64 protein-coding genes (2 of these 64 running past the window's edge) are annotated in these 57,671 nt (G+C 26.5%); 17 read left to right on the top strand and 47 right to left on the bottom strand.

Annotation, left to right across the window (positions count from 1 at the left end):
• On the top strand, positions 1-335 hold the 3' portion of the coding sequence (locus FDK22_RS13685) for a DMT family transporter (protein WP_138153541.1). 553 nt of this gene lie to the left of the window's left edge; the window shows 335 of its 888 coding nt (coding positions 554-888); its start codon lies off the left edge, out of view; the stop codon is at positions 333-335.
• On the opposite strand, the gene FDK22_RS13680 is transcribed toward FDK22_RS13685, so the two are convergent.
• The 7 genes from FDK22_RS13680 to FDK22_RS13650 form a co-directional block, all read right to left on the bottom strand.
• Positions 336-908: a DUF922 domain-containing protein gene (locus tag FDK22_RS13680; RefSeq protein WP_138153540.1), complete on the bottom strand. Its 573-nt coding sequence runs from the start codon at positions 906-908 to the stop codon at positions 336-338. It lies immediately after the preceding gene.
• A complete protein-coding gene (locus FDK22_RS13675) occupies positions 901-2,226 on the bottom strand; it encodes a DNA recombination protein RmuC (RefSeq protein WP_138153539.1) in 1,326 nt (441 codons plus the stop codon). Before FDK22_RS13675 ends, FDK22_RS13680 begins: the two co-directional genes overlap by 8 nt.
• Complete coding sequence (locus tag FDK22_RS13670; RefSeq protein ID WP_138153538.1) at positions 2,219-3,478, bottom strand: M48 family metallopeptidase; 1,260 nt, start codon at positions 3,476-3,478, stop codon at positions 2,219-2,221. The genes FDK22_RS13675 and FDK22_RS13670 overlap by 8 nt, the downstream gene beginning before the upstream one ends.
• 70 nt (positions 3,479-3,548) lie before the next feature.
• A complete protein-coding gene (locus tag FDK22_RS13665) occupies positions 3,549-4,559 on the bottom strand; it encodes a GGDEF domain-containing protein (RefSeq protein ID WP_138153537.1) in 1,011 nt (336 codons plus the stop codon).
• A gap of 163 nt (positions 4,560-4,722) precedes the next feature.
• Positions 4,723-5,091 carry a YbgC/FadM family acyl-CoA thioesterase gene (locus tag FDK22_RS13660; protein ID WP_138153536.1) on the bottom strand — a complete coding sequence of 123 codons (369 nt, stop codon included), beginning with the start codon at positions 5,089-5,091 and terminating at the stop codon, positions 4,723-4,725.
• A 57-nt stretch (positions 5,092-5,148) separates the two neighbouring features.
• Entirely contained in the window at positions 5,149-6,168 is a 1,020-nt protein-coding gene (locus FDK22_RS13655; RefSeq protein ID WP_138153535.1) for an aldo/keto reductase, read from the bottom strand.
• 48 nt (positions 6,169-6,216) lie between these two features.
• Positions 6,217-7,194 carry an SLAC1 anion channel family protein gene (locus FDK22_RS13650; RefSeq protein WP_138153534.1) on the bottom strand — a complete coding sequence of 326 codons (978 nt, stop codon included), beginning with the start codon at positions 7,192-7,194 and terminating at the stop codon, positions 6,217-6,219.
• 55 nt (positions 7,195-7,249) lie between these two features.
• On the opposite strand from FDK22_RS13650, the gene FDK22_RS13645 reads away from it, so the two are divergent.
• Positions 7,250-7,453, top strand: a complete 204-nt coding sequence (locus tag FDK22_RS13645) for a malate dehydrogenase (RefSeq protein WP_138153533.1) — start codon at positions 7,250-7,252, stop codon at positions 7,451-7,453.
• Between the two features lie 75 nt (positions 7,454-7,528).
• Here FDK22_RS13645 and FDK22_RS13640 read toward each other — a convergent pair whose 3' ends face one another.
• Genes FDK22_RS13640 through bluB form a run of 7 tightly spaced genes read right to left on the bottom strand, consistent with a single transcriptional unit; the run spans position 7,529 to position 13,170 of the window.
• Positions 7,529-8,041: a histidine phosphatase family protein gene (locus tag FDK22_RS13640; RefSeq protein ID WP_138153532.1), complete on the bottom strand. Its 513-nt coding sequence runs from the start codon at positions 8,039-8,041 to the stop codon at positions 7,529-7,531.
• A complete protein-coding gene (locus FDK22_RS13635) occupies positions 8,038-8,793 on the bottom strand; it encodes an adenosylcobinamide-GDP ribazoletransferase (protein WP_138153531.1) in 756 nt (251 codons plus the stop codon). Before FDK22_RS13635 ends, FDK22_RS13640 begins: the two co-directional genes overlap by 4 nt.
• Positions 8,786-10,180, bottom strand: coding sequence for a cobyric acid synthase (locus FDK22_RS13630; protein ID WP_138153530.1), 1,395 nt, complete (start codon positions 10,178-10,180; stop codon positions 8,786-8,788). The genes FDK22_RS13635 and FDK22_RS13630 overlap by 8 nt, the downstream gene beginning before the upstream one ends.
• Positions 10,180-10,686, bottom strand: a complete 507-nt coding sequence (locus FDK22_RS13625; RefSeq protein WP_138153529.1) for a bifunctional adenosylcobinamide kinase/adenosylcobinamide-phosphate guanylyltransferase — start codon at positions 10,684-10,686, stop codon at positions 10,180-10,182. The genes FDK22_RS13630 and FDK22_RS13625 overlap by 1 nt, the downstream gene beginning before the upstream one ends.
• The gene (cobT, locus tag FDK22_RS13620) at positions 10,679-11,737 is read right to left on the bottom strand and encodes a nicotinate mononucleotide-dependent phosphoribosyltransferase CobT (protein ID WP_420836719.1); all 1,059 of its coding nucleotides are present in this window, start codon (positions 11,735-11,737) and stop codon (positions 10,679-10,681) included. Before cobT ends, FDK22_RS13625 begins: the two co-directional genes overlap by 8 nt.
• Before the next feature lie 46 nt (positions 11,738-11,783).
• Positions 11,784-12,548 carry a phosphotransferase gene (locus tag FDK22_RS13615; RefSeq protein WP_138153527.1) on the bottom strand — a complete coding sequence of 255 codons (765 nt, stop codon included), beginning with the start codon at positions 12,546-12,548 and terminating at the stop codon, positions 11,784-11,786.
• A 1-nt stretch (position 12,549) separates the two neighbouring features.
• A complete protein-coding gene (bluB, locus tag FDK22_RS13610) occupies positions 12,550-13,170 on the bottom strand; it encodes a 5,6-dimethylbenzimidazole synthase (RefSeq protein ID WP_138153526.1) in 621 nt (206 codons plus the stop codon).
• Between the two features lie 60 nt (positions 13,171-13,230).
• On the opposite strand from bluB, the gene FDK22_RS13605 reads away from it, so the two are divergent.
• Genes FDK22_RS13605 through FDK22_RS13595 form a run of 3 tightly spaced genes read left to right on the top strand, consistent with a single transcriptional unit; the run spans position 13,231 to position 15,760 of the window.
• Positions 13,231-14,265, top strand: a complete 1,035-nt coding sequence (locus FDK22_RS13605) for an aminotransferase class I/II-fold pyridoxal phosphate-dependent enzyme (protein WP_138153525.1) — start codon at positions 13,231-13,233, stop codon at positions 14,263-14,265.
• Positions 14,265-15,158 (top strand): adenosylcobinamide-phosphate synthase CbiB, encoded by an 894-nt coding sequence (gene cbiB / locus FDK22_RS13600; RefSeq protein WP_138153524.1) that lies wholly within the window; start codon positions 14,265-14,267, stop codon positions 15,156-15,158. Before FDK22_RS13605 ends, cbiB begins: the two co-directional genes overlap by 1 nt.
• Entirely contained in the window at positions 15,155-15,760 is a 606-nt protein-coding gene (locus FDK22_RS13595; RefSeq protein ID WP_138153523.1) for an ACP phosphodiesterase, read from the top strand. Before cbiB ends, FDK22_RS13595 begins: the two co-directional genes overlap by 4 nt.
• Before the next feature lies 1 nt (position 15,761).
• On the opposite strand, the gene FDK22_RS13590 is transcribed toward FDK22_RS13595, so the two are convergent.
• From FDK22_RS13590 to FDK22_RS13550, 9 genes are all read right to left on the bottom strand, one after another.
• Positions 15,762-17,021, bottom strand: a complete 1,260-nt coding sequence (locus FDK22_RS13590; protein ID WP_138153522.1) for a cobyrinic acid a,c-diamide synthase CobB — start codon at positions 17,019-17,021, stop codon at positions 15,762-15,764.
• Between the two features lie 5 nt (positions 17,022-17,026).
• Positions 17,027-17,986, bottom strand: coding sequence for a FecCD family ABC transporter permease (locus FDK22_RS13585; RefSeq protein ID WP_138153521.1), 960 nt, complete (start codon positions 17,984-17,986; stop codon positions 17,027-17,029).
• Positions 17,983-18,681, bottom strand: coding sequence for an ATP-binding cassette domain-containing protein (locus tag FDK22_RS13580; protein WP_138153520.1), 699 nt, complete (start codon positions 18,679-18,681; stop codon positions 17,983-17,985). Before FDK22_RS13580 ends, FDK22_RS13585 begins: the two co-directional genes overlap by 4 nt.
• The gene (locus FDK22_RS13575; RefSeq protein WP_138153519.1) at positions 18,659-19,489 is read right to left on the bottom strand and encodes an ABC transporter substrate-binding protein; all 831 of its coding nucleotides are present in this window, start codon (positions 19,487-19,489) and stop codon (positions 18,659-18,661) included. Before FDK22_RS13575 ends, FDK22_RS13580 begins: the two co-directional genes overlap by 23 nt.
• 1 nt (position 19,490) lies before the next feature.
• The gene (locus FDK22_RS13570) at positions 19,491-21,293 is read right to left on the bottom strand and encodes a TonB-dependent receptor plug domain-containing protein (protein ID WP_171013001.1); all 1,803 of its coding nucleotides are present in this window, start codon (positions 21,291-21,293) and stop codon (positions 19,491-19,493) included.
• 32 nt (positions 21,294-21,325) lie between these two features.
• On the bottom strand, positions 21,326-23,233 hold the full coding sequence (locus tag FDK22_RS13565; RefSeq protein ID WP_138153517.1) for a TonB-dependent receptor plug domain-containing protein: 1,908 nt from the start codon (positions 23,231-23,233) through the stop codon (positions 21,326-21,328).
• 22 nt (positions 23,234-23,255) lie between these two features.
• Positions 23,256-23,441, bottom strand: coding sequence for a hypothetical protein (locus tag FDK22_RS13560; protein ID WP_138153516.1), 186 nt, complete (start codon positions 23,439-23,441; stop codon positions 23,256-23,258).
• A gap of 79 nt (positions 23,442-23,520) precedes the next feature.
• Entirely contained in the window at positions 23,521-24,231 is a 711-nt protein-coding gene (locus FDK22_RS13555) for a sulfite exporter TauE/SafE family protein (protein WP_138153515.1), read from the bottom strand.
• The gene (locus tag FDK22_RS13550; protein ID WP_138153514.1) at positions 24,231-24,734 is read right to left on the bottom strand and encodes a hypothetical protein; all 504 of its coding nucleotides are present in this window, start codon (positions 24,732-24,734) and stop codon (positions 24,231-24,233) included. The genes FDK22_RS13555 and FDK22_RS13550 overlap by 1 nt, the downstream gene beginning before the upstream one ends.
• A 250-nt stretch (positions 24,735-24,984) precedes the next feature.
• Between FDK22_RS13550 and FDK22_RS13545 the strand changes: the two genes are divergently transcribed.
• Positions 24,985-25,611, top strand: coding sequence for an HAD family hydrolase (locus tag FDK22_RS13545; RefSeq protein ID WP_138153513.1), 627 nt, complete (start codon positions 24,985-24,987; stop codon positions 25,609-25,611).
• Between the two features lie 27 nt (positions 25,612-25,638).
• Here FDK22_RS13545 and dgt read toward each other — a convergent pair whose 3' ends face one another.
• The gene (gene dgt, locus FDK22_RS13540; protein ID WP_138153512.1) at positions 25,639-27,075 is read right to left on the bottom strand and encodes a dGTPase; all 1,437 of its coding nucleotides are present in this window, start codon (positions 27,073-27,075) and stop codon (positions 25,639-25,641) included.
• A 71-nt stretch (positions 27,076-27,146) separates the two neighbouring features.
• Here dgt and FDK22_RS15770 point away from each other — a divergent pair, with 71 nt between their 5' ends.
• Positions 27,147-27,317: a hypothetical protein gene (locus FDK22_RS15770; protein ID WP_171013000.1), complete on the top strand. Its 171-nt coding sequence runs from the start codon at positions 27,147-27,149 to the stop codon at positions 27,315-27,317.
• A gap of 12 nt (positions 27,318-27,329) precedes the next feature.
• Here the strand turns inward: FDK22_RS15770 and FDK22_RS13535 are convergent, their stop codons facing one another.
• From FDK22_RS13535 to FDK22_RS13475, 12 genes are all read right to left on the bottom strand, one after another.
• The gene (locus tag FDK22_RS13535; RefSeq protein ID WP_228711725.1) at positions 27,330-27,725 is read right to left on the bottom strand and encodes an EF-hand domain-containing protein; all 396 of its coding nucleotides are present in this window, start codon (positions 27,723-27,725) and stop codon (positions 27,330-27,332) included.
• 95 nt (positions 27,726-27,820) lie between these two features.
• A complete protein-coding gene (locus FDK22_RS13530) occupies positions 27,821-28,522 on the bottom strand; it encodes an energy transducer TonB (RefSeq protein ID WP_138153511.1) in 702 nt (233 codons plus the stop codon).
• On the bottom strand, positions 28,519-28,902 hold the full coding sequence (locus FDK22_RS13525) for an ExbD/TolR family protein (protein WP_138153510.1): 384 nt from the start codon (positions 28,900-28,902) through the stop codon (positions 28,519-28,521). Before FDK22_RS13525 ends, FDK22_RS13530 begins: the two co-directional genes overlap by 4 nt.
• A complete protein-coding gene (exbB, locus tag FDK22_RS13520; protein WP_138153509.1) occupies positions 28,883-29,308 on the bottom strand; it encodes a TonB-system energizer ExbB in 426 nt (141 codons plus the stop codon). Before exbB ends, FDK22_RS13525 begins: the two co-directional genes overlap by 20 nt.
• Before the next feature lie 54 nt (positions 29,309-29,362).
• Entirely contained in the window at positions 29,363-30,166 is an 804-nt protein-coding gene (locus FDK22_RS13515; RefSeq protein ID WP_138153508.1) for an acyl-CoA dehydratase activase, read from the bottom strand.
• Entirely contained in the window at positions 30,163-31,440 is a 1,278-nt protein-coding gene (locus FDK22_RS13510; protein WP_138153507.1) for a 2-hydroxyacyl-CoA dehydratase subunit D, read from the bottom strand. The genes FDK22_RS13515 and FDK22_RS13510 overlap by 4 nt, the downstream gene beginning before the upstream one ends.
• Positions 31,430-32,416, bottom strand: a complete 987-nt coding sequence (locus tag FDK22_RS13505; RefSeq protein ID WP_138153506.1) for a 4Fe-4S binding protein — start codon at positions 32,414-32,416, stop codon at positions 31,430-31,432. The genes FDK22_RS13510 and FDK22_RS13505 overlap by 11 nt, the downstream gene beginning before the upstream one ends.
• Positions 32,406-35,129, bottom strand: a complete 2,724-nt coding sequence (locus FDK22_RS15850; RefSeq protein ID WP_228711724.1) for a nitrous oxide reductase accessory protein NosL — start codon at positions 35,127-35,129, stop codon at positions 32,406-32,408. Before FDK22_RS15850 ends, FDK22_RS13505 begins: the two co-directional genes overlap by 11 nt.
• A 12-nt stretch (positions 35,130-35,141) precedes the next feature.
• On the bottom strand, positions 35,142-35,795 hold the full coding sequence (locus tag FDK22_RS13490) for a sulfite exporter TauE/SafE family protein (protein WP_138153505.1): 654 nt from the start codon (positions 35,793-35,795) through the stop codon (positions 35,142-35,144).
• Positions 35,796-35,804: 9 nt separating this feature from the next.
• Complete coding sequence (locus FDK22_RS13485; RefSeq protein WP_138153504.1) at positions 35,805-37,895, bottom strand: TonB-dependent receptor; 2,091 nt, start codon at positions 37,893-37,895, stop codon at positions 35,805-35,807.
• A 209-nt stretch (positions 37,896-38,104) separates the two neighbouring features.
• Complete coding sequence (locus tag FDK22_RS13480) at positions 38,105-38,956, bottom strand: sensor histidine kinase (RefSeq protein ID WP_138153503.1); 852 nt, start codon at positions 38,954-38,956, stop codon at positions 38,105-38,107.
• Complete coding sequence (locus tag FDK22_RS13475; protein WP_138153502.1) at positions 38,946-39,605, bottom strand: response regulator transcription factor; 660 nt, start codon at positions 39,603-39,605, stop codon at positions 38,946-38,948. The genes FDK22_RS13480 and FDK22_RS13475 overlap by 11 nt, the downstream gene beginning before the upstream one ends.
• A 131-nt stretch (positions 39,606-39,736) precedes the next feature.
• Here FDK22_RS13475 and FDK22_RS13470 point away from each other — a divergent pair, with 131 nt between their 5' ends.
• Together FDK22_RS13470 and FDK22_RS13465 are read left to right on the top strand one after the other, a co-directional pair.
• Complete coding sequence (locus tag FDK22_RS13470) at positions 39,737-41,506, top strand: Na/Pi cotransporter family protein (protein ID WP_138153501.1); 1,770 nt, start codon at positions 39,737-39,739, stop codon at positions 41,504-41,506.
• Positions 41,496-41,729, top strand: a complete 234-nt coding sequence (locus FDK22_RS13465) for a hypothetical protein (protein WP_138153500.1) — start codon at positions 41,496-41,498, stop codon at positions 41,727-41,729. The genes FDK22_RS13470 and FDK22_RS13465 overlap by 11 nt, the downstream gene beginning before the upstream one ends.
• Positions 41,730-41,732: 3 nt before the next feature.
• Here the strand turns inward: FDK22_RS13465 and FDK22_RS13460 are convergent, their stop codons facing one another.
• The 4 genes from FDK22_RS13460 to pgeF form a co-directional block, all read right to left on the bottom strand.
• Complete coding sequence (locus tag FDK22_RS13460; RefSeq protein ID WP_138153499.1) at positions 41,733-42,197, bottom strand: tRNA (cytidine(34)-2'-O)-methyltransferase; 465 nt, start codon at positions 42,195-42,197, stop codon at positions 41,733-41,735.
• Complete coding sequence (gene purU, locus FDK22_RS13455; protein WP_138153498.1) at positions 42,197-43,030, bottom strand: formyltetrahydrofolate deformylase; 834 nt, start codon at positions 43,028-43,030, stop codon at positions 42,197-42,199. Before purU ends, FDK22_RS13460 begins: the two co-directional genes overlap by 1 nt.
• Positions 43,031-43,080: 50 nt before the next feature.
• The gene (locus FDK22_RS13450; RefSeq protein ID WP_138153497.1) at positions 43,081-44,343 is read right to left on the bottom strand and encodes a malic enzyme-like NAD(P)-binding protein; all 1,263 of its coding nucleotides are present in this window, start codon (positions 44,341-44,343) and stop codon (positions 43,081-43,083) included.
• A 153-nt stretch (positions 44,344-44,496) separates the two neighbouring features.
• Positions 44,497-45,165 (bottom strand): peptidoglycan editing factor PgeF, encoded by a 669-nt coding sequence (gene pgeF, locus FDK22_RS13445; RefSeq protein ID WP_138153496.1) that lies wholly within the window; start codon positions 45,163-45,165, stop codon positions 44,497-44,499.
• Between the two features lie 99 nt (positions 45,166-45,264).
• Between pgeF and FDK22_RS13440 the strand changes: the two genes are divergently transcribed.
• From FDK22_RS13440 to FDK22_RS13430, 3 genes are read left to right on the top strand one after another with little or no spacing between them, the layout of a single operon-like run.
• Complete coding sequence (locus FDK22_RS13440) at positions 45,265-46,053, top strand: shikimate dehydrogenase (protein WP_138153576.1); 789 nt, start codon at positions 45,265-45,267, stop codon at positions 46,051-46,053.
• Positions 46,054-46,064: 11 nt separating this feature from the next.
• The gene (locus FDK22_RS13435) at positions 46,065-46,709 is read left to right on the top strand and encodes a UPF0323 family lipoprotein (RefSeq protein WP_138153495.1); all 645 of its coding nucleotides are present in this window, start codon (positions 46,065-46,067) and stop codon (positions 46,707-46,709) included.
• Positions 46,710-46,714: 5 nt separating this feature from the next.
• Positions 46,715-47,893, top strand: a complete 1,179-nt coding sequence (locus FDK22_RS13430; protein WP_138153494.1) for a glutathionylspermidine synthase family protein — start codon at positions 46,715-46,717, stop codon at positions 47,891-47,893.
• 10 nt (positions 47,894-47,903) lie between these two features.
• Here the strand turns inward: FDK22_RS13430 and FDK22_RS13425 are convergent, their stop codons facing one another.
• The 7 genes from FDK22_RS13425 to FDK22_RS13395 form a co-directional block, all read right to left on the bottom strand.
• Positions 47,904-48,818, bottom strand: coding sequence for a GGDEF domain-containing protein (locus FDK22_RS13425; RefSeq protein WP_138153493.1), 915 nt, complete (start codon positions 48,816-48,818; stop codon positions 47,904-47,906).
• Positions 48,819-48,882: 64 nt separating this feature from the next.
• A complete protein-coding gene (locus FDK22_RS13420) occupies positions 48,883-49,833 on the bottom strand; it encodes a tetraacyldisaccharide 4'-kinase (RefSeq protein ID WP_138153492.1) in 951 nt (316 codons plus the stop codon).
• A gap of 4 nt (positions 49,834-49,837) precedes the next feature.
• Positions 49,838-50,974 (bottom strand): DegT/DnrJ/EryC1/StrS family aminotransferase, encoded by a 1,137-nt coding sequence (locus FDK22_RS13415; RefSeq protein WP_138153491.1) that lies wholly within the window; start codon positions 50,972-50,974, stop codon positions 49,838-49,840.
• Between the two features lie 137 nt (positions 50,975-51,111).
• Positions 51,112-51,321 carry a hypothetical protein gene (locus FDK22_RS13410; RefSeq protein ID WP_138153490.1) on the bottom strand — a complete coding sequence of 70 codons (210 nt, stop codon included), beginning with the start codon at positions 51,319-51,321 and terminating at the stop codon, positions 51,112-51,114.
• Between the two features lies 1 nt (position 51,322).
• Entirely contained in the window at positions 51,323-51,550 is a 228-nt protein-coding gene (locus FDK22_RS13405) for a (2Fe-2S)-binding protein (protein WP_138153489.1), read from the bottom strand.
• Complete coding sequence (locus tag FDK22_RS13400; protein ID WP_138153488.1) at positions 51,543-51,773, bottom strand: (2Fe-2S)-binding protein; 231 nt, start codon at positions 51,771-51,773, stop codon at positions 51,543-51,545. The genes FDK22_RS13405 and FDK22_RS13400 overlap by 8 nt, the downstream gene beginning before the upstream one ends.
• Complete coding sequence (locus FDK22_RS13395; RefSeq protein ID WP_138153487.1) at positions 51,774-52,529, bottom strand: TerB family tellurite resistance protein; 756 nt, start codon at positions 52,527-52,529, stop codon at positions 51,774-51,776. It abuts the gene before it with no gap.
• 157 nt (positions 52,530-52,686) lie between these two features.
• Here FDK22_RS13395 and FDK22_RS13390 point away from each other — a divergent pair, with 157 nt between their 5' ends.
• From FDK22_RS13390 to FDK22_RS13370, 5 genes are all read left to right on the top strand, one after another.
• Positions 52,687-54,942 carry a sensor histidine kinase gene (locus FDK22_RS13390; RefSeq protein ID WP_138153486.1) on the top strand — a complete coding sequence of 752 codons (2,256 nt, stop codon included), beginning with the start codon at positions 52,687-52,689 and terminating at the stop codon, positions 54,940-54,942.
• 129 nt (positions 54,943-55,071) lie between these two features.
• Positions 55,072-55,554 carry a Sec-independent protein translocase protein TatB gene (gene tatB, locus FDK22_RS13385; RefSeq protein WP_240534058.1) on the top strand — a complete coding sequence of 161 codons (483 nt, stop codon included), beginning with the start codon at positions 55,072-55,074 and terminating at the stop codon, positions 55,552-55,554.
• Positions 55,554-56,288: a twin-arginine translocase subunit TatC gene (gene tatC, locus FDK22_RS13380; protein ID WP_138153484.1), complete on the top strand. Its 735-nt coding sequence runs from the start codon at positions 55,554-55,556 to the stop codon at positions 56,286-56,288. The genes tatB and tatC overlap by 1 nt, the downstream gene beginning before the upstream one ends.
• Complete coding sequence (gene queA, locus FDK22_RS13375; protein ID WP_171012999.1) at positions 56,275-57,315, top strand: tRNA preQ1(34) S-adenosylmethionine ribosyltransferase-isomerase QueA; 1,041 nt, start codon at positions 56,275-56,277, stop codon at positions 57,313-57,315. The genes tatC and queA overlap by 14 nt, the downstream gene beginning before the upstream one ends.
• An 18-nt stretch (positions 57,316-57,333) precedes the next feature.
• On the top strand, positions 57,334-57,671 hold the start of the coding sequence (locus FDK22_RS13370) for a 3'-5' exonuclease (protein ID WP_138153483.1). It continues 403 nt past the right edge of the window; 338 of the gene's 741 nt are visible here — the first part of the coding sequence; its start codon is at positions 57,334-57,336; its stop codon lies off the right edge, out of view.

The raw sequence follows: 57,671 nt of genomic DNA, 5'->3' as shown, positions 1-57,671 counted from the left end.
TATATACAATAACAACAATTATAGTAGGTGTTTTTTTCATTGATTTTAATATAATTACTAAAATAGTTAATTTTGATTATATATTCTGGATTAATCTTATTAGTATTAGTTTACTTTCAACAACTTTTGCTACATCTTTTTATTTTGTTGGAACTGAAAAACTTGGAACAAAAAAAGTTAGTTCATTTATATTTTTAGTACCCTCTTCTGCGTTGATTTTAAGTGCGATTTTTTTAAATGAAAAAGTTAGTTTTAATACATTACTTGGAACTATTTGTGCTGTTATAGCTATTTATATATTAAATGATTTAAAAATAAGAACCTTCTTTAAATAATTATAGAAGGTTTTCTTTTCTAACACCCTCTAAGAATCCTTCATATGTTCTTATTTCAAAATCTTTATTTTTCTTTTTGTACTTTTTTAAAATTGATTTTGCAAGATTTTTTGCGTTTTGTTTTACTATATTACAATCGTTACTAACTTTTTCTACCTTAGGCAATTGTTCTTCTATTTCTAAAGCTGCATCAAGAGCAAAAGAGGTGTGCTTATCCAAGTAGTTTTTTAAAATATTATAATATCTTTGAAAAACTGTTCTTGTGCCATCTGGGAGTGTATAGTTACTTGCAAGTTTAGGTACATAATATGTTATATCTACTTTTGTTTTAGCCTCAGCAATAGAACAAATACCATTTTTTCTAACTGTTTTATAAAAATATTTAATTTTCCAGTTAACTGTACCATGTCTTACATTCCCATTATTATATATAGGAGAAGTTTCATCCATACTATCTTCAAGTTTATGTTTATTTATAGGGTATATATCATAGTAACTAAAATGTTTTTTTATAATTGGATTTGCATTTAAAATAGAACAAAACAATATACTAAAGAAAAAAAATCTATTCATCAAGTAGCTTTGTTGTATCAATTTTCTTTTTTGCTTTTACACCAAGTTCTATAAACTCTTCACTTCGTCTAAGTAGATTACCTTTCCCTAAACTTAATTTTTTCATTGCATCATCATAAGCTTTTTGTGTTCTATTAATATTTATTCCAATTGTTTCTATATCATTTACAAAACTTGCAAATTTATCGTATAAATCCGCAGCTTTTTTTGAAATTATTAATGCATTTTCATTTTGATGTTCATATCTCCAAATATTTTCAACTGTTCTAAGTGTTGCAAAAAGTGTTGAAGGGGAAACTAGCATAATATTGTTTTCGAAAGCTGTTTTAAAAAGGTTATTATCTTTTGATGCTGCAAGCATAAAAGCACCCTCAATTGGAATAAACATCAATACAAAGTCTAAAGTCTTAACAGCATCAATATTTTCATAGCTTTTTACACTTAGACCTTTTATATGTGTATAAATTGATTTTATCAACTCTTTTGCAGCCAATTCTCTTTCAACTTCATTATTGGACTCTGTAAATTTTAAATATGCATTTAAACTAACTTTTGAGTCAATAACTATATCTTTATTAGCTGGTAAATGTACAATAACATCAGGTCTTAATCTTTTACCATCATTGTCAGTGAAAGAGCCTTGTGTAGTATATTCAATACCTTCTCTAAGTCCTGTTTGTTCAAGAATTTTAGAAAGAATCAATTCTCCCCAATCACCTTGAGTTTTATTCTCACCTTTTAATGCTTTGGTTAAGTTAATAGCATCTTGTGAGATTTGATTGTTTAAATCTTTTAAGTTCTTTATTTCTGTTAAAAGTGAAGTTCTTTGTTTTGTTTCTTCACTGTAAATATCATTTACTCTTTTTCCAAACATATTTAACTGTTCTTTAAAAGGAGTTAATATTTGATTTAAATTGGTATTGGATTTTTTTGTATTCTCTTCAAAAAGTTTATTTGCTAAGTTTTGAAATTCTTGTTTTAAACTCTCTTTAGAGTTTTCCAAAAGTTCAATTTTTTCTTTTAAGTTTTCCTCTTTTATTGCAAACTCATTTCTTAATTGCTCTTGTTGAAGATTTGATTTACTTCTTTCAAACTCCAAATTATCTAAAAATTTAGACTCTAGCAATTCTGCTTTTTCAATATTTGAATCTTTTTGAAAAATTAAGTCATTTTCTAATTTTGAAATTGAGGCTTCACTAAAAATAAGTTTTTCTTCTAAAAGATTTATTTTTTGTCTTAAAATTAACCAAACAATTAATCCACCTAGAATCAGCCCAAAAAGAGCTGAAACTATAGCTAATATATTTAAGTTATCCATGAGTTTTTAAATTAAAAATACTATCTTTTAGAGCATCGTCATTATTGTTTTGATGAACGTCATAACCTAATTCTTTAAATCTTTCCACTAAAGGTGGATGAGAGTAGTAGAAAAATATATAAATTGGGTGAGAAAGAGGAAATGATTTATTTTCATTTGCAAGTTTTAAAAGTGCACTTATTAAATCTTCTTTTGATTGCATATTTGACCCAAATTCATCTGCTGCGTATTCATTATATCTACTAATCAATGAAATTAAAGGCATTAAGAAAAATGATAAAATTGGAGAAAAGATTAAAAATACAGTAATTATCGCATATGATTCATTTTGTAGCTTTAATCCTAAAAATATCTCTTCACTTAAATTTCCAAAAATTGCGAAAAATACAAACATTACAAATCCCATTATTCCTATATTTTTAACAATATCACCATTTTTAAAGTGTCCTAACTCATGACCTAAAACAGCAAGTAATTCATTATGAGAAAGTTTTTCGATTAATGTATCAAATAAAACTACTCTTTTTGTACTTCCTAAACCACCAAAATAAGCATTTAATCTATTGTCTCTTTTACTTGCATCAACAGAAAAAACTCCAGAACTTTTAAAACCAACTTCATCTAAAAGTTTTTCGATTTTTGCTTCTAATTCTTTATCTTTTAAAGGTTCAAATTTATCAAACATCTTGTCTCTAATTACAGGATATAACATATTTATAGCAATAATAACTGCAAAAATAAAAACAAATCCCCAAATCCACCATGAACTTAAAGTACTAATAATCCATGAAATAATTGCAATAACAGCAGAACCAAATACTAAAAACAAAATCCCTGTTTTTAGTGTATCTTTAATAAATAAAGCTGGTGTCATATTAGAAAAACCATATTTTTTATCAAGTTTAAAAGTTGAATATAAATCAAAAGGTAAACCCAATATCCAATTAATAATGATAAATAGATTTACAAAAACTACAGCTTTTAAAATAGTTGATTCAAAACTAACTAAAGAATCTAATATATTAAGACCATAGCTAATCCAAAATATGAAAATTAAAAAACTATAAAAAGATGAAACAATAGAAATTTTCTCTTTTTCAATTGAGTAATTTGCAGCAACTTCATATTTTTCATTATCTAATATAATTGGTTGAAGTTTCTTTGCATTTTTAACAAATCCTATTTGCATAAATGATGTGTATATTGTTAGAAAAAAATATAGGCAATAGCCCAAAACAAATATTTCTAGCACAGAATAATCCTTTAACTATTATTTTTGGGTATTTTATCGTATTAAACTTGTGGTAAATTAAATTGTATAATTAGTTTTCTTGTTCTGAACCATCTTTAAATAAAACAACTTTATTTCTTCCATTTCTTTTTGCGTCATAAAGTGCTAAATCTGCTCTATGTAATATTGATTCTAAATCTAAATCATCAGAATTTAATATTGCTACTCCAATACTAACTGTAAATCTAATCTTCTCGTTTTTTTGTGTAATATATTCAGAATTCTCAATTTCAAATCTTATATTTTCCGCTGCCTTTAAAGCACCCCTTTCAGAGGTATTAGGTAAAACAGCAGCAAACTCTTCACCACCTAATCTACCAAAAATATCAGATTTTCTTAAAGTATTTTCTGTTTTAGAAGCCATAAGTTTAATGATTTCATCACCAATATTATGTCCATAAATATCATTTATCATTTTGAACTTATCAATATCTATCATTAAAACTGCAAGTTTTTTACCTTCTCTTCTTGTGTATTTAATCATAGGAGCTGATGATTCATAAAAAGCTCTTCTGTTATTTACACCACATAAAGAGTCAGTAGTAGCTAAAATTTCAAGTTTTACATTAATATCATTAAGTTCTCTAGTTCTTTTTTCAACGGCACTTTCTAAAACTTTCTGATAATCTTTAAGTCTTCTATCTTGGGCATTTTGTTTGATTGCTTCTAAAATTATAAGTTCAAAATCGATTCTTTCAAATTTTCTTGGAATCATCTGATAAATTGTAGCTTCATTGATTATTCTTTCTAAAGTTGATACATTACATACATCTTTAAAAAGTATATTTTTTGTATTAGGAGAGTTTTTATGTAATTCGACAATAAAATCATCTAAAGTCATATTAGATCTATTATCACCTATTATTGCAATTAATATTTCATTACCTGAAATGATATAATTATAACAGCTTATTAGTGCCTGCTCTGCATTTACATAACTTTCAATTATATAATCACTATCAACAATTCTTGAAATTTTATTATATAAAGAGTCTAAAATCTCAACATCACTTTCAATACATGCTATTACAAATTTACCCATTTCGAATTTTTTCCTAATAAAATTTAAAGATTTTAGCTACTTTTGTATTAAACTTTAAGTAAACAATTAGTAACAAATATATAATAAAATTATCTTTTTATTATAAAATATTATTATACCTTATAAATGTTGATAAATTCGCTTGTGATAATAAAGTATTTTATTATATTGAGCTAAAAAATTCTAAAATTTCTTTTGGTATTTTTGTAGGCTTATAATCTTTTAGGTATGCAAGTTTGATTTTTGCTGTAAAAATTAACTCATCTGCTCTATAAATCTCATGAAAAACCTCTAATGAAGCAGCTTTTTTTGATAAAAGTTTAGTTGTTACTTCTAATTCATCTGCGAATATTGCTGATTTTATATAATCAGCTTCAACTTTTTTTACAACAAAAAATTGATTATCATTGTGAGGAGAGGCACCTTTTTTGAAAAATATTTCACTTCTTGCCCTCTCGCAAAATTTTAAATAGTTTGCATAATATACAACTCCACCAATATCTGTATCTTCATAATATACTCTTATTTTCATTTTTTCTTACTTTGTATTCAATTTTTATATTATGTATAAGAAACCCTATACTCTTTTTTATCCCATAGGATATAAAATCTCTTTTTGAACCTCTTCAATTTTTGACATTAACTCGTTATCAATTTCAAAATTTAAAGCAGCTAATGATTCATCAAGTTGAGATAATTTTCTAGCACCAATTATTGTAGAAGCTACAAAATCAAAGTGTTTAGAATAAGCAACGGCTAATGTTACTGGTGAAATTCCATACTCTTTTGCAAGGTCCATATATTTTTTTGTTGTTTCTAGAGTTTTTTCATTTACAAATCTATTTGCCATAGCTTGAACTCTTGGATTTTTATTTGCCATATAAATACCAAATCTTGAATCTTCAGGATATAAACCACCATTATATTTCCCCGATAATACCCCTCCTCCTATTGGAGAATAAGGAAGTAAAGAGATATTTTCTCTTCTACAAACATTTGCTAGTTCATCTAAAAATCTAGGGTTATTTAACGAAAAATTATTTTGAATAGACTCAAATCTAGCTAATTTTTCATATTTTGATATCTCATTTGCTTTTGTAAGTCCATAGGCAGTATCATTTGAGGTTCCTAGGTATCTAACCTTTCCCTCTTTAACTAAATCATCAAAGGCTCTCATGCTCTCTTCTATTGGAACAACAGTATCAGGCCAATGCATTTGATAAAGATCGATATAATCTGTATCTAATCTTTTTAAGCTTCCTTCTATTGCCCTTTTAATATGAAATGAGTCAATTGCAGTAAGACCATGTCTTGTTGGTGGTACAAACCATCCAGAAGCAGCACCAGATATTTTTGAGGCTATAATAACAGACTCTCTAGGTTTTGTTTTAAGCCATTCACCTACTATTTTTTCAGTAGTTCCTTCATATGAAGCTTTAGGTGGAACAGGATAAAGTTCCGCCGTATCGTAAAAATTTATTCCTCTATCATAAGCTTTATCCATAATTTCAAAAGCTTCTTTTTTATCTGTAGTTGACCCAAAAGTCATAGTTCCTAAGCAAATAGGAGTTACTCTAAGTCCACTTTTTCCAATATAATTATATTTCAAATTAACTCCTTTTAGTAAAAAATAGAGTATATCTATATGTATTTTAGTTTATTCTAAAATACATATCTCTTTTTTGAACATATGGATTATTGTCTCCTTTGCAACTAAAAATACCACAAATATTGTAACCATTGCTAAAAAATAAGACAACATTGCATATATCCAATTATTTGTAAGTTCGAACATTAAAATAGTAGCTAATGAAATAGCTGCCATAGGAAAGGTAAAGGCCCACCAAGAGATAAAAAACTTAATCTTAATGTAGTTTTTGTACATTACAAATACTAAAATAGTAAAAAATAAACCTAAACTATAAAGCATATGTGCAAAAAAGTCTAAATTTCCTTCAAGTTTTATATATGAGATAAAACCAATAGCAGGTGGTGCTATTAAAATAAATAGTGTTGGCATAAATTTTGGTGCAAATTGATTATGAAAAATAATTCTATTTAAAATAATTGCAAATAATACAATCCAAAAGAAAATACCAATTGAAAAGAAAAAATATAAAATAGAATCCCCAACAAATCCTTTTCCTACAATTGGAACAATAATATTTCCAACAATTGGTATAAACCAAGCAGGATTAGAGTGTTGTATTTCAAGATTATTGTTAATCCAATACTTAATTGTGTAAAATGTTAAAAACAAGTGTAAAGAAGCACCTAAAATAAAAAATATATGTGATAATTCAGCAATTGAATTTTTATATATAAGTCCTAACAAAAGCATTGAGATTGATATTGCTGCAAAAAAATTGATTCTAATTGGATGTGTGAACTCTTTTTTAACCTCTTCTTTATAAGTAATAAGTTTTTTTAAATAAAAAAATGAAATTACAAAAAATAAAGATGTTGTTAAAAATATGAAAAATGAAACAATAAAGTGAGGAAAGAATAGTTCATGTTGTAACTTTCCAATAACTAATGTTAATCCTGAAAACCCCATAACAACTGCAAACATCATAACGGGGAAATACTGTAATCTATTTGAGGGTATTGCTGTAATATGTTCTTTTTGACCCATCATAAAATCCTTTAAGAAATCTTTTTTTATAATGGTTTGATACAGAAGGAGACTCATGGCTAAAAAAACAATTATTGACTTGAAACTTAAAAATTTCTCGTATGAACAAAACAATCAAACAATTAAATTACTATCTTTTAATACCTCAAATATGACTCTGGACGTTAGTATATTTGAAAAAGGAGAACATTTGAAAAACAGTAAAATTGTATTTGCTCATTTGCCAAAAAGTTTAAAAGCAAAAATCAAACCATTATAATGGTGAATTATATTTTAATTAAGTTTAATTTATTATTAAATTAAGTTATAAAAGTATAATAAGTTTTAGTTATATTTATAAATCAAAACTATAAGTTTCTAAATAATCTATAGTGTTTATTTGTTCTTTTTTAAAAAAAAAAGCTAATTCTTTTATAACACCCGCATGGGTGCATATTAATATGTTTTTATTTTTAGGAAGATTATTTATAAAATTTATTAATCTATTTTGAAACTCGCTTTTTGTTTCATCACAAATAAAAGAATGCCATAAATACTCAGATTCAAGATATTTTTCATCATAAATTGTAAGTTTTGATATCTCTTCAAAATTTTTTTCTTCAATAAAAGATTTAAATTTTACTTCCCTTAACTGTTCACTCATAATAAAATCTTTTGTTGTAATGAGTTTTAAAGTTTTTTGACATCGTATTAAATCTGATGAATAAAGTAAGTCATAATTTATATTAGATAATTTTTTAATTTTTTCTTTATCAATTAAAGAATAATCTATATTAATATCCGAATGTCCAATATATCTTTTTTGATATTTTATTGGTAATGGAGCATGTCTAAGTAATGTAATCATACAAAAAATATTAATATAGTAAACAACATAAACAATTCATTTAATTCCAAGGTTGCTCCTATTGTGTCCCCATTTAAAAATCCAAGTTTATTTTTCAAAAAGTTTGTAACAACAATTAAGAAAATAAAAGAAAGTATAAGAATCCATAAAAATTTAAAACCAATAATAAAAATAGATAAGATAGATACAAAAATAGTTGAAAAAATCAAACAATTCGAGCTCAATGATTTTTTTAAAGTTTCTACAAAATATGATTTAAAATCAAATAGTTTTATATTATATAAAACCATTAAACGACTTAACATTAATACTACTAAAAGATGAAATTCATAATGATTTTTAAATAAAAAGACTAAAAAAGATATTTTTAATATTACAAAAACCACAGAATATAAAACTCCCATTGCTCCAACTGTTGGGTCTTTTATAACTTCATAGGCATCTTTATTTGAATGCTTGGCATATATTGCATCAACTACATCAAGTATTGCTTCAGTATGTAAAAAACCATAAAGAACCATATATACAACAGCAGCAATTATACTACTTATCCAAGCAAGATTGGTGGTTAAATTTAGAATTGTTAGAGTTATCAATCCTAAAATAAAACCAACAAAAGGAAAGAAAAAAAGCATATAATTTAATATATCTTTTTTTGATAAATCATCATTTTCTTTAAAATTTATAGGTAATATAGAGAAATAGCTAACTGAAAATTTAAGACCTAATTTTATATCATTTATTTTACTCATTTATTTTTTCCATTACTAAATCAATATTTAATTTTGATTTTAAAGTATTAATAAAACTATCTATCTCATTAAACTTATACTCTTTAAAATTGAAAGGTTTATACATAGAGTTAATTTCACTAAATATTTTATTTCGTAAATTGTCATTATCAAAAATACCATGGACAAAGGTACCTTTGATTTTCTTAGACTCATAAGACAATGGATATTTTTTACTTTGACCATGATGAATTTCAAAACCTTTTATATCACATCCAAAAATTTCATATGAAGATTTTTTCAATATTTTCTCTTTTTCAAATATTATATCATCTACTATAAAACCAAATCCATCTTCTTTTGTTGATTCATGGTTTTCAAGAGCATATTTATCGAAAAGATTTTCAAACATCATTTCATATCCTCCACATAAACCCAAAATAGTTTTCTCAAAACCTTTTATTGTATTAAATAAACCAGTTGATTTCATCCATAATAAATCTTTAATTACAAGTTTAGAACCAGGCAAAATTATCATATCAAACTTATCAAGAAGAATATTTGTTTCGATAAACTGTAGATTTATTGATTTATCAGCAATTAAGGGCTCGAAATCATTATAATTACTCATATAGGGATATGAAATAACCCCTACATTTATAATTGGATTTTCTTTTATTTGCACATAGTTTTTTAAACTTTGAGAATCTTCAAACCCTAGATTAAAAGGTAAATATGGCAATACGCCAAGTACTGGTATATTAAAATCATTTTCAATAATTTTTATACCCTCATCAAATAAAGTTATATCTCCACGAAATTTATTTACAATAACACCAATTACATTTTCTCTAAGCTTTTTGGGAAGGAGATTATAAACTCCATAAATGGAAGCAAATACTCCACCTTTTTCTATATCTGCAACAAGTATTATTTTTGTATTATATTCATCAGCTATAAATATATTTGATAAATCTTTATCCATAAGATTTAATTCTACTGGGCTTCCCGCCCCCTCACAAACAACCACATCATACTTTGAATCTAAATACTCAAAACATCTTTTTACTGCTGGTTTCAATAAATTTAAGTCTTTATAATATGCTCTTACATCTTTTGATTCAACAACCCTACCTTCAACAATAACAGAAGCACTACTTCCACGTCCAGATTTTAATAATACTGGATTTAAATGATATGAAGTATCTATTCCTAATACATTTGCTTGAAAATATTGTGCTATAGCAATTTCTCTTCCATCATCACATACATGGGCATTATTTGAGACATTTTGGGCTTTAAAAGGAACTACATTTAATCCTTTTTCTTGCAATATTTTTGCAATAACAAAGGTTATAGTTGATTTACCTGCATCAGATGATGTTCCAAAAATAGAGATATTTTTCACTATTTTAACCTCTGAGGAAGCCCAAGTTTTACTTCATAAACTTCATCACAAAAAGAAGCTAACTTCTGACCAATAACTCCACTTAAATCAATATACTTACGTGAAATCTTATCCATAGGAATTACCCCTGAATTTACATCATTTAAAACAAAAACTATGTTCGCTTTAATTTTTGAGATTTTTTCTAACTCTTCTAATAAAATATCTTCATTATCATCAAGTCTATTCAAAATCCACATTGAGATACAATCAATCAAATAGCTTTCATCTTCTTTGATAACTTTAGATAACTCTTTTGTTTCTTCTAAAGTTATAAATTTATCAAGCCTTTGATTTTGGTGTTTATGAACCCTTTTTATCATCTCTTCATCACCAAAACTATTGTCATAGGTTGCTATATAAAAAGGTTTTTTATGTTGGCTTAGTTCACATGCCTTTTTCTCAGCTAAAAGACTTTTTCCACTTTTTTGCCCACCAAAATAGAGGATTTTTTTATTATTATCCAAGAAAAGACTCGACTTGATTTGTTATTTGTTGTTTTGATAAACCATTTAATAATCCATAAACTAAGCATCCACCTGCTCCAACACCCTCTTTTGCTTCACCTTCATCATAAAGTTTCAAAGCAGGATGGGATGATAATGAAAAATCAAAATCTGCATAATATGAATTAATCTCAAAATCTAACATCTCTAATAATGCTTTTATATCACTATTTTTATCTTCATATACCCATTTTGTTGTACATAAAGCTAATCTACTAGTATCAAACTCTCCGCCCATAATTTCTAATATTTTATTTACAATTAAAAGAACACAAGCCATTTGAGTTCCACCTGCTAAAATAAGTGGTTTTTTATTGTTTAAACCTAAAATAAATCCTGCATTAAAAATAAGCATATTATCTGAAATTTTTCCTAATATATCAAATAACTCGTCTTTACTGTCAATGTTTTCTAAAGCCTTATTTATAGTTTGAGTTCTAATAGAGTTTGGTACAGTTTTAAAAGAACTACTAAATAAATCTTTACAATCATATCCTAAGGCTAATGCTGTTGCCGCAGCTGTTGTAGTACCACTAGGTACTGATTCAGCCAATATAATATAATCATCTTTTGTTTCATAGTTTTTTCCAAATTCTAAACCTTTTTGAAAAACACCCATTGCATCAATTTGTGCACCTAAATCAATCTGATTTGATGGATTTATATCAAAATCATTTAATTTAAAATAGTCTACTTTTGGTTTTATTTCTAATCCTAAATTTAAAACTTCAATATTTGAATATGGTTTTAAAAGATGAATCGCCCTTGTTATTAAAGCAGGTGTTGGTACACCTTTTGGCGTTTCAGCTATATTTTCTAAACTTCTAACTTCTCCTGTACAAACAAATTCACTATCAAGGGTTGGAGTTAAGTAAATAAGCCCTGGAATTCCTGCTTGTGTAATTCCTTCTATATTTGCCGTTTTTGTATTACTTAGACTTAAAAGAAAACTTGCACTTTTACCTCTTAAGTATTCTATTAAATCTTTTTTTCCTGTAATTGTATTAATCAAAATAAATCCTATAAACTATCAAATTTAGGCGTATTCTAGCTAAAAGTCATTGAAACTTTTTAAAATAGTCTATATCATCAAAACTTCTATTTTCTGTAACTCTTTTAGCACAATAAAATAAAGATGCATATTTTACATATTCTAAAAAGATATTTAAATCTAATGATTTATCATAATAATTAATCAATACCTTTATGTCATCAATGGTTTGGCACCAAGATAGTGCAACTACGGCCAAATCAAAAAGAAAATCACCACTACAAGAATCACTAAAATCAAAAACACAACTTAGTTTATCTTCATAAAACATAGCATTATCTATAAATAAATCCCCATGAATTATTCCATCATTTTTTAATTTTACATCTAAATTTAAATACCATTTTTCAAAATATTCATTTTTAGATTGTTTAATTAAATTTTCTAAATATTTTTTATCATAAGAGTAACTTGTATTAAAAGATTTATTTTTTGTGATATTATGAAAATTCTTTAAAAAAGTAGCTATTTGAAAAAGATGGTTTTTATTTGCTATTTTTAGACTTTGTCCAATAGCTTTATTGAATATGATTGCATTTTTACCTTTTATATTAAATTTATGTATAACCTTAGGAACTTTTAACTCTTTGCAAAGATTTAAAACTTTTTCTTCATGTTCAATTTTAAAATAGCTATCTTCATATATTTTTAATATATAATTTTCATCTAAAATATAAACAGTGTCACTATTTCCATCTAAAGTCTCTTTTAAAGATGAAATATTAAAGTTTGTATCTATATCATCAATAGTAATTTTTGTTTTAATACCCATGCTAAATTACAATATCTTTTAATTCTTTTTTCTTTTCCCAATTAAGTTTTAATAACTCTGGTTCTTCTAAAAACTCACTTACATAACCCAAAGTTAGGTATGCAATTAGTTTTTTATCTTTTCCAATTCCTAGTATCTTTTTTACTTTTTTAGGTTTTAAAATAGATACCCATCCAAGTCCAATATTATATGCCCTTGCCATAAGCCATATATTTTGTATTGCACAAACCACAGAATACTCACCTACTCTTTTTTGGCTTGTTTGTCCTAAAATATCTTTATGATTTTTTTCATAAAAAACTGCAATATTTATAAAAGATTCTTTTATACCTTCTAGTTTTAGCTTCGGATATAATTCTTTATCTTTAAATATTTTTTTTGCTTTATTGTTTTCTTTTATAAAATTATTATAGATTCTATTTTTAGTTTCTTCATCTTCAATTATAATAAATTTCCATGGTTGAGAAAAACCTACTGAAGGAGCTGAATTCGCGGCATCTAAAATATCTTCTAAAATCTCTTTGTTTATTGGTTTATCTAAAAACCTATTACCTCTAATATCTCGTCTATTTTTGATGATTTTTTTAAGAACCTCAATATCTTTTGAATTAAATTCTTTCAAAGAATACCTTAACTTTTTTATTATTGAATTTATAGTAACATCCAGAAAAAAAGAGTCTTATTGAATAATCTAAAACAATTTTCTCATGGTGGGGATATAAAAAAATTTTCAAGTAAAATGAATATTAAAGAAGAAGATATTATTGATTTATCTTCAAATATAAATTTTTTAAAACCAAAAATAAAATCTGATTTTAATAATTTGGATATCTCTTCTTACCCATCTTATGAAAAACTATACGAAATTTTAGCAAAAAAATATAGTGTAAAAGCTTCAGAACTTGAAATATTTAATGGAGGAAGTTCTGCTATATTTTCTTTTTTTAAAGAAACAAAAATAAAAGAGTGTGTAATTTATTCTCCAGCATATTTAGAGTATAAAAAAGCGGCAAAAGTATTTAATATTAAAACAACTTTTATTAATCGATTTAGTGACGAAAATCCTACAATAAAAGAAAACTCTTTAGTAATATTTGTAAATCCATCAACACCCGATGGAAGATTTTATAATCTTAATGATTTACTAAAAATATGGATTGAAAAAAACTGTACAATATTTATAGATGAATCTTTCTTAGAGTTTTCACAAAAAACTTCTATCTCTAATATGATAAATAAATATAAAAAACTTTATGTACTAAAATCTCTTACAAAGTTTTATAGTTCGGCTGGTATTAGACTTGGAATTATCTTATCAAATAAAAAAAATATTTTAAAAATAAAAGAGAAAGAACCTATTTGGAAGATTTCTGAATTTGATCAAACATATATAAAAGAGGTTTTAAAAGATAAAAAGTTTATAAAAAAAACAATAAAAAAGACAAATAAATCAAAAGATTACACATTGAAAAATTTAGATAAAATAGATTTGATAAAAGAGATTTTCCACTCAGATGCAAACTTTTTACTTTTAAAACTTAATAATATAAAAGTAAGTTTCTTACAAGAAGAATTGGCTAAATACAAAATTATGATAAGGGATTGCTCAAACTTTGATTTTTTAGATGAAAGTTTTGTAAGAATTGCGATAAAAGAAAAAGATAAAATGAAACTTTTTATTAAAGCTTTAAAATATATTCAAAAAAAGATTAAATAGTGTATCTTGCTTTAGTATTTATTGCATATTTTATCGACTTTTTATTTGGAGAGTTTGAGAATCTAAAATATTTTAAACATCCTATTATAATCATTGGAAATTATATAAAATGGTTTGAAAAAAAATTTTACAAAGATTCAATTTTTCGTGGATTTTTATTAACATTTTCACTTTTATTAATTATATTTATAATAACTTCAATAATTGAGTTATTTGATATATTTATATTAGAAGCATTTCTTTGCTCCTTTGCAATTAGTTCTAAAATGCTTTACGATAGTGTAAAGAAAATAACTACTTCAACTAACCCAAGATATGATATTTCAATGCTTGTAAGTCGAGATACAACAAACTTAAGCAATAGTGATATAAATAAAGCAGCAGTAGAAACTTATGCAGAAAACTTAAGTGATGGTGTTATTGCCCCTATGTTTTATATTTTACTATTTGGTTTAGTTGGTGCATTTATATATAAAGGTGTAAATACTTTAGACTCAATGGTTGGATATAGAAATAAACGTTATGAAAAGTTTGGCAAAGTTAGTGCAATTCTAGATGATATTTTAAATTATATTCCAGCAAGAATCACAGCAATTTTAATTGCTTTATTTTTTAAATCAAAAAAAGCTTTTAAAGAGTTTACAAAATATGGAAAAAAACATGAAAGCCTAAATGCTGGCTTACCAATTTCAGCTATGGCTTTAGCTTTAAATATAAAACTTGGGGGACCAACATCATATTTTGGTAAAATTAAAGATAAACCTTTTTTTGGGGAGGGTAAAGAGAATATTGAGAAAACAGATATCTCAAAAGCTTTAGAGTTTAAATCAAAGTTTGATTTATTTATGGTTTCTTTTTTTATTATCTATTTAATAAGTGAGTTTTTTCTATGAATTGGTTAGCTCATCTTTTTTTATCAGAAGAGAATATTGATTTTCAAGTTGGCAATATTCTTGCAGACCCATTAAAAGCAAAACCTTGGAATAATAGTAGTTATGAGTTACAAAAAGGTATGAGAACCCATATCCTTATAGATTCATTTTCCGATAAAGATATACATTTTATTCAAAGTAAAAAAAGATTAAAAGAAAAAGGTATATTAAGGGGAATTGTCATTGATTTTACCTATGATTATCTATTAACTAAAAACTGGGATAAATTTTGTAATGTAACATTAAAAGAGTTTAGAAATCAATTTTATACAAACAGTGTAGAAAACAATTACCCATCTTTTCCAAAGCAAGTATTAATCAATATAAAAAATAAAAAACTATTAAATTTCGATACCTATGAAAATCTTGAAGACTCTTTAAGAAGAGTTGATATGAGAGTATCAAGTCGTTTATCAAAAAGAGATTCAGCCCTAAGTTACTTGCCATTGATTAAAGATAATATAGAAAAACTCGAAGAGGATTTTTTAGATTTCTTTCCAAAACTTTGTGAAGAGGTAAAAAAAGATTTAAATAGTTCAAAACTAAACCATTGGAAAATTTAAATTAGAGAATTAACCTACTCATAATAAGTTTTTTATTGCCCCTAAACATTGAGTGTAAATATGTTCCGTAAACTTTATTTTTTTGAAAACTTCCATTTATACCATCACCCTCTTTTATTTTAGAAAGTTTATCAAAACCATTTTCAGGATTTTTTGCTTTTGTGTAATGAAAAGCATGACCTTTTAATCCACTTTCACTGTAATAATATCCCATTCTTTGAAATCTATTTTCCTTTGAAAAAGAGATATCTAAAATGCCACTCATTTGTTTTTCATCAACACTTTGTCCTAAATAAAGTAAACCAGCACACTCACCATAAACTCTTTTTGTTTTAGCATGTTTAATTAATGATTTTTTGAAGTTTTTTGAAGTTTTGATTTTTTCGTATGCTTTATTTGTTTCAACATATCCACCACAAATATAAACAATATCAGTATCTTTTGGTATCTCTTCATCATTTGTTGAATCTATAATTATAACATCACTAAAAATCTCTTTTAAAAAATTTAGATTATCATGATATAAAAAAGAAAAATTAGAATCATTTACAATTGCCAATTTGGCTTTTTGTTTTTTTACTTTTTTAAAAGGGTATTCTATATTTTCTTGTTTTGAAATTGTACTAATCTTCTCTAATGACTTAATATCAATATTTATTAATACCTCTTTTGAAATAGCTTCAATTTTTGAAAGGTCATTTAAATCAAGGCCTAAATGAGTATCACTTAAAGCTTCAATATCTTTTTTTATCCAACCAATAACTTTAATATTATCAAAGTCTTTTTCAATAATATTTTTTATTAATAAATAGTGACTTTGAGAAGCTATTTTATTTAAAACAACACCTTTTATAGTATTATCTTTTTTATAGGTTTTAAGACCTTTTAAAAGGGCTGAAACAGTAATGTAACTTCCGCTTCCGTCAAGTAAAATTATTGTAGGTATTTTTAAAAGTTTAGAGATATCATATGCGGAAGATTTTTTATCACTTCCATCATAAAAACCCATTACGCCTTCACAAATAGAAACCTCTTTTTTACTGTAATGATTAAAAAGCCAAGATAATTGTTTTTTATTCATCATAAATCTATCAAGGTTAATACTAGGAGTACCACACACTATTTTATGAAACTGTGGATCAATATAATCTGGACCTATCTTAAATGGCTGAATAGAATCTCTATAATGATATAAAAGTGCAGTTGTTAATACTGTTTTACCTTGGTTTGATGCTGTTGCACTTATACATATAGCTTTCATAAAGACTAATCCTTTTTAGTTCTTTTTATTAATAAATATACAAAAAATGGAGCACCAATAAAAGCTGTAACTACCCCAATAGGTAAAGAGGAATCAGTATTTAAATTTCTAGATATTAAATCACTTACAACAAGAAAAAGGCCACCATAAAAAAAGACAGGTAAAAATAGTTTATCAGCACTTTTTTTATAAATTAGTTTTATAATATGAGGGATTACAAGACCTATAAATCCAATTGGTCCCACAAAACTGATAGATACACCAACACATAAAGATACTAATACCAATAATATAATATTAAGTTTATTTACATTTAAACCTTTTAAAAAGGCTGTATCGTTTGATATAAGTAATAGCCTAATATCTTTTTTATAGAAATTTACTACAAAATAAAAAATCAAACTTATTACAAGCATAATGATAGAGTTTAAATATCCAACTGTATCTAAGCTACCTAGGGTAAACCTAACAATTGAATAATTCTCCTGTAAATTACTCATATAAAACACTAACATCAAAGCAGAACCATAAAAATATGATAAAGCAATACCAGTAAGAAGTAGAGAGTTTGTTGAAACTGCAATTGATGACTTGTTCATTTGTCTTGAAATATAATATAAAATCATTACAGTTAAAATTGAACCAAATATAGCTGAAATAGAGATATTTATGAAAGGGAAAAAAACTATAGATATAGCTGTAAAAAGTGTGGTACCACTTGATATTCCTAAAGTATAGGGTGTAATTAATTGGTTTTTAAATACTATTTGAAAAATTAGACCACCTAAGGCTAAAACTCCCCCAACAAAAAAAGCTAATATAATTCTTGGAATTCTTAAATCCCAAAAAACAGTATATGACATAGAGTCATTATTTAGAATATCCCTAAAATCTAAATTTATTTCACCTAAAAAAGGAGATAGTATAAGTAATACAACACTTAATAAGTAAACAATTTTTTTCATAGATTTACCACCAAGTGATTATTTACTTTCTGAATAGATTTATTATAAAATTTTTCTAAATTACTATTTTCAAAAAACTCTTCGTTTGAACCGAAAAACTCTATTTTCCCATCTTTTAAAAATAGTATTTTAAATTTTAAAGCATAAGCCAAATCAAGATTATGTGTAATTATAATTTTTTGATTTAATAAATCTGATTTAAAAATATCATAAACATCTTTTAATCTATTTATATCCAAATTGGCAGTAAGCTCATCAAAAATAGTTATTTTTGCATCATGTATAATTGCAGAAGCCAAAAGAACTAATTGTTTTTCCCCTGAACTAAAAGATTTGCAAAACTTATCTTTTAATTTTTCCATTTTTAATAAACTAATTATATTTGAAACCTTTTGATTATCAACAGTAGAAACAAAAGAAAGTTCTAAAAACTCTTTTAAAGTTATATATTCATCAAAAATTGTAAGTCCAGGTGGAATATAGTTTATAAACTTAGCTCTTTTTAAATCATCAATGCTAGAGATATCTTCATTATCTAAAAAAACTTGATTATTATTAATTAGATTTGATAATACTTTGGCTAAAGTAGACTTCCCTGCCCCATTTTGACCTAGAATTATTAGATTTTCATTCTCTTCTAATTTAAATGAAATATCATTTAAAATAAAACTACTATAATTTTTTATTTCTAACATTTTCTAAAATCTTTTTAAAATCTTTAATAAAATAGATTACTCTATCACTTGGAATCCCTGCATATAGTTTGTCAACTGCATAAATGTTACTATTTCGTGAAGCATTTATTGGAAGATCTTTCCATGAATCAATTAACTTTGCTAACTCTTTTGGTTTTCCATCATAAAAAGGTGCTAATAAAACTATAATATCAGGATTCATCTTTATAATTTTTTCAATATTTACAACTGGTTGCATACTTGAAGTTGAGAAATAGGCATTTTTATTTCCACTAGCATTAATAATATCATCAAAATATAAATAGTTACCAGATACATATATTTGTCTTTGCAAATCTTTCTTAGGACTTATAACAACTAATACTTTTTTATTATCTACTATACCTTGAAGACTATCTAAGGAATTGTTTATATTATTAACGATTTTTGAAGCTATTTCATCTTTATGAAAATAACTTCCTAAATCGGTAATAGTATTTTTAATATCATTCATAGAAGTGGTTTTATATATTTTTGTTCTTATTCCTAGTTTCTCTAAATTACTATTTAGTTTTTCATCATAATTTTGCCCTATTACAACTGTTGGTTTTGTGCTTAAAATTTTCTCAATTGATATTGAAGCATATCCACCAATTTTCATTACACTTTTTGCTTCTTCAGGGTATGAACAGTGTTTTGTGTTTGCTACAACGTTTTTACCCATATCCAAAGCATAAACTATCTCATTTATTGAAGGTGCTAAGGTAACAATCCTTTCTTGTGCAAATAAGCTTAAACTAAATAATATAAGAGAAACTATTTTTTTCATATTAGAAAGATGCCTTTATACCTATATAAAATGCTCTTGGACTAGTAGCATAATTATCTACAGTTTGGTAATATTTATCTAAAATATTATCGATTTTAAAATAGGCTTTAAAATTTTTATTTATATCATAATTAACTACACTATTCCATAATGTATATTTACCTGTTTGTCTACCAGATTTATCATCACTATTATATCTTTTTCCTATATATTCCCCATTTAGATTAAAATGAAAATCTTGGATTCCATAATAATCAAGAGACATTTTTAATGTATCAAAAGGAATTCGTCTAATATATTCAGAATCACTATTTTTAGCAACTACTCTATCATATGATAAACTTAATATTGTATCAGTTTCAATAGCTTTTTGGTAAGAGATTTCAAAACCTTTAAATGTATTTTCACCACTAAAATTTGTATATGTTTTAGTTCCAAAATCATAAGCTAACATATCTTCAATAATCGAATTATATAGTGAAATTTTTATATCTTTATAACGTAAATTAACATCATATGAAGTTGTATTTTCTGGATTTAGATTTATATTTCCCGATGTTCCATAAAGTTGATTCATTGTTGGGATATTATATCCACTACTTGCATTAATACTAACATCAAAATCATTTGTAAGATAATATTTTAAACCAAGTTTTCCTGTTAGTTTATTTTCAAAATTACTATAATTATCGTATCGTAATGCTTGAGTAAAAACTAAATCTGAAAATCTATTTGTATTGTTAAAAAATAAGCCAAAATTTTTATAATTATTATCAACAGGTTTATTTACATTAAATCTTTTAAAATCAGCTCCAAAAACTAAATAAGAGTCTTTATAATAGTCAAGTCTACTTTTTTGCCCTAATTCATGAACATCTGCTTCATAATAATTATTACTTCCAACTTTGTCATAATTTCTATCAAAAAATGAATAATTGTAATAAACATCACTCTCATAGTTTTTTGATTTAAAGTTATAACTTGTATTAATCAATTGAGTATCATAGTCATATGTTCTTAAAGAATCAGCACTTGATGAATCTGTATTAACAAAAGAGTTTATTTTTGTATATGAAGTTTTTATTTTATTGTTATCATCAATTTTATAAGTAAGATTGATTCCATAAGTTTGGTTTTCATAAGCATCATCTTCATAATTATTTATATTGGTACCATATGCAGCATATGCACTAAAAGAATCACTTTTAACAAAATCATAACTTGCTGATAAATCAATTATTTCATTGTTATATCCAAGATTCATACCAAATTTTCTCGTATTAAATGAACCATATTCTGAATAAAAAGAGAAATTAGTACCTAATTTGTTTTTCTTTGTAATGATATTTACAACACCACCCGTTGCATCTGCACCCCAAACTCCACTTTGAGCACCTTTAAGAACTTCTATTCTTTCAATATTTTCCATCATAATATGATGAAGAGGTGAACCATCTTGAGTATTTGCTGGGTCATTAAGCCTAATCCCGTCAACTAAAATTAATAATCTAGTAGAATCAATTCCTCTAATATAGACAGTTTTTTTAGATCCTAATCCACCATTTGAATTAAAACTAACACCAGCTAGCGAAGAGATAGCATCTATAGCATCAATAAAATGTCTTTCTTCTAATTCCTCTTTTGTAATTACTTCAATAGCTGAGGTCACATCTTGTATTGATTGTTCAGTTTTTGTTGCAGTTGAAACAGTAATACTTGAAAGTTGTACACTATCTTCAGCAGATAAGTTCATTGATGTTAATAAACTTGTAATTAGACTTATGGATATTTTTTTATTTATCATTTTTATATTATTCCCTATTAACTTCATTACTTTTAAAATCTATACTTTATACCAGCGTAATATGTTCTTTCAAAATTTACTGGATATATTTGGTCATCATTTATCCATAAACCATTATCTTCATCAAATAAGTTTTGAATTTTTCCAAAAACCTCTAAATTTTTATACTTATAAGAAACACTTAAATCTGTTGAGTTATAGGCTTCTTGTTTTTGAGAAAAACTATTTCCAAAATCTTCTGCCCCATAAGCTTCACTTCTATATGTATGAGATAAAACTCCTGAAAATTTATTTATTTCGTAGCCTATATTAACTGTAAGATTATGATTTGAAACACCAGGTAAATCTTTTCCATCATAAACAGTTCCACTTTCAGTCTCTTCATCAATTTTTGCAATAATATACGAATAATTTAAAGATGTATATAAATTTTTATTAATTAAATATTTATCAAAAATTTCAATACCGTATTTGTGTGATTTATCAATATTTGTATTTTTTTGTGTTGCACCAACGCTATAAAAGTAGATTTCATTTTTCAACTTTGAATAAAATAAAGATATTTTCAATTTATTGTTATCTTGAATACCTGTGTATCCAAAATTAAAGTTTTTAACCTTTGCTGGTTCAATATAACCGTTAAAAGAACCCCACCAAAAAAGTCTATCTAAATCTGGAGTCTGATAAGATTTATTAAAATTAGCAAAAAAAGAATTGTTTTCATCTAACTTATAGTTGAATCCTAAATCTAATGCATTTAAACTAATATCTTTGTTAACGCCACCTGCATCTAAAAGATCAAATTTAACTTCTTCATTTCTTAGTCCTGAAGAAATAGAGAATTGTTTTGAAACAAAATAATTACCTGTTATAAATAAAGCTTTGTTTTCTTTTGTTACAGTATTAGAAGAAGTTATTCTATCTCCCTCAAAAACATCAATTCCCATACTTAAAGAATATATATTTTTATTAATGTTAAGTTTTGAATTTAAAGTTTTATAATCATAGTTTGAAGTCCAGCCTGAAGAATACATACTTTTTTTGTCTTCATTACTAAAATTTGTTTCAAAGGAATAATCCCTCAAAAAATCATATTTTAATCCAATATCAGTAACATAAGAACTAAAATATTGTTCAGTATCCCAACCAATAGTAGTAAATTGATATGGATTTGACTTATATTGATTTAATGTTAAAGCACCTGCATATTTAATATTCATATCAGAAAAATTTCTTCCGATTTTTACTTCTAAATTATCAGTAGGAAAGTAAATAAGGTTTATATTTCTATTTCTACTATAATTATCATCTTTTGTACCACTTTGTAAATTTCTAGAACCATCAGTAGTTGTATAATCCATATATGTATTTAAAATTATATTATCATTATTAAACCCTAAACTTAATGCACTATTTTTTGTTCCATTATTACCAAAATATGTTTTAATATAATTTTCATTTTTTCCATTTGTAATAATATTTATTGCACCTGAATTTGCTCCATCACCATATTGAACAGAACCACTACCTTTTATAATCTCAATTTTCTCAACTGATTCTAAAGGTATAGATGAAAGAAGTTGTGAAGTCATGTCAATATTATTTAATCTTCTTCCATTTACAGTAACAACTAAATTTTGATAACCATCTGTAATACCATATCCCCTTAAATCAATTTTTTGAGTAAATGTATTTCCTCCATTAGGAGCTATTACAAGTGATGTTTGTGAATTTAAGAACTCATATATATCTTTTGATTTTGAACTTTCAATATCTTCTTTAGTGTAAATTTCTGTTGTATATGTAGCATCTTTTTCATTTGTTTCTATTAATGAACTTGAAATAGTAACGCTTGAGATTTGATTTGTATCATTAGAGTAAAGATTTGTTGCTAAAAGAAAGCTTGCAACTAAGCTTGTAGTTAATTTTTTGTTTTCCATGTGTTTTATTTATCCTATATTTTTATAAATTATTTGTTGAATATTGTTTAGCTGGTTTTAATTGTGATGATAATAACAGCTTTATGATTTTTGGCATATTTTGATTTATTGTAGTTTCTATTGAACTAAATTGTGAGTGCATTTTTCTATTTACAGTTGCACATAAAATACCAAAAAATGAGAAGTAGCTTTTCTTTCTAGTAGTCATATTTATTCCCTCCTTTACAAAAATTTTCGCGTATTATAGTAAAAAAGGTATAAATATATGAAATTAAAAATTTTTAAGGTTATATATGACAGCTTAAAATAGATTTATTTGGGTCAATAATATATTCATATCCTTGATACATAATATAAAATCCAAATAAGATTACAAGAACTGAAGCTATATTAATAAATAAACTTCGTAAAGCCATTTGTTTAAATACCCCTACAAAGAAACCTAAAGAAAACATCGCAGGAAGTGTACTAAGACCAAAAACCAGCATTACAAAAGCTCCCCAAAATGGGCTTCCTGTACTAGCAGCAGTGATTGCAAAAACATAAACAAAACCACAAGGTAATAAACCATTTAACATTCCAAGTAAATAAAAACTTGTTAAACTATTCGAACCTATTAAAGCCCTAAAGGTTTGTTGATATATAGCAGATTTAGAAACTGAGTGCTCTAATGAAGTTAAGAATTTTAGTTTTCCACTTAAAGATAAACCAACTAGTATCATTAACACACCTGTTGTTAAAAGTAAAATACCACTAGTCATATTATCAAAAGTTACAACTCCACCTACAAAACCAAAAATAAACCCAAGAATAATATAAGTTGTGATTCTACCAAATGAATATAATACATGAGAGATTGATTGTTTAGCTTTAGTCCATGAAGAATCAATTTTAGTACTTGAATAAGCGACTACAATTCCTCCACACATGCCAATACAATGACCAAAAGAACCTAAAAAAGCAATCGATATAATTGTTAGTATACTTACACTTTCCATTATTTTCCTAAAAGTTTGTTTCTAATTAAAGGGTTGGTTAAATTTTCACCTCTGTACATTTTGATTATCATTTCATCAAAACTAATCATACCCTCTTTTTTGTTTTTATAAGCTCCAAATCCATACCCCATTGTTGTATTCGAAGTTTTATCATACCAAGCTTTTTTACCATCTATATATTCATTTGTATCATTTGAGAAAACCCATATAATGGCATCTTTCTGAAACTCTATATTTTTATACCATAAAGCTAAACAACCAGGATCATCAAAAAACCAAGTTCTACCATCAGGAGCAATTGCTTGTGCTGAATGTTTGTTTGAAGTAATAGTCATACCACATTGAGTGTCTTGGAAATGATTTAAAGTAATATCTATTGGTTTATGTTCATGGTTTCCCTCATGAATAACAACCATTTGTTTTTGATTTGACATTGACAAAAAGATACCAACAATAATAAGTATTAATACAATAATAGTAAAAATAGGTAAAAGTTTCTTCATTCAAATTCCTGAAAAATAATTGAAATGATATATAAAGCATCTTGATAAATAGCTAAAATAAAAAAGCCCCATTTACTATGGGGCTTTGAAAACACAAAGATTTTTGAGAAAATTAAATATACTATAGGAGATTAATTTTCCGATATTTATACTATCTTTAAAATGTTAATTATTTGTTAATTCCTATACATCTAAGCACTACTTTTTAATAATAAAAAAATTATAATGTCATCTTTTAAAAAGGATTTTAATGGCATTACTTATTTTTGATATGGATGGTACGATTTTAGATAGTGGAACTGCAATTGTAAACACCATAAATCATGTTAGAGAAGCTTTAGGCTTTGAAAAGTTAGAAAAGCACTATGCTCTTGAAAAAGTAAATGACCCAAATATAAATGCCTCAAAATTTTTTTATGGAACTGATGATTTTACCCTTCAACAAAAAGAATTATTTGAAGAACATTATAATGCAAACTGTTTAAATGGTTTAGAGTTATACGATGGGATGGCAAAGCTTATTGATGATTTAAACCAAGAGTTTACTTTAACTGTTGCAACAAATGCAAATTCAGTTTTTGCAAAAAAAATGCTTGACCATCTTGAAGTTGGAAAATATTTTGAAACAATTTTAGGTTTTGATTCAGTAAAACAAGCAAAACCACATCCTGAAATGGTTTATAAAATCCTTGATACACACAATATACAAAAAGAAAAAGCTCAATTAATAGGCGATTCACACAAAGACATTATGGCTGCAAATAATGCAGGGATTGATTCAGTTTTAGTAAACTGGGGATTTTCAAATCATGAGGAAGATGCAATTTCAAGTATTGAAGAATTAGAAAAAAAGATTTTTGAAAAGTTTAAAGCCTAACTAAATCAAAAATCTTAAAATTAAATTTTAGATTAAAGCTTGTAAAGTTTTATACTCGTTTAAAGCAAAATCATCTGTCATACCAGAAATATAATCAAATATTAATCTAGCTCTGAAATACCACTCTTTAAGTTTATATTTTACAATATCATCTTTTGAAAGTTTTTCAACACTATCTTTATATGCAACTATATGTTTTGAAGACAATCTTCTAATTAATCTTTGAGAGATAAAACAAGATATTCTTTTTCCATGAACTAAATCTTCAAACTCTTGGGCTTCAAGTTCTAAAAGTGGTTTATAATTTTCACATAAAGTACTTAATATTTTCTGTCCCTTTAACTCTAAAGTTTGAATATCTTTATTATTGTAAATATGTTCTATTGAGATATTTTGTAATACTTTTACAGCCTTTGTATATTTACTATTTTTATCAAATTCTAAAAGTGCAGCATCAAATCTTCCATTAAAAATATCTTCATGATTATCAACAAAAACTTGTGACACATGTTCAACTAAAGCATGGGTTAACTTAGCCCGTGTAAGAGTTAAAAACAGATTAAATTGGTATGGTTCACTCTCATTTTCTTTTGCTTTTTGATAATACTCCTCTACTAACTCTAAAAGATAAGTTTCATCCATCTTTTCGCACTCTTGTTTTATAAGTGAATAAACCTTTTCAAAAGTTAAAATCTTTTTATCAACTGCATCTTCCATATCTGCATTTAAATAACTAATATCATCAGCTGCTTCCATTATATAAGTGATTGGAAATCTACATCCTTCTTGGATATCTAAAGAGTCTTTAATTTTTGAAACAATATCCCTTTCTGAATAATAATACCCTGGTTTTTTTCTCATGTAAGAGTATTTTTCATTTTTTAAAGGTTTAGGTTCAAAGGCGCCTCTTGTATATTTAAGCATAGAGATAATTTGAGAATATGAAAGGTTAAGTCTTTGTAGTTTTGTAATTATTCTAATCCCTTGAGCATTTCCATCAAAATTACAAAGGTCATTAATCAAAAGATTTTTTAACTCTGAATTTTTTTCATCAACCTCAATTAGATTATCAAATATCTTTATACCCTTATTTTTCATCCAAGAGTTCAATGCAACTTCTGCAAAATGACCAAATGGTGGGTTTCCTATATCATGAATCAAACTTGTCATTTCAGAAGTTGAAATAAAAGCATCCCTAACTTCATTTAAATAAAATTTTCCTTCACATTTTTTTAAAATAGTTTTTGCAATAAATCTTGCTGTTTGAGATACTTCTAAAGAGTGGGTTAGTCTACTTCTTACAGCTGCATTTAACTCTAAAGGAAATACTTGCGTTTTCTTTTGTAAACGTCTTAAAGATGGAGCGGAAAGAATTCTTCCCCTATCACTTTCAACTGAGATATCTAAATCTTTGATTGGATAGAACTCTCTATTAGTAGTTAGTTTTTTTCTATAGTCACACATTTTTATTCTTTTATAAATTTTTTTTGTTATTGTATTGAAAGTAAAATAAAATACAAAATTAAAGGCTTGAAATGTTTGATAAAATCAAAAATATTTTCAAAAAAGAAAAAACTTATGAATGTATAGTATTTGATGGCAAAAAAATGAGTTATCCTAATTTAACAAAAAAACAAATTGAAGAGATTGAAAATGACCCTAAATATGAAGCGTGGAGTGTAACATTAAAAAGGGAAGAGAATTAACTCTTCCTTTTTTTACCAGTTTCGTCCTTTTCCAGGTGCCATACCTTGTCCCATTCCTTTGCCCATGCCTTGACCATTCATCATATTATTTTTTTGATTTACTCTATTTTGAAATCTAGCTTGTTGATGAATTTGAAGTTCATTTTGTGAAATGATACCATCACCATTTGTATCAACATCAGAAAAAGAAGGTGAATTCTTAGCATTCATCATAAGTCTACCTTGTTCAGCTTTTTGAGTCATTCTTTTTTCTTTTACTGCATTAAATTCAGCAGGACTAATTTGACCATCTTTATTCGTATCATATGCTGAAAAAGCTACAGGACCAAAACTTGGTAACGTTTCAGCAAACATAAATGTTGCACCAAATACCAATAAACCACTTAGAATAATTTTTGAAGTTTTCATAACAATCTCCTTGTAATAGACATTCTAACTCCATCCTTTAATATAATTATATAATTGATTTTTTAACCTACTATTAATATAAACTTTTTAAAAACTTAAATTAATCTGTATTCAATAGGAACTCTTATAGTAATTGTTTTTTGAACCTTGGGGAAATTTGCTGAGGCACTATATATTGCTTCTATTGTGGACTTTTGTAATAGTTTATGTCCTTTGAGTGTTTTAACTTTTTTTATTTCACCAGATTTAGTTAAACAAAACTCTACTAAAACTTTACCTTCAATCTTAAGTTTTCTTGCTCTTTTTGAGTACATTATATTTTTTTGTATCTCTTTTTTTATCATATGTAAATGATTTGCTAAAAAATCTTCTTCATAGTTGATGTTTTTGTTGATATTTTTTTGTATAACTTTTTGAGGAATCTCTTTTTTAACTACCTTATCAATAATAGTTTCTTCAAATTTTTTTGTTTTTTGCTTTTTTATTGGCTCTTTTTTTACTATCTTATCAATCTTCTTTTTAACTACTTTTTTCTTTTCTACTTTTTTTATCACTTTCTTTTTAGGCTCTTTTTTTACTATTTTTTTAATTTCTGGCTCAAGGTTTTTTTCTACCTTTTCTTCAACTATTGGTTCAATAGGTTTAGGTTTTATAATTTGAACATAATTTAAAGAGACTTTTTTCTTTTCTTCTTTATTTTGAGACTGCAATTTATCAAAGGGGTTTGCAAATAAAAGTAAAGTTGCCAAACTTACATAAAGTAAAGTGGTTAAGAAAAAAGAGTTTAAATATCTCATTGTTGTTTTACCGTTACTATTGATATATTTTCAAATTCATTTGATTTTAAAGTGTCTAAAATAGATACAAATATTTCAAATTTTGCATCTTTGTCACTATTTATTAAAATTGGTCTATCTTTTTGTTCTTCTGAAATTCTATTTATTAATTCTTCAACTATCAACTCTTCTTTGTCAAGATAAATTTGTCCAGTATTCTTTATATAAATACTTAACTCTTTTTTGATTTTTTGATTATCAGCTGAACTAGCCTTTGGAAGAGATACAGGGATTACACCTTTTGCAATAAAAGTTGATGTCATTAAAACTATTGCTAAAAGTACCAAAAGAACATCAATAAACGGTATTACATTTATTGAATCATATTTCTTGATTTTCATATCTGCTTTCCAAAACTTCTGCGTATCGACTTAAAATATTATAAAAAACCATTGATATAATTGCCACAACTAAACCAACAGCTGTTGCTTTTAAGGCAAGTGCTAAGGAACTCATTATTTTAGTTGCAACAATATCACCTTCACTCATAGTCATAAATGTAAGCATGATAGCTAATACAGTACCAAGAAGTCCTATATAAGGTGAGTTAGAAGCAATAGTCCCTATAAAAGTTAGATTTTTTGTAAGGGCAACATCAAGCTGCTTTTTATTTTTATATTTATTAACATCAAGTTTTCTATAGAAAAAAAGTCTTTCAATAAAAAACATTACGGCTATAAAACTCATAAAAAGTAGCAATGCAATAACTCCATAATCAACAGAATGTTTTAAAAACTCAATATTCATTTTTTCTTCTCCTAAAAACCAACTTAATTTTATATAAGATGTGTTAATTTTAAGTTAATTTTGATCATATAAAAATGAATCTACACCCATAATAGCTGCACCATAAGAAGTAGTTACTTGTGGAAACTTTGGAATAAATACTCTTTTTCCTAATTCATTTTCAATAGCATTTACCAAACCTTCATTTAGTGCAGGACCTCCATCAAAATAGATACCTTCTTTTACCCCAACTCTTTTTACAAGTTTTACAATTCTTTTTGCAATAGAATAATGAACTCCACAAACAATATCTTCAACACTATGATTATTTCCAAGGAGTCCAATAATTTCACTCTCTGCAAATACTGCACAAGTACTACTTACACCTAAAGGTGTTCCTTTAGCCTTAAAATGTTTCTCACCTAATTCATCAACACCCATTTCAAGTTTTAAGGCAACTACATCAAGAAATTTTCCAGTCCCAGCTGCACATCTATCATTCATTGCAAAATTAGTTACATTTCCATCATTATCTAAAGAGATTGCTTTACTATCTTGACCTCCAATGTTTATGATGGTTTTAATCTCTCCAAACTCTTTAGCACTTGCTCTTGCTCCAATTGCATTTGCTGTAATCTCACTAATATTTTCATCAGCTTCTTTATAAAGTTTTCTTCCATATCCCGTTGATACAGTATAAACAACATCCTTTGGTGATATTTCAAGTTCTTTTAAAAGTAAATCTAAAGTTTCTTGGGCATATTTATAAAACATACTTCCACTAGCACTAGTTTTTGAACCAATTAAATTTTTCTTTTCATCAATAATAGAAATTTTTATTGATGTTGAACCTATATCTATACCTACAAAATATTTCACTTTTTTATCCTCTTTCTTGTTTTTAATGACTCTATAAATGCTTCAACTCTAGTAGTTAATTGTCCACCTTGCGATGGACTATAATCACTTTCAATATATAAAATAGGAATTCCCTCTTTTTCCATTGCTTCTAAAACACTTCTTTGTTCTGCTTCATAAACTGTACAACCTGCAAATGATTGATAAACAACTCCATCGGCACTATAAGTTTTTACTAAATCAATTATTCTTCTAATTCGGTCATCATTTTTAGTAAAGATGGGACAAGTACAAGCTTTTAAATATTTATCTGCCATTGAATCTAACATATCATTTACAAACCACTCATCAACTGCAACTCTATCATTGAACATTCTATTTGAACTACAGGTTTCATCTGCAACAATAATTCCATCTGATTCTTCAATTACTATAGGAACTTTATAATTTGGGAAAATTGGAGGTGAACCTGTATAAACTATTCTAGGACTAATTTTTCCATTTACAAACAGGTTTTCATCCTCCCTTTGTTTGCACTCTTTTAAAAGATTTTCACAAGCATCTATCCATGAATCAATTTTGTCAAAAAAAAATGCATTTGTCACAAAAAACATATCATTTCCACTAATTACAATATTTTTCTTTTTTCTATATTCACATAGTTTATGATAGAGTGATTGTGCATAGCCAATCTTTGCAATACTTTGTTTTAAACTCTTTTTATTTAGTTTATTTCCAGTTTTTTTTGATAAATCTATTGCAAACTCTCTAATACTTCTTCTAAAATACTCCCTACTAATCTCACTATCTTTAACTCTTGGAAAATCAACATCAACAACTTCGTATCCAAAGCTTTCTATTGTAACTCCCGCTTTTGTTTTTTGATCACAAGTTGTTGGAGAGTAAATTAAATGAGGTTTATCAGAAAAGTTTCCTGAAGCAAAATGTCCTACTGTTGAACGAACTAAAGGACACGATTTTTGGGGCATATAATCACTACCAATCTCATCATCACTATAAAACCCATTACAAAGTCTAATTGGAACGGCATCTAAAGCGTATATAATCTCACTTGGTATTTGTATACACATCGTTCCAACTTTTAATTTTCCATCATGCAAAGATTTTTGATTACAAAATACATCTTCAAAAAGCTTATAAAAGTAATTCATACTCTCAATTGGATTTTTAAAATCATCTTTTAAAGTATTTATAATTCTAATAGCTTCCATAGCTTTATGACGATTTTGTTTTTGAAGTGGTGATTCTATATCATGTTTAAATTTACTTGTCATTGTTTGCCTTTAAATATTCTATTCCCATTCTTTTTTCAAAGCCCTCTTTTGTGGAAGTGAAAGCTTTTATCTTAAAAATATCAAAATGTAGTACATCATCCTCAGGACACGCAGCTATACATTTTAAACATAAAATACAATCATCCCTCAAAATATTTGTATCAGTTACATTATCAGCTATATCTTTTATTTGCATATCACAAACAGCATAACAATCCCCACATCTTGTACACTTACTTCCATCTTTTTTAAACTGAACTATTGAGATTTTTGAAAAAATATAGTGTAATGCACTCATAGGGCAAAAAAAGCAAAAGAATCTTTTTTTAATAAAACTACCAATAAAGAAAAGTCCTGCAAAAACAACCCCAAGGGTTGTTAGTAAAATTGCTGTTTTACTTGAAAAATCAATTGCCCATTGTGAAAAATCACCACTAAACATTGGTGTAATTATTCTTGCTGGACAAATTTTACAAAAAGCTGCTGACCACTCTGAACCTAAAAGACCAACTCCCATTAGTAAAGGAAAAACCAAAACTATAAATAAAAAGATATATTTTATTTTTGAGAGTTTTTCAAATTGATGTTGTGTATAAGTTGAATATCTTATACCAATAGATTTTCTAAGTTTAGTCATCCAATCTTGTAAAGTCCCAAAAGGACAAACATATCCACACCAAGCTTTATTTAAAAATACAAACCAAAATAAAAAGACTAAAATTCCAGTTATTACAGCTATTGAAGCCCCACCCAATAAAACTTGTGTAGGCATTGAAAGTTGATGCTGTAAAGGAATCAAATAACATGCGCCTGATGTTGTGTCATTATATGGACAAGCAAATATTGGAAGTCTTGAGCCAAGATCTATTGCAAAATAGCCACCATAAATAAAAAGAATAAAAGTTAAAATTTGAATAATATTTCTAAATCTAATCAGATTTACATTATTTACTGTTCTTTTTAATCTACTTAACATATCTAGTCTCTGCAAAGGCTTTTGTTCTATTTTTTCTAAATCTATAAACTATAAAACCACCTATTAGTGAAGTTATTAAAAGAATTATCAGACCATATGAGTATGACTCATAGTCGCTTTTATTTGGATAATAAAAAGCAGGATAAGTTAAAATATACTTTTCATTTTCAACTTCATACTCTAAAGTTAACATTAACTCCTGTTTATATCTTTTGTCAAAATCTTCCCAATTTGGGAAATAGTCTCTAATAAGTGTAATATTTACTAAACCATTGTCATCAGTTTTAAATCTTTTTACCCATCCACTTTGAAGTTTTATTTTTAGTGGTGCATCTTTTAGTGGTTTTCCATTAAATAAAGCTTTGAAACTTAGAGTATCTCCCATACTAAGTCTATAAAAAAAGCTATCTTCATCTTCACTTTTAATTCTAATTAAATCTATTTTTGATACATTTTGATTTAACTCTTTTTTTATATCTTTAGTATAAATATCATCACTTCCATGTTTGCCTTGAAGATGCTCTAGCTTTGCAACTTTATAATATGATTTCTCATCTACTTTTGTTTGCTCAATTGCAAAGATATTATAATATCCATTGCTAGGAGTTTCAAATTTATAAACTTTTTTACCCCTCGAATTCTCTTCAATAATATCTTTTTGATTTTGATTTTTATCAAAGACATAAAAACTAATATTTTTTGTAGGATAAATTGATTTTTTACCTCTGTTTTCATAGGCTAAATAAAGTTTTTTTGTTGGAATAACTTTTTTTGATGATGGTTTACCTCCACCACCATGCATATGTCCACCATAAGATTTTTTCTTTGCAGTTGGATCTGTTAAAGACAAGTAAAACTCTTGTTTTGGATTTATAGAAGCTTTTTTACCCCATGATTTTTTTGGTTTAAAATCTTCCATTGCTTTTTCCATTGCTTTTTGGAAATCAACAACTTCTCCTCCATATTTTTTACTAAAAACAAATGCATCTTTTTTATTTGCAAAGGCATATTTACTAACCATTGACATAGTACCTTTTTGTCTACTTCCAACTACATAAAAAGCACTTTTTGCATCAATAAACTTTAAAGTAGTTACATCAACTACTTTTATATTTTCAAGGGAAAGTTTTTTTATTTTTAAATCTTCAGTTAAACAATGAATAGAACAGTATTGTCTAGGTTTTCCATCTAAAGTTGTACTATGGTTTGTTTTATAAAACATTGGTAAGTTCATACCACAAACAACACCACTTGTTTTATCTTTTCCCTCTTGGATTAAAGTTGCATCTTTAAAGGAAACAGTTTGAAACATTTTTCCAGAAGCATTTCCACCATGAGAATGTCCACCTCTAGCTTTTGCTCCATATTTAGAGAAAATATAACCAGTGTAAATATTAAGACCTATATAAAATAGTATGGCAAAGGAAGCAAAGAAAAACCCAAATAGTTTTCTTACTTTTGTACTATCAATAAGTTTTATTCTTTTGTAAAGGATAATAAAAGCCCAAATTACACCAATCCATTTAAATAGTTTAAAGTAATGTAACCAAGCATCACCTCTTTTAGCTAAGGGTACAACATCAACACTCATTCCAAAAGCTTGTGCAAAACCTTCAACTATTTTTACATAATCTTTTATAAAGAACATCTCTAAAGTATGCCCTAGTGAAGCAAAAATAAAAAGTGGAATAAATGCAATTCCTAATGTTGTAAATATTTGATTGAACTCTTTTTTTAATACTTTAGAAGCTAAAAAAAGTCCTAAAAATGAGAAGAAAACTGTAAATATAACAGCATAAAGGAAAGCAAAACCACCAGCATATTGTGTTAAATCAAAAAAAGCTGCTGTTTTATTCCAAATAAACTCTTCAGCTATATTGCTTCTATTTAAACCATGGGCAAAGCCCATTGATACAGGTATTGAAGCCAAGATTAAAATATATGTCCATATTTCTGCATTCAGAATTTTTAATTTTTTATTTAATTGTTCAGCAGGTTTTGTGAATTTAAAACTTACTGCTTCACAAGAAGTGGCACAATCCATACATAAAGTACAATCATCTGTTTGATTCTTTTTTGCAAAAGTAAAAGGTTTTAAATTATACTCACAAGCATTTGCACACTCAAAAGTTTTACAATCTTTACAATGCTGTGTATAAGTTTCTAATTTAGTAAAAGATAGTTTATCATATGCCCTTGTAAGAGTTCCTATAGGACAAATATATTTGCAATAACTCATATCTTTATAAATATAATATATAATAAAAGAAAGTAGTGTTAGTACTGAAAACATTAGTGCAGTATTAAATGCAGACTTCCAAAAACCATCAAAGGTATAATAAACACCCCACCAACCAATAACTAAAATCAAAATACCAATATATCTATTTTGCATCCATTTTGGCATTGTTTTTTTCAAACCAAACTTTGTGATATATTTTCCTAAAAATCCATGGGGACAAATACCACAAAAAATTCTCCCAAAAGTAGATAAAGTTACAACCATAAATAAAGCCCAAAATATTCCCCAGAAAACTGCTCCTGTAAAAATATTATCACGACCAGGATTTACAAATCCATAATAAATTGCATAAAAAAATAAAGCTGTAACTGCTATTCTTAAAGCTAATAAAAACTTTTTGTTTTTAAATAAAAAGCCTAAAATAGAGTTTTTAAAGATATCGTTGTTATCTCTTTTAACAAAATCAATCATTAAATTTTTTCCTTATAAATTAACTTTTCCAAGTAAAATCAAACAACCCACTAAAAATAAAAAAGCAATAGAGCTTAACTCTATGATTTTTGAATATTTTTTAAAGGCTTCAATTAAACCACTAACAATATTTGATACTAAAAGTGTGTAAAATACATAGGGTGTAATTACTGCACCAAATCCAAAGAAAAGACCATAAAGAAAGCCTTCACTTAAAGTTGTAGTATTAGCAGAAAATGAAATTAGTGTTAAAACTGGAACACATGGATTTAGTGAAATCAAAAGACCCATTGTAAAAATTGCAAATGACCCTTTTGTTTTAACTTTTACATTTGATGAACCACATGAACTATTTTTATTAAAAATTTTGTAAAAAAGATAAAGACTCATAGATATTGTAAAAAGACCTAAAAGTATTTGAAATGTTTGCGTATCTTTGATAATATTTTTTGTAAAAATAGCACTATATGAAGCAATCATAGAGATGAAAATATAACTTGTAACTCTACCTAAAGAAAAAGGGATAACCACTTTATTAGCACTTGCGATAGAACCAGAATTTGTAACTAAAAGTGGTGTTAAAAATGGCATACATGAAAACATGCATGCCGTTGATCCATAGGATATTCCAAGAATAAAAAGAGAAAATAAAGTTATAATTTCCATCAATATTTACTAAAATTTATATCTTAAACCTGCATAGAATGCTCTTGGATGAGCTACTCTAATTGTTGCATCAGTCATATCACTTCCATAAGATACATTTACAAATTGATAGTAGTTTTTATCTAATAAATTTGTAATCTTTCCAAAAACTTCTAAAGAATCTGTAATCTTATAATTACCTCTTAAATTTATAACTGCATAACCTGGTTGTTTATATAAGTTTGCTTCATCTGCGTAATAACTACTTTTAGCCACTACTTCTGGAGATAAAACAAATTTTTGATTAACATTCCAATCAAGACCAAAATTTAATGTATGTCTTGATGTTCTAGGAACATAATTTCCATCTAGTTCAATTTCAGGATTACCATCATTTGGATTAACAGAATAATCTATTAATTTAGCATCTAAAAAGGTATATGCTAAATTGTAAGAAAAGCTATCATTGATTTTACTATTTATTGCAAGTTCAATTCCTCTACTTCTCATGTCACCTACATTATCAACGGCTAAATATTCATCATCATCTGTAGACCAAATATAACTACCTGCTTTTTTACCAATATAATCAATTCTATCTAACTGATAAGCTGATAAATCATAGTTGATATTTTTAAATGTTCCTTTTATTCCAACTTCAAAATTTTGTGTTTTTTCTGGATCTAATTCAGTTGGAATATCTAAAGCAGGATTTGATTGTAAAAGACTTAAATTTCCACTAATCTGACCTGCAGTTGGAGCTCTAAAACCTGTTGAGTAACTAGTATATAAATAGTTGTTTTCATCTAACTCATAATTTAAACCCAATTTAAATGAGCTATTATTATAGCTTGGATCAACATTTAATGAACTATCCATGTTATTTTTATAATCATATGAGATATAATCATATCTATAGTTTCCTACTATATTTAATTTAGGTGTGATTTTATATTGCAATTCCAAATATATTGCAGAAATATTTTCATCTGTATTATTATCAGATAATAGTGTTCCAGCTGTTGTAATACCAGTCCATGGTGAACCATATGTTACCCTTTGAACTGATTCATTGTCTTGTGAATTTTTTTCTAAATTTACACCAATCATAGCGGCTATATTTCCAAAAGATTTTCTATATTCTGATTTAAATGTATTTTGAATCCATTTTTCATCATTATTTTTTAAATGGAAAGTATCCGTACTATCTCTAGATGATCTACTTGTTGTATCATCTTGATATCTAGAAATAACTGCCATAAAATTTGAAGTATCATCAATATCATTTGAGTAAGTTAAAAATGTTTTTATTAAAGAGGTATCATAAAACCCTGCATAAGAGACTTCATTGACACTTTTAGGATCGTTTATAACTGCATCAATTCCATGAACACTAGTTCCATCACCAGATTTTCTTTTTGTGTAATCAAGCCCAAATGTTAAATCACTATTATCATTTAAGTAATATTGATATTTACCATTAATTGATTTATGATTTAAATATGCATCATGCCAATAACCATCTGTATCTCTATAAGAAGCTTGTAATTGTAATGAACTGTTATCAAAACTTTGATTTGTACCAAGTAAAGCTCTTTTAAATCCAAAACTACCAACTTCAGTTTCAAATTTTGAAGTACTAATACCTTTTGGTCTTTTTGTTGTAATTACTAAAGCACCACCAATTGCATCATTTCCATACAAATATGAAGCACTTCCCTTTATAACTTTAATTGATTCAATATTGTCTAAATCTAGATTAATTTTTCCAGTAGTTTCTTGAACTGGTACACCATCAATAACTATAGCCACACCAGGTCTTTCACCCATGTACATTTGATTATCAATACCTCTAATGTGGATTTTCACTCTATCATTTCCAACATTTGAAGCTGTGATTCCAGGAATAGTATTTAAAATATCTTCTACATTTGTAGGGTCCATTTTTTCTATTTCTTCATTATCTATAATAAAAGTGTTTGAAGTACTATTTAATTTTTCTTCATATTTATCATCAATAGTTGATGAAACAACATTTATTGATTCTAATTCAACTGCATTCAAACTATTAACCAATATTAAGGATGTTACTAAACTTATAGATTTTTTTATTTTAGGCATTTCTTCTCCATACTTTAATTACCACTTTAAAATATGAAAGAATATTTCAGTATAATAGAAGTGGTGTTAATTCACTATCTTCCATCTATCTAGGTCGCCAAACTTTGTTTAGATGGGAGATTTAATGTTGTAATATTAATTACAATTTGTTAATTAAGTGTTAATATTTTGAGAAGTCTTAGATTTTTTTTAAATATTTGAGTTAATTATTAGTTTATGATATTTTTAAAATTTAAAATAAATTTATTTCCCTTGGCAGATGGTTCAATTTTTATGGCAATTTTATTTTTATCACAAAACTCTTTTACCATAGAAAGTCCTAGTCCAAAACCATTCTTTGAAGAGTCTTCTTGAAAAAACTTATCAAAGATAATAAATAAGTTTTTTGTATCAATCTCTTTTCCAGTATTATAAATAGATAAAATATTATTGTTATATGTGATTTTTATTAAACCATTTTCTTCTAAATTATATTTTAAAGCATTCGAAATAAGATTATCAAGCATTTTAGAAAAACCATTTAAATCAGTTTTCAATTGACAATCTTCAATATTTACTTCTATTTTTATATCTTTTTTTAAATCTTCAAATTTATCTAAACTATTAAAAGTAACATCTTTTAAATTAAATACAGAAACATCAACTTTATCAATCTCTTTTTTTATCTGATATTCCATATCCTCATAAAGTCTTAATAATTCATTTGAGGCTTTTTTTATTCGACTTAGTCTTTTTAATGCCTTTTCATCTGTAATCTTTTTTTCTAACATTTGAGTATTTAAATTAATTGTAGAAACAGGAATATTTAATTCATGTAAGGTCTCTTTTACAGTTTTTTGTAGATTTTCATCACTTTTGAAAAGTGGTTCAAAGATAGATTTACTTAATAAAAGATATAAACCTAAACCAAAAAATAAAACTGTTAAAGTAATAAACATAAATGTTTCTTGATTAAAACCAATAAATGAATTTAAATAAAAATTTAAAAGTAATGATAATAATAAAACAAATAAAACAATTATTGAATTAGTGATTAAAAAGTTTCTTTTTTTATAATTCAATTTTATACCCAATACCTTTTATATTTTTGATTGAATCTTTTCCAAGAAGTTTTTTAAGGTTATTAATATAAACTCTAATTGAACCTTCACTATAACCTTCAGAACAGCCCCAAAGCCTATCAATAATCATCTCTTTAGTTATAATCTTTTCTTTTTTTTCTAAAAATAGTTCAAGTAAATCAATAACCTTAGCTGCAAGATTTATATCTGTACCATTTGACAAAACCCTTCTATTCATCGGGTCAAAAGTTAAATATTCTGTTAATTTAATATCTTCAAAGGATTTTCCACTTCTTTTTAATAAAGATTGAATTCTAAGTAGAAGTTCATCAAGATCAATAGGTTTTTTTAAATAATCATCACAACCAGTTAAAAATCCTTGGGTTAATTTTTCTTTATCTTTATATGAAGTTAGATAAATAGCAGGGGTATTATCTCCAGAGTTTCTTAACTCTTTTAAGAGACTAATTCCATCAATAAGGGGAACATTAATATCAAAAAGGTATAAATCAAAATTATTCTCATATGTAATACTTAAAACCTCTTCACCATTTGATGCAGTTTTTATTTCAAAACCTTCATCTTCTAGGAAATCTTCAAGTGTTTCAAGGAATAATTCATCATCTTCTAAAACAAGTATTTTATGCAAGGAAGCTCCAAAAAATATTTATTTTATTATATTGTTACTAAGTTAAAATATTATTAATTTATGATTTAAGTTAATTTTTTACTTTATTTATTTATCATTATTTCTTAAAGTAATAAAATATAGGCAAAGAGATGATAAAAAGAATTTTTATATTATGTGTATTAATAATCACTGCATTTTATGTTATATCCGAAGATAATATAAAAACAATTTTAGCAGGTATTGCAATTTTCCTAATTGGGATGCACTTTATGGAGGATGGTTTTAAACTTTTTTCAGGGGGAACCCTAGAAAATGTTTTAAAAAAATTCACTTCAAGTTCATTTAAATCTGTATTAACAGGTTTTATTACAACATCAATTGTACAAAGCTCTTCTTTGATATCTGTAATTGTAATATCTTTTTTGTCTGTTGAATTAATTTCCCTTACAAAAGCAATTGCAATAGTTTTTGGTGCAAATTTAGGAAGTACAACAACTGCATGGATTGTTTCAGCATTTGGATTAAAGTTGAAAATTTCACTATATGCTATGCCAATGATTATATTTGGTGTAATTTTTAGATTTTCTAAATCCTCTACATATGTTGGATTAGGAAATATTTTATTAGGTTTAGGTTTTATTTTTTTAGGAATCTCTTACATGAAAGAGGGATTTGACACATTAAGTGCTTCTATTGATTTGGCAAAATATTCTGTTGGTGGATATTTAGGAATTTTTATTTATATTTTAATTGGAGCTGTTTCAACTGTAATTATTCAATCTAGTAGTGCAACAATGGCAATTATAATTACAGCACTTGCAGGGGGAAATATCCTCTATATCGATGCCCTTGCCCTTGCAATAGGTGCAAATATAGGTACAACAGTTACAGCTATTCTTGGCTCATTAACCTCTAATCAAAATGGTAAACGTCTTGCATTTGGGCATTTTATATTTAATATTTCAACAGGATTAATTGCAGTTGCATTAATATATATTTTAAAAGATTTAGTAGACTTTTTATCCCTTTATATAGGGATAGAAGAAAAAAATTATTCTATGAAACTTGCATTATTTCATACAATATTCAACCTTTTAGGGATAATAGTTCTTTACCCATTTATACAAATAATTGTAAATCTTTCGAAAAAATTTATTAGTGATGAAAAATATAAAAAACCTTCAAAACCAATCTATCTTGATAAAGCTAATATTAAAATACCATATAATGCAATGGTTTCAATTCAAAAAGAGCTACATCATCTATATGATAATGCTCAAAAAGCTATACTTCATGCAATATCTATCCATTCAACTGAATTAAAAACAAAAGAAGACCTTGATAGAATTATAAACGCAGAAGTTAAAAAAATTGATACTGATTTAGATTCATTTTACCAAAATAATTTAAAGCTTCTTTATAGTGAGATTATTGAATTTGCATTACTTTCTCAACAAAATATGAATAAAGAACAAAATGAGTATGTAGCCCAATTGAAACTTGCTTCAAATATAATTGTAAAAATTTTAAAAGATACAAGAGATATACAAAAAAATATGAATTTTTATTTAAATAGTAAAAATGAGTACATAAAAAAAGAATATCTTGAAATAAAAAGGGAATTAGCTAGTACAATCCTTTTAGTTAATACAGTAAAAGATCCAACAATAAATGAATTGGATACATCTATTATGATTCAAGAGCAAAAAGATATAACTGAAACTTTTAATACATCAATAAACAATCATATAGATGAACTAATTAGAAATGAAAAAATTACATCAAAAATGGCAACTTCGTTGATAAATGATTCAACAACAACTTATAATATTTGTACAAACCTACTAAGAATTGCAAATATTATATTTATTAGAGATGAAAGTTTAAGAAAGTTAGGGGAGATAGAAAATGAAAATTAAAGAGTTATTTGAAAACTTTGAAAATGTTTTTTCTTGGAATAAAAGTGAAATAAAAGAGAATAAAACTGAAATTGATGACTTAATGAAAAATCTTACACAAAAAAGAAAAAAACTAGAGAAAAAGATTAAAAAAGAAGAAAATCTAGAAGAAAAAGTTGACTTAAATAAAAAATTAAAAGCAATAAAAAAATTAATAAAAAAAGCAAAAAAGAGTTTATACTAATATTTAGTTAAACTCTTTAAAGTTTTGTCTTAATGCCTCATATGCAACAATTGATACAGAATTTGCAATATTTAAACTTCTAGCATCATTTGTCATAGGAATAGTAATGCATCCTTGCTTATTTTTATTCATAATAGATTCAGGTAACCCTGCATCTTCCCTCCCAAAATAAAAATAGTCACCTTTTTTATATTCCATATCAAAATAAACTTGTTTTGTTTTTGTAGTTGCAAAGAAATGTCTATCACTTAAAGGATTTTTTGACCAAAAATCATCAATGTTTTCATATTCTCTAACATCTAAATCAAACCAATAATCAAGCCCTGCTCTTCTAACCTCTTTTTCTGTAATCTCACCAAAACCATATGGTTTAATTAAATGAAGTGTACAATCAAGAGCAAATGCTAATCTTCCTATTGTCCCAACATTTCCTGGAATTCTTGGTTCATGAAGTACTAAATTAAACATTATAAGACTACCGTTTTATTTCCATAAACAAATACTTTGTCTTCTAAAAGAAGTTGTAAAGCATTTGATAATACAACTTTTTCTACGTTTCTTCCAGCTCTTCTCATATCTTGCCAAGAGTATGTATGGTCAACTCTTACTACATCTTGAGATATAATCGGACCTTCATCCAAATCATCAGTTACATAGTGTGCAGTTGCTCCAATAATCTTAACACCTCTATGGTGTGCTTGTTTATATGGATTTGCACCAATAAATGCAGGTAAGAAAGAGTGGTGAATATTTAAAACTTTTCTAGGGTAAGTTTCAACAAATTTTGGAGTTAAAATTCTCATATATTTAGCTAAAACTATTAACTCAGGATTATATTCATTGATTTTTTCAATTACTAAATTTTCATGGTCTTCTCGTTCCATATTTTCTGCACTTATACAGTGAAATGGAATATTAAATTTTTCAACTAAATCTTGTAAATAATCATGATTAGCAATAACAGCTTGAATATTTGCATCAAGTTCACCATCAATATATCTGATTAATAAATCACCTAAAACATGTGATTCTTTTGTAGCTAAAATTACAATATTTTTCTTTGATTTTTTGTTTAGTTTAATTGTTGATTCTTTTGGTAAAACCTCAGTTAACTCTTTAAGTAAAATATTTTCATTTAAATCACCAGAGATAACAGTTCTCATAAAAAACTTGTTTGTTTCTTTATCAACATATTCAGCATTTTGTTCAATATTTAAATTGTTTGCAAAAAGAACTTTTGAGACATTGTAAACAAGTCCTTTTGCATCAAAAGTATCAATTAAAAGTATATATTCTTTCATAGTATTATTCCATCCTAAAATTAAGAATGGAATAATACCAAAATAAAGATTTAAATCATTTTAGATAGTTGTTCTCTATACGCCTCATGGTCATAATTTTTCTCTCTAGCAACACCAGATTCAACTGCAGCTTTTGCCACAGCACTTGAAATTTCAACAATAAGTCTTTTATCAAACGGTTTTGGAATAATATACTCTTTTGAATAAGTAATATGATCACCAAAAATAGCTTTGATATCATCTGTAACTGGTTTTTTAGCTAAATCTGCAATTGCATATGCAGCAGCTTTTTTCATTGCCATGTTTATTTTTTTAGCTTTTACGTCTAGTGCTCCTCTAAAAATAAAAGGAAATCCAATTACATTATTTACTTGGTTATTAAAATCACTTCTTCCTGTACCAACTAAAGCTTTATCTCTAATTGCTAAAATCTCATCAGGAAATAATTCTGGAGTTGGGTTAGCCAATGTAAATACGATTGGTTCATCTGCCATAACAGCAATATGTTCTTGTGTAAAAGTTCCAGGTCTAGATAATCCTAGAACCATGTCTGCTTCCCTAAACGCATCCATTTTTGTCATTGGTTCTTTTACTGAAAACTCTTTTTTAAATTTATTTAAATCATCTCTGCCATCGTGACAAACACCTTTTGAATCTATCATAATAATGTTTTTAATTCCAATAGCTTTGTACATTCTTGAACAAGAAATCGCTGCTGCACCTGCTCCAACAACAACAACTTTTAATTCTTCAAGTTTTTTTCCTAAAATATCACAAGCATTAATTACACCAGCAGATGTAATAATAGCTGTTCCATGTTGATCATCATGCATAACTGGTATATCAAGCTCTTCAATTAATCTTTTTTCAATTTCAAAACACTCAGGTGATTTTATATCTTCTAAGTTAATTCCACCAAATGTTGGTGCGATAGCTTTACATACATCAATAAATTTTTCTGGATTTTCTTCATCAACTTCAATATCAAAAGAATCAATTGCTGAAAACTTCTTAAATAATACTGACTTCCCTTCCATAACTGGCTTAGCAGCTAATGCTCCAATATTACCAAGTCCTAATACAGCTGTACCATTTGTAATTACTGCAACAAGATTTCTTTTTGCAGTATATTTATATGCATTTTCTGGATTTTCTTCAATCTCTAAGCATGGGAATGCAACACCTGGAGTATAAGCTTTTGATAAATCTTCTTGAGTTTTTAATTCAGTTGTTGTTTCAATAGCTAATTTTCCAGCTCTTGGGTATTGGTGATACTCCAACGCCTCTTCTCTAGTAACAGGTTGTTTACTCATTTTTTATCCTCTCTCTTTGTTTAGGGGTTACCAAATTGTAACTCATTAAAACTTACAAAAAAGAAGAAAATCATAATTTAAGCTTATGAACTTTAATATTTCTTTAAGAGACATAATATTTACATGAAATATACATAATTTTTACATAAGTGCCTATTTTGTGACAATTCCAGCAAATCTACCACATTTATTATCTACTCTATATGAGAAATATGGCTCATTTGAGCACTTCGTACAAGTATTAGATATAGTTATATTACTAATATTTAAGCTCTTTAATAAGCTTAAATTTATCCCTTGAAGGTCAATAAATCTTCCATTTACAAACCCTTTACCAAAACTTTTTTCAACAATGGTAACCATTTCATCACTTACTTCATAACAACATTTTTGTATTGATGGACCCATATGCACTTCAATATCAGTATAGTTACAATTAAACTCATTAACCATTTTTTTAGCTGTAAGTTCAGAAATCTTTAAAAAAGTAGAATTTCTACCTGCATGAACTGCAGCTATAACACCTTTTTTTCTATCAATAAATATAATTGGAATGCAATCTGCTACCATAACCATCAAAACAACATCTTTATCATTTGTAATTATCCCATCACAATTATCGATTATATTGGGGGAAGAAGAATCAACAATTTTGATATTGTTACCATGAACTTGATTCATAGAGATTAATTTTTTATTTTCCAAATTATATTTTTTTAAAAGTTTTTTTCTATTTTTATCAACATTGTCCTTAGTATCTGGAACATGGAAAGCAAGATTTCCATCATCAATATTTGTAAAAGTAAAGAATATTTTATCCATATAAAATCCAATTAATTTTTATAGTTATTGTACTTATTATAATTTAATTTACTCTTATTGTTTTTTTGATAAAATCGCCACACTTAAAGGATTATAATGATAAATAAATTTGCAATTTTTGGAAACCCAGTAGCACATTCTAAATCACCACAAATGCACAATGCAGGATTTAAAAAACTAAATTTTGATGGTGAGTATGTAAAACATTTGATAGAAGATCCAAATACTCTTAAAAATACTTTTTTACAAAAAAGATATTTAGGTGCGAATATCACTGTTCCTCACAAAGAGGTAGCTTTTAATGAAGCCGATGAAGTTAGGGGCATTGCAAATAAGATTAAAGCTGTAAATACTTATATATATGAAAATGATAAGATTGTTGCATATAATACTGATGCTCCTGGTTTTTTAAAGGCGATTGAATCTTTTGGAGTTATTAAAAATGTACTTTTGTTAGGTGCAGGTGGTACAGCTAAAGCAATTGCTCTAGCCTTGCAAGAAAGTAATATCAATGTAACTGTTTTAAATAGAAGTGAAGGAAAATTAGATTTTTTCAAAAATGAAGGCATTAAATGTTCTACTTGGGATAGTTTTGAAACTTGTGATTTTGATTTAGTAGTAAACTCTACAAGTGCAGGACTAAAAGATGAATATTTACCAGCTCCTAAAGAGATTTTAGATGAAGTTTTAGAAAAAGCCTCATTTGCTTTTGATTGTGTTTATGGGAAAATAACACCATTTTTAGCACTTGCTAAAGATAAAAATTGTGAAGTTAAAGATGGTGAAGACATGCTTTTATATCAAGGTGTTTTAGCATTTGAATATTTCACTAAACAAAAAGCAACTCAAGAGATTATAGAAACTATGAGAAAAGCACTAAAAGAATAAAAGGAAGAATATTGAAAAGAAATAATCATATAAAAAAAATATCAAATTATACTATAGTTGGTGGTCTTGGAGCAATTTTAATTGCAGGATTAACAGGATGTGAAGATAAATCTGCAAACAATCAAAACCAAGCTCAAAACAACGCTTTTACAAGTGCTTCTCAAAAACAAGAAGCTTTTGTAATCATTGAAAAACTTCAAGGTGGGGGATACACTATTGCAGATGAATTCCCAGCTTCTAAAACTACAATTGTTTTAAGAGAATTAGATGGAAGTGAAAGAATTCTTTCTCAAGCAGAGATTGATGCTTTAATTAAAGAAGAAGCAGTAAAAATTGATAATGGGACATCGGGTTTAACAAATCCAGAAATGTCAAGTGGAATGGGGCTTGGTGGAGTTTTATTATCTTCTATTGCAGGGGCTATGCTTGGTTCTTGGATTGGAAATAAGCTGTTTAACAATCAAAATTATCAAAATCAAAGAAAAGCTCAATATAAATCACCTCAAACATATAGTAGATCACAAAGTTCATTTACTAAAGCAGCTAAAACTTCTACATCAAGTACTAGTAGTAAAAAAAGTGGATTTTTTGGGAGTAAATCAGGAACATCAAAATCTACTTCATTATTTGGAAAAAGTTCAGGATTTGGTGGATAAAAAAAATGAATTTAGAAAAACTTCAACCTTTAACAGACGAATATCTAGAATCAATAGGTTTTGTTTGGCATACTGATGAGGATGACTCTTCATATGTAGCAGATGAAATTGTACAAATTACTGAAGATGAAGCAAATGCATTTTATGAAGCTACAAATGAGCTTTATGATATGTTTTGTGAAGCGGGTGAATATGTAATAGAAAACAATTTGTTTCATGATATAAATATCCCTTTTAATCTTGTTGAGTTAATAAAAGAATCATGGGAAAATGATGTTCATTGGCATCTATATTCAAGATTTGATTTAGCTGGTGGTATTGATGGTAAACCTATAAAATTAATTGAATTTAACGCTGATACACCAACATCATTATTTGAAACAGCTATAATTCAATGGGCACTTCTAAAGAAAAATGGACTTGATGATGCAAGTCAATTTAATAATCTTGCGGAGGCATTAAAAGAGAATTTTAAAAGAATTATTACTTTAGATTCGGATATAGAAAAGTTTGAAGAATATTATTCAAAACTTGGATGGAAAATATTATTCTCATCAATCTCTAGCTCGAGTGAAGATATAAATACAACTAAACTTCTTCAGCATCTAGCAAGTGAAGCTGGTTTTAATACAGACTTTGAATATATTGAAAATGTTCAATTTAATGATGAAGGTATTTACAAAGAAGATGAACTTTTTGAGTTTTGGTTTAAGCTTATTCCTTGGGAAGATATTGCCATTGAGGAGAGTGAACTTGCATTAATGTTAACAGAAATTGTAAAAGAAAAAAAAGCTATTATTTTTAATCCTGCTTACACTTTGATGTTTCAATCAAAAGGTTTCATGAAAATACTTTGGGATTTATATCCAAATCACCCTCTTCTTTTAGAAACTTCTTTTGAACCATTAAAAGGGAAAAAACAAGTAGAAAAAAGATGTTTTGGAAGAGAAGGAGCAAATACAAAAATCATAAATGCTGATGGTTCAATTGATTGTGAAACACATGGTGAATATGAAGGGCATAAAGCAATTTTCCAAGAATATGTAGAACTTCCAACTGATGAAAATGGAAACTCTTACCAAGCTGGTGTATTTTACGCTTATGAAGCATCAGCTTTAGGATTTAGAAGAGGCGAAAAAATTTTAAATAATATGTCAAAATTTGTAGGTCATATAATAAGATAGGTTTAAAAACTTATCTTATTGAATGGTGTATTTTTTTCTCTTCATACATTCTTAAATCTGCTATTGATATTAACTTTTCAATATCTTTCCCATCTTCAGGGAAAAGTGAGATACCAATACTACATTTTACAAAAAAACTCTCATTTTTAAATTCTATTCTTTTTGAAATTAATTGTTTTATCTCTTTTTTTATTGTCTCATGAACTTGTTCTTCATTTTGAGAGATAGTAAAGATTAAAAACTCATCTCCTCCAAATCGACTTATTACATCAGATGCTCTAAAGTTTTCTTTTAATCTATTTGCAATAACCTTTAAAACTTCATCACCTGCATCATGACCATAATTATCATTTATATTTTTAAAATCATCCAAATCAATAAAATATAATACTGCTTCCTTACATTCTCTTTTACATAATTCAAGTAGTTTTTTTGATTGTTCAAAGAACATTCTTCTATTATAAAGCTTTGTTAAGGTGTCAAAATCCGCATTTCTTTGTAAACCCTCTTCTAGTTTTTTTCTTTTTGTTATGTCCCTACATATTGCAAAAACACCAATTATATTTCCATCTTTATCAAAAATTGGTCTTTTTGAAGTACTTACATAACCTATTTTCCCATTTTTTAAGTAAGGTTCTTCTCTTTCAGTAAGATGTTTTCCCTCTTCTAAAACTTTCTTTTCCTCTTCATAATATATTTTTGCAAACTCTTCTGGAAATATTTCAAAATCAGTTTTTCCTACTAATTGTGAACCTTTTTCAAAACCACAATTTTTTGCAATGGTATCACTAGCATATAAAAATTTATGTTCTTTATCTTTTATAAAAATATAATCGGGAGTAGTCTTAAGTAAATAAAAAAATAGAGACTCTATTTCTTTTAATTTTTCTATGTTATTAAAGGATTGATCATCAAAAAACTTCATAGTAATTTCCTTCTGTACTAAAACTAGTACTTATATAAAATTATAACATATAATAATTAATATATTAAATTTTATTTATTTTTATATACTTGTTTATTAAAGAAAGTTTATCTTTAGAAATAATCTCTAAATCAAGTTTTGCAAGGTAGATATTATCAAAAACAAAGTTTTGTAGCTTTACATAATCTTTTTCAGTTGTAATAAAGCTATAATCTTTGTACTTTAATTTTATATCATTAATTTCATTTTCTGTAAAGTTATGATGATCTTCAAAAGCAACCATTTTTGTGTTTTTAGGTAGAAACTCTAAAACTCTTTTTGGTTTAGAAATTGCAGTAAGTAAAATAAGCTTTTGGGGTAATATATCTACTTTAGTTTCATCTTTATAAATAGTAACAATTCTTTTAAAATCAACATCCTCTTGAAGTTCAAGATTAGCTAATGAGTAAGCCATTTTAGGTTCTCTATAACCACCACTTGGAAGACATAAAAGATTTGTTGGTTCAATATTTGGTCTTATTAAAATATCAAACTTTTTAATATCATATTTTGAAAAACCATCATCTAAAAATATCAACTTACAATTTAATTCTTTTGCCTTTAAAATAGCTTTTTTTCTATCTTCACTAACAATTATTGTAGCCTTTGGCAATGACTTTGCTAAAAGCATTGCTTCATCTCCACTTGTATTAATATCAGTTAATATTTTTCCATTTTTTGAAACTACAAATAAGCCCCTTGATTTTCTTCCATATCCTCTTAAAATAACTGCTACATCTTCATAATTTTTAGTAAGCTTTATTGTTAATGGAGTTTTTCCACTTCCACCAACAATAATATTTCCAATAGAAATAATTGGTATTTTAAAATCAATGGGGGTTGACTTTGCTCTCTTAAAAGCAATAATTAACATATAAACTAAAGTAAAGGGGACTAAAAGTATTGATATAAGTCTTTGAAAAAGGTTTGGGAAGAAGAGATACTCTTCTACCCATAAAAAAAGCTTTTGCTTCAAATATTTATACCCATTCAGAAGCTATTTCTATAATTTGGTCACAAATATAATTTACATCTTCATCTGTCATACCAGGATACATTGGAATCGACAAAATTTGTTGATATGATGTTAAAGCTGAACTAAATGTTGTAATTTTAATAGAATATTTGTTTTTATAATATGTCAATAGGTGTAATGGAATATAGTTAAGTCCTGTTGATACACCTCTTTCTTTTAACGCTCTTGCAAAGGCATCTCTATTTCTTGAAATTTTAATGATAAATTGAGTGAAGATATGCTCATCTTTATGAGGTGGAATTGTAACGTGTCTAATACCACTTAATCTCTCTTTATAGATTTTTGCAATCTCTTTTCTTCTTTTAATAAATTTATTAGTTTTTTTCAATTGAGCTAAAGAAAATGCAGCATCTAACTCAGACATATCATATTTGTGTCCAATATCAACAACATCATAAATATAATCTAAGTTTCCAAAATCATCATATGTAGTTGTAATTGCGTGAGTTCTTAATAGTTTTGCTCTTTCAGCAATCTCTTCGTTATTTGTAACAATAACCCCTGCTCTACTCACTGAATATTTACCATTAGATGGGTTTGTTGAGAAGATTGTCATATCTGCTCTTAAACTTCCAACAGTTTCATCATTATAAGTTACACCTAAAGCTGATGTAGCATCTTCAATTAAAATAATCCCATATTTTTCAGCAATATCATAAAGTCTATCTAAATCAGGAGTTTGTCCAGCAACAAAAGTGATAATTGCTCCCCTTAATTTTTTTGATTTATTCTCTTCTAATGCTTTTTCAAATTTATTTAAATCAATATTCATATCCTCTGGATTTATATCAATAAAAATTGGTTCTGCATCAAAGTGTCTTACAACCTCAGGAACATTAACAAAAGAGTTAACTGACATTAAAATTTTGTCACCCCTTTTTAATTTTATTGCACTTAATGCAAGATGGATTGCTCCCGTTGCATTACAAGTTGCAATTGCATGTTTTGCTCCAACAAAGTTTGCTATATTTTCTTCAAATTCTATAACTTTGTTTTCATCTCTATTCATTTCAAGAACATCTTTTAGTTGTCCTAATTCTTCATCCCCCAATGATGTTTGATAAAAAGGTATTTCTTTCATTCTTTGCTCCATTTAGTTTTTGCTAGGCTTAAATATTTTTCTTCGCCTTCTTTAAAAATAATTTATTGTAAAGCACACAGTTGTCTAACAATGTATTTATTTCTTCTTCCTAGTCGCGCTAATAATTTTATTATAAATTAATTTTCCTTTGTTTTTTCATAAATCTCATCTAAAAAATCAAAAGTACTTTCTCTTATTTGGCTTTTTTTTAAAATTAAGTCATCTTTTATCGCTTCTAATTCATATTCTTGAAAATACTCTAAAAAATTTGGATTAATATCAATTATATCATTTTCATCAGTTCCAATTAACTTTTTTATCTCTTCTATTAGTTTTTGTTTTTCCATTTTAACCTACAAATTTGTTTAGTATTTGAGTTAAATACAGTTCCATTTTTTCAGAACCTATATCTTTTTCTTCACTTTGACAACATTTACAACAAGTACCAGCATCAGTAAGTTCACCAATTTTTTCTATTGTTAAAGCGTCTCTTTCTTTTATTGCATAAATAATTTCACCCAAAGTAACATGTTTGCATTTACATACTTCATATGAATGATGAAATTTTCTAGCCATGTAAAACCTCTTTCAAAATATCCTTACAATATATTTTCTTCTTTATTTTTCCAAAATCACCTTCAGGGAAAATACAATGTCTACAATCAGTACCAGCCGTTGTTATATCTTGAATGTCACCTAAAGTTTTTGCATCTTTTTTTAATATTGCATTTTTTATTGTTTCTAAAGAAACCTTTCTGCAATTACAAACTTCATACTTTTCATCAAACTTTTCAAGCAATTATATTTTTCTCTCTTTCTTTATTAATTCGTAAGCTTCGTTAATCTCTTGAAGTTTTTTTGTGGCTTGGTCAATAATATCTTGCCCTGCACCACTTCCTGAAACAATATCTGGATGATGTTTTTTTACAAGAGTTCTATAATTTTTCTTAAGTGTTGCATTATCATCATTAACATTTGATTCTAAAACTTCATATGCTTTTTCTAAAGATAAAGCTTGATTTGCCTTTTGGTTTGCATAAAAAGTTTTAAATTTGTTAACAAGGTTTTCAAAATCCTCTTTTTTGATTTTTAAAGCATTTGAAATATCTTCACAAATCATCAATTCCGTTTCAGAAAACTCTTTATCAATAAAAGCAATATTTAGAAGATATTCTATAATTCCCACTCTTTTTTCGTAGTGATTTTTTGTTATCTTATAAAGTTTTTCAGTAATTTCTATTGTATTTTCAAAACTTTCTTTCTCTTTTTTATAAATATCTTTTAGTTTTTCCCTGATTTCATTTTGATTTTCAAAATGTCTTGAGATATCAGAAAAAGTGTGTTTTAACATCTCAGCTTCTAACTCACAAACTTGTCCATCAGCTTTTGCAACCTTTGCCATTAAAGCAACAAGAAGTCCTGCTTCATGATTTAATAAATCTCCATCAAATCTCTCTTTTATATCAAGTTTAATATTTTCGAATTTTTCAGTTTTATAGCCCCTAGCAATAAAATACAAAATAATTCCAATAACAAGTAAAACTATAATTTTCATTTTTATCCTTTATTTATAATACTCATAAAATTTGGCAAATTTTAACAAAAAACAATTAAATTTTGGATTGGATTATCTTTTCTGTTATTTAAGTCTATTTTGCCTAAAATATAATCAAAAATAATATAATACAATATATTTTAAATAGGTTTCATAAATGGTTCAATCAAAAAAAATAAAAAAACTTAGAATATTATTTATACTTTTGTTTTTAATTTTTTTAATCTTCTCTTTTTTAATCACAGATTATATAAAAACAAAATATACAACAACTAAACTAAATAATAAAAGTGATTCATATTTAAAAATTTATAATACTGTTTACAACCAATATAAAGAGATGTCAGAAGTTTTTCTAAGTGGTGTAATAACAATGAATCAATTAGATGAAAAACTATTAATCTATCAAGATAGTACAGAAAATGTACAAAAATCAATTAGAGATAACTTATATAGTAATATACAAAAAAGATATGAAACATTAAAAGAAAAACATATTACAAGTATAAATATAATTTTACCTGATAACACTTTTTTACTAGTAATGAAAAATCCCAAAAAATATAATTTTCAAGCAAGTAAATTAAGAACAGATATAACATATGTAAATAAAACAAAAAAACCTTTTGATAGTTTTAATATAGGGAAAGGTGGGAGTGGATTTAGATTTTTACATCCAATTTTTAACAAAGAAAAATATGTTGGATTAATCTGCTTTACCTTTGATGCCTCAGCGATAACCTCTAGTATAATGAAACAATATTATGTTTTAAGTAATTTTTATTTTAAAAAGGATTATTTTACAGATGATTTTTTATCTAAATCAAAAATATATAAGCCATCACCTCATAAAGGATATTTACATAATACAAAAGTTCTAAATGAATTAAAAAAAGCAACAAGAAAAGATATAGAGCAACTTATCCCTTCAAATATTATTCGTGAAAAAACCTATGAAAATTTTTCTTCTTTAAACGTTGAAACCATTGTAGATAAACAAGCTAATATAACAATTACTACAATTCCTATAATAAACAAAATTGATAAAACCATTCAAGGTATTCTTACAATTAGAGCTAAAGCAGATGATATAAAATCTTATCTTTGGATAATAAATTTAATCTATATTTTAATAATCTTAATAGTATGTTTATTATTGTACCTATTTTATAAAATTATTAGCGAAAAAGAAGCATTAAAATTTGAAGTCAAAAAGAAAACTAATCAACTTCAAGAAATAAATGACAATTTAGAACATAAAATAGAAAAAAATACACAAGAACTAAAAAAAAGAAATAGTGAACTTCTTCAACAAAAAGATTTCCTAAATGCATTAATTGAAACATCACCTGTACCTTTCTTTATTAAAAATATTGATGGGAAGTATATAAATGTTAATAAAATTTGGTGTGAATTTACAGGTTTTACTAAAAAAGAGATTTTAAATAAAAGTGTTTATGATGTAGCACCAAAAGATATTGCTGATATTTATTATGAACAGGATTTAAAAGTTTTCAAATTAGAAGAGAATCCTCAAGTTTATGAATCACATGTTGTAAATAAAAATACTAAAGTTGTACATGATGTAATTTTTTATAAATCAGCATTTTTTGATGAAAAAGGTGAAGTTGCAGGATTAATTGGAACACTACTTGATTTAACAAGAATTAAAGCCTTGGAAGAAGAAAAAATAAAAAAAGAAAAACTAATTTTAGAGCAAAGTAAATTCGTACAAATGGGAGAGATGATAGGAAATATTGCCCATCAATGGAGACAACCTCTAAGTTTGATTTCTACTGTTACTTCAGGATTAAAACTTGATTTTGAACTTGATAAAATAGAAAAAGAAAATTCAGTAAAAAATTTGCAAACTGTTTTAAATACAGTTGTTTATTTATCAGATACTATAAATCAATTTAGTAATTTTATAAAAGAGGATAGAACATTAACAAAAGTAAAAGTACAAGATAGAATTTTAGAAGTTTTAAAAATACTAGATGCTGCACTAAAAAATAATCATATTAATATAAACTTACAACTAAATGAAGGAACACCACTTTATGTTGAATTAGTAGTAGGTGAATTGTCACAAGTTCTAATTAATATAATTACAAATAGTAAAGATGCTTACTTAATCAATAAAATAACTACAAATAAAATAATTAATATAAAAAGTTTTAAAAAAGATGATTTTGCTTATATTGTAATTGAAGATTATGCTGGTGGGATTAAAGAAGATATTATATCTAAAATATTTGATCCATATTTTACAACAAAACATCAATACCAAGGAACTGGACTAGGACTTTATATTTGTAAAGATATTATAGAAAAACACCTAAAAGGTAAAATTTCTGCAAAGAATACAAAAAAAGGTGTTGAATTTATAATTAAACTGAAATTGGTTAAATAAAACTTAAAATTTTTTGATAATTTTAATTAATTGCTTTATAGGTTAAAATCTCAATCATCTTTTAACAAAGTTTTGGTAAAATCATGCCTTATTAATTGAATGGAGAAGTATATGTTCGGAATGGGCTTTATGGAAATATTCTTGATTGCCGTTGTTGCAATTATAGCATTAGGACCAGAGAAATTACCAACAGCTATGGTAGATATAGCTAAATTTTTAAAAAAATTTAAATCAGGTATAGATGATGCAAAATCAACTTTAGACAATGAACTTAATATTGCAGAGATGAAAGAAGAAGCTGCAAAATATAAAGCACAAATTGAAGAAGCAAAAAATACTCTAAATGTAAAACAAAATCTTAATTTAGGACTAAATGAAATTATAAATGAAGATAAAATGCCTTCAAAAGATAATACTACTAAAAAAGAGGAAGGTAAAAAAGAGGAAAAAGTTTCTTTAAAGGAACCAAAAACTAAAACTGAATCATCAGAAAAAGAGCAGCCTAAAAAGAAGAAAAAAGAAGAAGTTGAAAAGACTGCTTCAAGTGATGATTTAAGTGATAAATTCAAAGTAGAATTTGAAGATTTTGATGGAACTGAGGAACTTAAATAATGTTAGAAGATTTAAAACCCCATATAGCAGACCTTAGAAAAAGACTAATAAATTCTGCAATTTGTTTAATAATTGCATTTTTTGCATGTTTTTTCTTTTATGAACCTATTTTAGAATGGATGATGGTTCCAGTAGAAGCTGCTCTTCCAGCAAATACGCAAATGATTGCAGTTGAGATTCAAGAGACTTTCTTTACAGCTTTAAAAGTTGCTTTTTTCTCTGGATTTATTCTTTCATTACCAGTAATTTTTTGGCAAATGTGGTTATTTTTAGCTCCAGGATTATATGACCATGAGAAAAAGTTGGTATTTCCATTTGTTTTCTTTGCAACATTAATGTTCTTAATTGGAGCTTCTTTTGCATATTATATTGTTGTACCATTTGGTTTTGAATTTTTAATTAACTTTGGTTCTGCTGTAGTTACAGTATTACCAAGTATTGGTAAATATGTTGGATTTTTTACAAAACTTTTATTTGGTTTTGGTGTAGCCTTTGAGTTACCTGTTATCACTTTCTTTTTAGCAAAAATAGGTTTAGTTGATGACCAAATGTTAAAAGACTATTTTAAATATGCAGTTGTTATTATATTTATCGTTGCATCTTTATTAACACCACCTGATGTATTAACTCAATTTTTAATGGCAGGACCATTAATCTTCCTATATATTGTATCTATTTATATTGCTAAAGTTTTCAACCCAGCAGTTAAAGATGATGAAGATGCAGAGGAATAATAATATCTTAGACCCATTAAAAACTTCAAGCTATGATTACTCTTTACCTAAAGAGCTCATAGCCACACATCCTGTCCACCCTGCTGATAGTGCTAGACTTTTAGTTTATAATAGAGAAACAAATTCTATAACACACACAACTTTTAAAAATCTTATGGATTTTTTACCTAAAGATATTTCTATTTTTTTAAATGATACGAAAGTTATTAAAGCAAGGATTTATGGCTCAAAAGAGTCTGGTGGGAAGATTGAACTACTATTTAATAAACCTTTGTTTATGGATAGATACCTAGTGATGATTAGAGGGAAGGTAAAAGTTGGGAATAAACTTTTCTTTGATAAAAATCTATGTGCTGAAGTTTTAGAAATAAATGATGATGGTAGTAGAGTTGTAAACTTTTTTCAAAATGAAAAAAAATTAGACTTTCTTTCTTTAGTAGAGATTTTAAATGAGATTGGGCACTTACCACTTCCCCCTTATATGAATAGGGAAGATGAAGAGGAAGATAACCAAGATTATCAAACATTGTTTGCTAAAAATTATGGTGCAGTTGCAGCTCCAACTGCCTCTTTACACTTTACCCAAGAGTTGTTAGAAAAAATCAATAATAAGTATCTAGTTAACTATTTAACTTTACATGTTGGAGCTGGTACATTTAAACCTGTTGATGCAGAAGATATTCTATCTCATCCAATGCATAGTGAATATTTTGAGATAGGAATTGAAGCAAAAAAAGCTTTAGATGAAGCAAAAAAAACTTTAGCAGTAGGAACAACAGTTACGAGAACTGTTGAATATTATGCTAGAACAAATAAAATTCAAGGGGAGTGTGATTTATTTTTAAATCCATCAAATAAACCCATTAAAGTTGACCATTTACTTACAAATTTTCATTTACCAAAATCAACTTTAATTATGTTAATTGCCTCATTTATAGGCTTAGAGAAAACCCTTGAAGTTTATGAAGAAGCCATAAGAGAAAAATATAGATTTTATTCATATGGTGACGGAATGTTAATAATTTAATTTTGGAGATATTATAAAATGCCATTTTATGTACTATTTGATACTGAAACAACAGGAAATGCTGAAGAAGATAGAGTAATTCAATTTGGAGCTATGATTTTTAATCATAAAGGTGAAATTGAATGTTATGATGAATTATGTTCAAGTGATGTTGAGATTAAACTTGAAGCTATGGAAGTGCATAATATAACCCCTGATTTAATTGTAAATAAACCTAAAGCGACTGAAACTAATTTTTATAAAAGATTAGAAGAGCTTAATAATCAAGAAAACTATCTAATTGCTCATAACATCAATTTTGATATGGGAATGATTGAAAAAGAAGGATTTATAAACTCTTATCAGATTATTGATAC

It is taken from the genome of Arcobacter arenosus (assembly GCF_005771535.1).
Taxonomy (GTDB): domain Bacteria; phylum Campylobacterota; class Campylobacteria; order Campylobacterales; family Arcobacteraceae; genus Halarcobacter; species Halarcobacter arenosus.
Note: the sequence above shows the minus strand (reverse complement) of the source record. Positions and strands in the feature narration are given on the sequence as shown.

Coding starts and splice junctions, on each gene's coding strand:
- FDK22_RS13590 (WP_138153522.1), bottom strand. CDS start 17,021: ATGAAAGCTATATGTATAAGTGCAACAGCATCAAACCAAGGTAAAACA.
- FDK22_RS13430 (WP_138153494.1), top strand. CDS start 46,715: ATGAATTTAGAAAAACTTCAACCTTTAACAGACGAATATCTAGAATCA.
- FDK22_RS13530 (WP_138153511.1), bottom strand. CDS start 28,522: ATGAGATATTTAAACTCTTTTTTCTTAACCACTTTACTTTATGTAAGT.
- FDK22_RS13640 (WP_138153532.1), bottom strand. CDS start 8,041: ATGATTACATTACTTAGACATGCTCCATTACCAATAAAATATCAAAAA.
- FDK22_RS13585 (WP_138153521.1), bottom strand. CDS start 17,986: ATGAAAAAAATTGTTTACTTATTAAGTGTTGTATTACTTATACTATCT.
- FDK22_RS13565 (WP_138153517.1), bottom strand. CDS start 23,233: ATGGAAAACAAAAAATTAACTACAAGCTTAGTTGCAAGCTTTCTTTTA.
- FDK22_RS13405 (WP_138153489.1), bottom strand. CDS start 51,550: ATGGCTAGAAAATTTCATCATTCATATGAAGTATGTAAATGCAAACAT.
- FDK22_RS13665 (WP_138153537.1), bottom strand. CDS start 4,559: ATGGGTAAATTTGTAATAGCATGTATTGAAAGTGATGTTGAGATTTTA.
- exbB (WP_138153509.1), bottom strand. CDS start 29,308: ATGAATATTGAGTTTTTAAAACATTCTGTTGATTATGGAGTTATTGCA.
- tatB (WP_240534058.1), top strand. CDS start 55,072: ATGGAAATATTCTTGATTGCCGTTGTTGCAATTATAGCATTAGGACCA.
- tatC (WP_138153484.1), top strand. CDS start 55,554: ATGTTAGAAGATTTAAAACCCCATATAGCAGACCTTAGAAAAAGACTA.
- FDK22_RS13460 (WP_138153499.1), bottom strand. CDS start 42,197: ATGTTTAATTTAGTACTTCATGAACCAAGAATTCCAGGAAATGTTGGG.
- FDK22_RS13575 (WP_138153519.1), bottom strand. CDS start 19,489: ATGAAAAAAATAGTTTCTCTTATATTATTTAGTTTAAGCTTATTTGCA.
- FDK22_RS13545 (WP_138153513.1), top strand. CDS start 24,985: ATGGCATTACTTATTTTTGATATGGATGGTACGATTTTAGATAGTGGA.
- FDK22_RS13395 (WP_138153487.1), bottom strand. CDS start 52,529: ATGAAAATTATAGTTTTACTTGTTATTGGAATTATTTTGTATTTTATT.
- FDK22_RS13675 (WP_138153539.1), bottom strand. CDS start 2,226: ATGGATAACTTAAATATATTAGCTATAGTTTCAGCTCTTTTTGGGCTG.
- FDK22_RS13635 (WP_138153531.1), bottom strand. CDS start 8,793: ATGAGTAAAATAAATGATATAAAATTAGGTCTTAAATTTTCAGTTAGC.
- FDK22_RS13560 (WP_138153516.1), bottom strand. CDS start 23,441: ATGACTACTAGAAAGAAAAGCTACTTCTCATTTTTTGGTATTTTATGT.
- FDK22_RS15770 (WP_171013000.1), top strand. CDS start 27,147: ATGTTTGATAAAATCAAAAATATTTTCAAAAAAGAAAAAACTTATGAA.
- FDK22_RS13410 (WP_138153490.1), bottom strand. CDS start 51,321: ATGGAAAAACAAAAACTAATAGAAGAGATAAAAAAGTTAATTGGAACT.
- FDK22_RS13660 (WP_138153536.1), bottom strand. CDS start 5,091: ATGAAAATAAGAGTATATTATGAAGATACAGATATTGGTGGAGTTGTA.
- FDK22_RS13490 (WP_138153505.1), bottom strand. CDS start 35,795: ATGGAAATTATAACTTTATTTTCTCTTTTTATTCTTGGAATATCCTAT.
- dgt (WP_138153512.1), bottom strand. CDS start 27,075: ATGTGTGACTATAGAAAAAAACTAACTACTAATAGAGAGTTCTATCCA.
- FDK22_RS13470 (WP_138153501.1), top strand. CDS start 39,737: ATGATAAAAAGAATTTTTATATTATGTGTATTAATAATCACTGCATTT.
- FDK22_RS13415 (WP_138153491.1), bottom strand. CDS start 50,974: ATGAAAGAAATACCTTTTTATCAAACATCATTGGGGGATGAAGAATTA.
- FDK22_RS13680 (WP_138153540.1), bottom strand. CDS start 908: ATGAATAGATTTTTTTTCTTTAGTATATTGTTTTGTTCTATTTTAAAT.
- FDK22_RS13580 (WP_138153520.1), bottom strand. CDS start 18,681: ATGTTAGAAATAAAAAATTATAGTAGTTTTATTTTAAATGATATTTCA.
- FDK22_RS13535 (WP_228711725.1), bottom strand. CDS start 27,725: ATGAAAACTTCAAAAATTATTCTAAGTGGTTTATTGGTATTTGGTGCA.
- FDK22_RS13570 (WP_171013001.1), bottom strand. CDS start 21,293: ATGATAAATAAAAAAATATCCATAAGTCTAATTACAAGTTTATTAACA.
- FDK22_RS13615 (WP_138153527.1), bottom strand. CDS start 12,548: ATGGGTATTAAAACAAAAATTACTATTGATGATATAGATACAAACTTT.
- FDK22_RS13465 (WP_138153500.1), top strand. CDS start 41,496: ATGAAAATTAAAGAGTTATTTGAAAACTTTGAAAATGTTTTTTCTTGG.
- FDK22_RS13425 (WP_138153493.1), bottom strand. CDS start 48,818: ATGAAGTTTTTTGATGATCAATCCTTTAATAACATAGAAAAATTAAAA.
- queA (WP_171012999.1), top strand. CDS start 56,275: ATGCAGAGGAATAATAATATCTTAGACCCATTAAAAACTTCAAGCTAT.
- FDK22_RS13505 (WP_138153506.1), bottom strand. CDS start 32,416: ATGTTAAGTAGATTAAAAAGAACAGTAAATAATGTAAATCTGATTAGA.
- FDK22_RS13650 (WP_138153534.1), bottom strand. CDS start 7,194: ATGGGTCAAAAAGAACATATTACAGCAATACCCTCAAATAGATTACAG.
- FDK22_RS13645 (WP_138153533.1), top strand. CDS start 7,250: ATGGCTAAAAAAACAATTATTGACTTGAAACTTAAAAATTTCTCGTAT.
- FDK22_RS13525 (WP_138153510.1), bottom strand. CDS start 28,902: ATGAAAATCAAGAAATATGATTCAATAAATGTAATACCGTTTATTGAT.
- FDK22_RS13555 (WP_138153515.1), bottom strand. CDS start 24,231: ATGGAAAGTGTAAGTATACTAACAATTATATCGATTGCTTTTTTAGGT.
- FDK22_RS13450 (WP_138153497.1), bottom strand. CDS start 44,343: ATGAGTAAACAACCTGTTACTAGAGAAGAGGCGTTGGAGTATCACCAA.
- pgeF (WP_138153496.1), bottom strand. CDS start 45,165: ATGGATAAAATATTCTTTACTTTTACAAATATTGATGATGGAAATCTT.
- FDK22_RS15850 (WP_228711724.1), bottom strand. CDS start 35,129: ATGATTGATTTTGTTAAAAGAGATAACAACGATATCTTTAAAAACTCT.
- FDK22_RS13510 (WP_138153507.1), bottom strand. CDS start 31,440: ATGACAAGTAAATTTAAACATGATATAGAATCACCACTTCAAAAACAA.
- FDK22_RS13595 (WP_138153523.1), top strand. CDS start 15,155: ATGAATTGGTTAGCTCATCTTTTTTTATCAGAAGAGAATATTGATTTT.
- FDK22_RS13485 (WP_138153504.1), bottom strand. CDS start 37,895: ATGCCTAAAATAAAAAAATCTATAAGTTTAGTAACATCCTTAATATTG.
- FDK22_RS13390 (WP_138153486.1), top strand. CDS start 52,687: ATGGTTCAATCAAAAAAAATAAAAAAACTTAGAATATTATTTATACTT.
- purU (WP_138153498.1), bottom strand. CDS start 43,030: ATGAAAGAATATATACTTTTAATTGATACTTTTGATGCAAAAGGACTT.
- FDK22_RS13550 (WP_138153514.1), bottom strand. CDS start 24,734: ATGAAGAAACTTTTACCTATTTTTACTATTATTGTATTAATACTTATT.